Raw genomic sequence first — 45,722 nt, 5'->3', positions numbered from 1 at the left:
TCCCCCCCCCCCCCCCCCCCCGTCGACCCGAAAGGAGCTGCGGCCGAATTCGCATCCGTGCTGGAGGATCTCTGGCGCGCGATGGACGAAGGCAGGCGATTCGGCCTCCGCCGGCTGCTCCGCTTCAACGGCCATTTCTTCCGTGACGCAAAGGCACTTCCGCTAACCGCGGATGACATTGCCGTATTGGCCGAAGCGGCCGCGGCGGACTGGCGCTATGTCGAACCCACCATTTTCGGCACGCTGCTCACGCGTGCGCTGGACGCGAAGGAGCGCCACCGGCTGGGCGCGGAGTACACGCCGCGCGAGTACGTGGAGCGAGTGGTGCGCCAGACCGTGGACGTGCCCCTGCGCGAGCGCTGGGCGCCCGTGCAGGCGCACGCGGCCGAGCTCGCCGCCTCGCGCAGGAAGAAGGACCGCGACGCCGCCCTGGGCGAGCTGCGCGGCTTTCACGCGTGGCTGCGCGGCCTGCGCTTCTTGGATCCCGCGTGCGGAAGCGGGAATTTCCTGTATGTATGCTTACATCTCGTCAAACGCCTCGAACTCGAGGTTCTCCGTGCGATCGAGGAGATCACTCGGCATCCGGAACTTGGGATCGAGGAAGTTGGCCCATGGCAGTTCCACGGCATCGAGGTCAAGCCGTGGGCGCGCGAGATCGCAGAACTTACACTATGGATAGGCTATCATCAGTTCTGGATGGAGCACCACAAGGGCGTCAACCCGCCCGAGCCGGTGCTCAAGGACACCGGCACGCTGGAGCTGCGCGATGCCGTGCTCGCCTGGGACGAGATCGTGGAGATCCCGGAGAGATCTCGGCTTGACCCAACCCCGCGCATCGTGCACCCCGTCACCGGCAAGCTGGTGCCAGATCCCGACGCGCGGTTGCCGTATTACGAGTATCGCGGCGCGCGACAGGCCCCATGGCCTCAAGGCGATTTTACTGTTGGCAATCCGCCCTATCTCGGCAACAAGCGCATGAGGGAGGCATTTGGAGACGGTTACGTTGATGCACTTCGTAGCGCGTACCCAGAGATTCCCGAAAGCGCCGACCTCGTGATGTACTGGTGGTACCGAGCTGCCGAAGATGTAGCCAATCGGCGTACGATCAGGGCCGGCCTGATTACGACCAACTCCATCACCCAGCCATTCAACCGCACGCTGATCAACATTGCAGCCACTCGCGGGGCCTCGGTCATCTGGACGGTAGCCGATCACCCGTGGGTGGATGAGGTGGGGAGCGCTGCGATACGGGTGGCAATGACGGTTCTGGGTCAACCTGGTCCGGCGACTCTGGTCCAAGTCAACGAAAGAGGTCAGGTGATCTCGGAGGTGCACGCAGAGAGGCTAAACGCGGATCTGACCGTGCATGCGGACATCGCGGCGGCCAGCCGTATTTCACTCGTCGGGAATGCTGGCATGTCGGCACGCGGCTTTACGCTTGTCGGATCAGGATTCTTGATTTCCGCTGAGAAAGCACAAGCCCTTGTCAAGATCGACGCGCGTAATGCTGAAGTCCTGAGGCCATACCGCAATGGAAAGGACTTGGCTGCGCGTCCGCGCAACGTCTGGGTGATCGACTTCGGGTTGCGAACGGAGGATGAAGCGCGTCGATATCCCGTTCTCTACGAAATCGTCCGTGATCGAGTCAAGCCGGAGCGGGAGGCGAACAAGCGTGAGAGCCGCCGTATGCAATGGTGGCGATTTGGAGAGCCAAACCCAAAGGTCCGGCAGTTGGTAGCGGATCTTGAAAGGTTCATCGTCACGCCGTATGTAGCCCGTCACCGATATTTTACGTTCGTCGATCCGGAGATTGCCCCTGACGAAAAGATCGTAGTGGTGGGAAGCAGTGACGCATATTTGCTGGGCGTCCTATCGTCTGCAATTCACGCGGGTTGGGCGCTCGCTTCGGGTACACGGCTTGGCATTGGAAACGACCCAACGTACAACAACCCGCGCTGCTTCGACCCATTCCCCTTTCCCGATCCGCCGCAGGAGCTGCGGGAGGAGATCGGGCGGGTGGCGGAGGCGCTGGACCGGCACCGCAAGGACGCCATCGCGCGGGACGAGCGGGTTACGATGACGGGGATGTACAACGTCGTCGAGAAGCTGCGCAGCGGCGAGAAGCTCACCGACAAGGAGCGCGCCGTCCACGAGATCGCCGCGTGCGGCGTGCTGCGCGACTATCACGACGAGCTGGACCGGCTGGTGGCGCGGGCGTACGGCTGGCCGTGGCCCATGGAGCGCGAAGAGGTGCTGGAGCGGCTGGTGGCGCTCCACGACGAGCGGGTGGAAGAGGAGAAGCGCGGCATCGTCCGCTGGCTGCGGCCGGAGTACCAGATCCCGCGCTTCGGCGGCGCCGCGCCCGCCGCGGAGCCCGCGCTGGAGCTGCCCGAGCCACCCGCCGCGGAGGCCACCCCGGCGGACGAGACGCGGCCCTGGCCGGCGGGCGCGGTCGAGCAGATCGGCGCGGTGAAGGCGCGGCTCACCGGCGCCGCGGCCACACCCGGGGAAGTGGCGGCCGCATTCACCGGCGCGCCCGTGGCGCTGGTGGCGCGCCACCTGGAAACGCTGTCGATGGTCGGCGAGGTGCGCCTGCTGGACGGCCATCGCTACGAAGCCGTCGCCGAGCCGCTGTGACGCGGGTGCGCGCGAACGCGGCGAGGCATCCGCCCGCACCGCCGCGTTCGTGACGCCGGATGGGACCGCATCCGATGGCGGGCTTGCGCGCACGACATCTCCGCCTCACCCTTGCAGTCGTTTCATCATCCCCCCGTTCTTCCGCCCATCTCCGGGCACCCGCGTCCATCCACTCGCGACGGCCGACCATGACCGAGACCATCCCCGCCCCCCACCCGGGGTCCCACGCACGCGCCGACGACCGGGTCCTGACGGGCACCGTGCAGTCCGGCGCCGGGGCCGGAGCGCGGGCGCTGGACGGCGCGCGGGTGACGCTGTACGAGGCGACGGCGCACGCACCGCGCGTGCTCGGGACCGCCACGACCGACGCGGCGGGCAGGTTCTCGCTCCAGCACACGCATTCCGAGGCCGGCAGCATCTTCTACGTCACCGCGAGCGCGGGCGATCGGGTGACGCTGGCGGCGATCATCGGGCCGGAGATGCGCTCCTTCGTCACCCTGAACGAGCTGACCACGGTGGCGGCCGCGTTCTCGACGGCGCAGTTCATCGAACTGAGCGAGATCGCGGGGAATGCGTTCGGGCTGCGCATCGCGGCGGGGATGAACGACAACCTGGTGTCCCCGCTCACCGGCGAGCCGTCGGAGGTGATGCTCGCGTCGCCCAACGCCGACGAGACGAACTCGCTGCGGTCCACGCGCGGGCTGGCCAACCTGCTCGCGGGGTGCGTGCGCGGCGAGCCCGGCGCGCTGGACCGCGTGCTCGCGCTCACCACGCCGCCGCACGGGCCCGCGCCGGACGACACCTTCCAGGCCATCGTGAACATCGCCCGGCACCCTGCGAACAACGTGGCCGGCATCTACACGCAGGCGCAGGCGGTGGAGATCTACACGCCGGCGCTCGAGAACCTGCCCGACGCCTGGACGCTGGTGGTGAAGGTGAACGACTCGGGCGACGTGAACCGCATGTTCGGCGGCCCCGCGAACATCGCCTTCGACCGGAACGGCTACGCGTGGGTGGCCAACAACGTGGTGCAGGGCACGCCCAACTCGGCGCAGTGGATCATGGTGCTGAAGCCCGACGGGAAGGCGGCCGACGGGCGGAACGGGACGCCCATGTCACCGGTGAGCGGGGGCGGCACCTTCGGCGTGGGCTTCGGCATCACCGTGGCGCCGGACGGGCACGTGTGGGCGGGCAACTTCGGCTGGGGCGATCCCGATACGTACTATCCGGTCGACGGCACCGTGTCGAAGTTCGACGCGCTGGGCCGGCCGGTCTCGCCGCCGCAGGGGTACGGCGGCGGCACCGACCGCGTGCAGGCGACGGTGGCGGACCGGGACGGCAACATCTGGCTGGCCAGCTTCGGCAACAACGCGCTGGTGGTGTTCCCCGGCGGCGATCCCACGGCCGCCGTCATCTACCCGGACGCCGGTGGCACGGCGGGGCCCATCGGCACCTTCGGCATCGCCATCGCGGACGACGGGAGCGCGTGGGTGGCGTACTCCGGCGGCCTGGGGTGGCCCCGGGAGAAGCAGAGCCCCAGCCACGTGTGCAGGTTCCGCCTGGTGGACGGCAAGCTGGAGCGCACGCTGGACCTGGAGCTGGGCGACGTGACGAAGGGCGTCGCGCTCGACTCGGCGCACAACGCCTGGGTGGCGTCGGGCGGCGACGACACGGTGTACATGATCTCCCCCGACGGCAGGACGGTCACCGGCTTCCAGGGCGGCGGCATCACGGGCCCGTGGAGCGTGGCGGTGGACGGCGACGACAACGTGTGGGTGGCCAACTTCGGCACCATGGGCCCCGCCCACGACTACACCGACGCCGCGCTCTCGAAGATCGCGGGGATCCACCCGCCGGCCGGCTACCGCACCGGCGACCCCATCTCCCCCGAACGCGGCTACACCCTGCCGTCCGCCGGAAGCCCGGTGCGGCTCCCGGACGGCGAGCTGCTGTACGGCCCCGGCAGCGAGCCGTGCTACAGCCCGCTGATGCGCCAGACCAGCTGCACCATCGACCAGGCCGGCAACGTGTGGGCGGTGAACAACTGGAAGCCCAACTTCGCCACCGACTTCCTGCCGGACACCGGCAACCCCGGCGGCGACGGGATCTGCATCTTCGTCGGCGTGGCCGGGCCGCCGAAGCCGAAGCACTGATCGCAGCTCGAGAAATCGATCGTGCATGCGGAACGTTCGCAGGGTCTCACGCGGAGGGAACGGAGAACTGCCGTCGCCCTCCGTTTCCTCCGTTGAGACCGAGTTCGGGATCGATTGTGCAATCCGGCAGCGCACGTGCGACCGTGCCTATAGATCCTTCGGCCTGCAACCGTTCGTGCGATGGCAACGACGGTGTGGCCGGCCTCAGGATGACGTCTATCTGTCCGTTTGTAACGCACAGGTGATTGCCAGATCCGCTATGATGCCCTGCAGTTCGCCGTTTTGGGAATGCGCCCGAATGAACCTCACGCGCCGTGGTGCAATTGATGATGAAGCTCGCAGCAGCAGTTCTCGCCGCCGCGGTGGTCGGCGGGCTCTCCGCCGCATCCGCGGCCGCACAGGAGGCGGTGTTGCCGCACGAGACGTTCACGATGCAGTCGGCGGCGCTGGGGGAAGTGCGCCGCATCAACGTCTGGACGCCGCCCGGGTACGGCACGGCGGGGGAGATGCGCCTCCCGGTGCTGTACATGCCGGACGGCGGCGTGGACGAGGATTTCCCGCACGTCGTCGCCACCGTCGACTCCGCCGTCCGCGCGGGAGAGATGCGGCCGGTGATCGTGGTGGGGATCGAGAACACCGAGCGGCGGCGCGACATGACCGGGCCGACGGAGGTCGCGCAGGATCGCACCATCGCGCCGCGCGTGGGCGGATCGGCCGCGTTCCGCCGCTTCATCGCCGACGAGCTGATGCCGGAGGTGCGCCGCCGCTACCCGGTAACGGACGAAACGGCGGTCATCGGCGAGTCGCTGGCCGGGCTCTTCATCGTCGAGACCTTCCTGGTGCAGCCGGAGCTGTTCGACACCTACATCGCCCTGAGCCCCAGCCTGTGGTGGAACGCCGAGGCGCTGGTGCGCACATCGCCCGAACGGCTGCGGTCGCACCGGAGGATGCACGCGGCGCTGTACTTCTCGTCCGCCGGCGACGACATCATCGCCCCCATCGCGGGGCTGGCGGCGGTGCTCCGCGCGAACGCGCCGGCCGGGCTGCGCTGGGAGTACCGCGCGCGCCCCGACCTCCACCACGCCACCATCTACCGCGGCGAGGCCCCGCGCGTGCTGCGCGAATGGCTCCCGCCGCGCGCAACGGCGGACGATCGCGGCCACACTCATCCATAGCAGTCCCACCCGGCGGACACGCTTGCGCAGCGAGCCGACCGACCTTCCCTTCAAGGTCGAAACGCAGCCGTGCAGTCATCTTCTTGACCCGTGCCCCGCATCGTCGCTCGCCTGCTGATCGCCATGCAAACGAACCGATTTCCGCCCGCGAGGTTCGCCGTTCTGCTGTGAGCGGCGGCTGGACGCGTATCGCGCCGGGACCGAGCATGCGATCTCATCGGAAGAGGTGTTCGCGAAGGCTCGCCTGCGCATCGAATGAGCGAGCTCCCCATCCGCCGGGCGGCTCGTACGGAATCCGCTAAAGACTTGATCCCATCTTTTCCTGATTGGATCGCGGGCACATCCGTTTGTCTGGCGCGCGGCGGGCGGGCGCGGCAACTTGCGTCGTGGACGCACGCCGTCCGCCCTTCATGCGCGCGGTTCATCAGGAGCTCGTCCCCAATCTCGCGGCATTCGCATCTTCTCCCCCTGATGGCCGCTGCGTACAGCCGGATTTCATCCTCCCCACCGGAAGAATCCCATGTACACATCCCGATCCATCCCGTGGCGCGCCGGCTTCGCGCTTTCCGGCCTGCTCATCCTGGCCGGCGGGCCGCGCCATCCGGGCGGCACCATGGCGCAGATGCTCGCCAGCCCCGAGTGGGTTCCCTCCCACTCCCTCCTGCTCGCCGCGTTCGCCGTTCTCCTGGGCGGGCTCCTGCTGTTCCGCCGGGAGCACGCCGCGCTTCCCGTCCGCACGCGGCGCTGGCTGCGGCTGGCCATCGTGGGCACGGCGCTGCAGACGGTGGAGATGGCGTTCCACCTGGCGTCGGTCACCGACCTCGCGAACCTGACGGCGGGGCGCGCCGCGCCGGTGCTGACGACGCACCTGGTGCTCGCGGTCCTGGTCTCGCCGATCTTCGCGGCGACGATCATCGGGCTCGTGGTGGCCGGCGCGCTGGACCGTGTGCTGGCCTCGCGGTGGATCGCGCCGATCGCCGTCGCCGGGGCGCTGGCGCACGGGCTGGCCGCGCCGCTCGTGGTGCTGGGCGCGCCGGGGAACTGGCGCTTCCTCTTCCCCGGAGTCGCGCTGTTCGCCGTGTGGCTGGTCCTCTGCGCGCTGTGGCCGATCCGCGCGCCCGTGGCAGCGGCGCCCGACGCGGCGCCGTCCCCGGTCCGCGAGCCAGCCGGGAGCGCCGCGGGCTGATCCCAGACGGGGACGAGCTCGTGCTTCCGCACCGCACCCGCCCGACGTCATCCTGAGTCGTCCCGTGATGCGCGCGTCCGTGGAGGATGAAAGGAAACCGGTCCTGAGCGCTGATGCCGCGGAGCGAGTGGATCAGCCTCGTGCGGTTTGCGAGGCTTCCCGTAGTTGTTGCTGCGACTTCAGTCGCCGGTGAGGGGGGCACGGAAGGGCGATTGAAATCGCGGCAACAACGGCCCGAAGTCCGCCTTCGCGGACTCCCTACCTTGCCATCTCCGCGCGTATCAAGCGGTCTACGACTTCGAACTCGCCTCCCCGCCTGAACCGGCGGATCAGCCTCGCGCGGTTTGCGAGGCTTCCCGTGGTTGTTGCTGCGGCTTCAGTCGCCGGTGACCGGGATGCACGGCACGAGAAGAGCCCCGGTCCGCAGGGCAGCGGACCGGGGCTCCTTCACATCGCCCTCGTCTTTGCGGCGAAGATGGAGCGGCGCGGCTCAGTTCCCCGAGACGGCGCGGTAGGCGTTGATCACCCCGTAGCCCTCTTCGGAGCTGCGCGACGGGTAGTACTGCGCCGTCTGCCACAGCCGCTGGCGCACCTGGTCGCGGGTCATGGCCGGGTTGCGGCTCCACACCAGCGCGGCGACGGAGGAAACCACCGCGGTGGCGTTGGAGCTGCCGCCCATGCTCACCACGTCGCCCGTGTACTGGCCGGTGCTGGGCACGTCGAGGTAAGCCGTGAGCTCCACATCGCTGCCGTGGTGGATGCCGCAGGGCACGCCGCCGCCGGGGTAGTTCACGCCGGTGACCGCCACCACCTCGGGCATGTCGGCGGGGAACACCACGTTGCTGTCCAGGATGCCGTCGTTGCACCCCGAGGTGCCGGCCGCGCCGAAGAAGAGCACCGGGTAGTTGTAGTGCCAGTACTCGATCTCGTCGGACACCTGCCACCACCAGTTCAGGCTCTCCCACGCCATGGCGATGACCTTCGAGCCGTTCTGCAGCGCGCCGCGCACACCGTACTTGGCGTCGCTGCTGGAGACGGCGGCCACCCCGTCGGCGTGGCGCACGGCCACCAGGCTGGAGCGGTAGGCGATGCCGCCCACGCTGGCCCCGTCGCGCGGCGCGGCGATGATGCCGGCCATGCGCGTGCCGTGTCCGCACGCGTCGTACGCCGAGGTGAAGGTGGGCGACACGTACATCAGGCGCAGGGTGCGCCCGCCGCTCTCGCCGGCGGTGAAGGTGCTCAGGAACTGCCCCTGCCCCGACGAGATGCCGGTGTCGATCAGCCCGATGGTGACCCCGGCGCCGCTGGACAGCGTCCAGGCCGAGGGGATGCCCATGGCGGTGAACTTCTGCGAGTAGATGTCGCCCGAGGCGGTGTACTGGCGGTCGCCCGTCCAGGCGTCGCCCCAGCTGCACCCGCCCACGCCCGCGTGGGTGTTCAGGTCGCCCGCGGCCACCACCGGCTCCACGTAGTCCACGAAGCCCAGCTTCCGCACGGCGCTGAGCGCCTCCAGGCTCTCCAGCCGCACCTTCAGCGTGGGAAGCAGGTCGTCGCGCTGCAGCAGCGTCACGCCCTTCTGCGCCAGCACGGCGTGGTCGGCCTGGCTCCAGGTCGGCCGGTCGACCAGCACCTTGCCGTGGTAGAAGCCGCGCGGCGCGCCCGGCGCCTTGAGCCCCACGGTGGCCACGCCGCCGCCCGCGGCCACGTCCTGCCAGAGCGCGCGGTCGGAGCGCTCCACGAAGGTGCCCGGGCGCTCCTGCGCGCGGGTGGGGATCTGGCCCGCGGCGCGCGCCGCGGCGGGTGCGGCGGCCGGCGCGAGCGGCGTGCGGGCGTCGTCGGAGCACGCCGCGAGCACGACGAGCGCGGCGGCGGCAAGCGAGGCGGTGAGACGGGCGTGGGCCATCGGGTTCCTCGGCTGGAACGTGGGGACAACAGAATCGCGGGCAGCGACGGTGCGCCCGCGACGGGTGGAGATCGGATGTGGCGTGTGCCTAAATATAAACTCGCGGGAAAGATCTGCGCAACTCGGGGCTAGACGAGGGAAGGCCGGAGGGAAAGTCAGGGTAAGACCAGGAAAGGCGAATGAATTCGCGGCAACAACGGCCCAAAGTCCGCCTTCGCGGACTCCTACCCCGCATCCCGGTGTGGCCCGAAAGATCGCGGCGCATCGCGCCCGGTGGCTGCCCGGCGGATCGTCCTGCCCGGATCAGGGGATGAAGAGCAGGGATGCGCAGGCGAGGATGAGCGACACCACCAGCAGCACCAAGTCGAGCTCGCTCTTCCGCGAGGGGACGGCGAACGAGGCCGCGTCGGGGCGGAAGGCATGGTTGGCCGCGGCGCCCCGCGGGTCGCCCATCGCGCGCAGGAACCCGTCGCAGAAGGCGCGGAACTCCTGCCGATGCTCCGGACTCCGCGCCTCCATGATGCGGATAGGCGCGCCATTCGCGCGGGTAATGGACAGCACGCGGAACAGGAGCGTCTTGTAGGACTCGACGCCGATCGTGTACGCGCGGACGTCGCTCCATCTCACGCGCTCGCGAAGCTCGCCGCCCGGCCCGAACACGCTCAGGCCTCCCTCGTCCAGCTCGTACCGGAGCCGCCGCGCGGCCCATTTCACCGTGCCCTGATGGATGAGCACCAGGGCCGCCACGAACCCCGCCGCCATTCCGCCGATGTTCACCGCGGCCGGAAGGCTCCTGAAGTGGAGCGCGGCGAATGCCGTGAGCACCAGCCCCGCGAGGCCACCGAAGAACACGAGGGCCGCGCGCAACGGGTCGGTGGAATAGTCCTGCAACGACGTGGTCGGCATGAACGAACCGCGGAAAAGATCGAACTCCGGTCCGCGCGGGGCGCGATCCACGCATGATAAGCCAGGCTCCTTTCAAGTCAATGCAGACGCTTCCCATCCACATGGACTTGATTCTTCATCTCCCGTCCGGCGCCGTCACGTTCAGCGGCGGGAGCGCCGTCGGCTCGTTCTCCAGGCTCCAGCCGCCGTCCGGCGCGCGGCGGAGGGTGCCGGTGAACTCGCCGATCTGGCGGCGGCGCCACCACATCCCCGTCTTCCGCTTCGTCTCCAGGTCCGTGAACCAGTAGCGGTACAGGACGGTGCGGACCATCGCGGGCGGGCGGCCGCCGAACGGGTCGCGGCGGAAGAGGCGGAGCACGCCCGGGCTTCCCTCGATCAATCGCTGCTGCGCGGCCACGACCCACGACGACTGCTGCCACGGGCCCAGCGACGCGAACCACAGGTTCCACTCGAACCGCGGTTGGTACGGCGCGTAGATCCCCGGCGCGGCGCGCGGGTCCTGCGGCTTGTAGCGGAACGGGTACGCCACCCACGTCCGGCCGTCGCGGCTCCCCTGGAACTCGATCTCGTACCGCGCCTCCGTCATCACCGCGAACAGGCCGTAGGAGTTGGCGATGCGGAACGGCGCCAGCAGCCGCACCGGCGCGCCCGGCATCCCCCATCCCCCGAAGAACGGCAGCAGGAAGCCGGCGACGGTGACGTACACCGCGACGCCCAGCGCCACCGCCTCCGCGCGCCGCCAGACGGGGCGCGGGCGCGGCGGACCGGACGCCGACACGGGGACCGAGAGGCGCGCCCGCGCGAGCACCGCATCGTCCAGCAGGAGAATTCCGAGGAGAAGGACGAGATAGTTGAGGAACGCGTAGTTCGCGGTCGCGATGATGCCGATCTGCAGCGCGGTGACCACGGCGAAGCAGGCGATGCGGAAGCGGCGCGGCGCGAACACGGCCCAGACCAGCACGAGCTCGACGACCAGCGTGAGGATGACCGTCCCCGCGTGATACCAGTGCGGGAAGTGCTGCACGTACCAGCCGGGCCACGTCGGCAGCGGACCGTTCTGGTAGTACTCGTCCATCGCGGTAAGGTCGCGCCAGTGCGGGTCGCCGCTGGCCAGCTTCACGATCCCCGACTCGAAGTAGATGCGGAACCACTCCCACCGCAGCATGAACAGGCTGAGCCGCGACGGCGGATCGGCTGCGCCCAGCCCCGGCCGCACGCCGCGCGGGGCGAAGAAGAAGGAGATGAACCCCGCCTCCAGCAGCATCCCGTCCGACTGGTACGACGAGAAGTCCTGCAGCGCCGCCACGCACGACAGGAACAGCACCGTGCAGACGGCCACCATCCCCCGCGGGCACACGTTGGCGGCGAGCAGGAGCGAGGCGACGATGCCACCCGCGACGAGCACGGTCAGCGCCGCGCTCCCCGAGCCCAGCCAGAGCAGCGTGGGCGCGTACCAGAAGCGCTCGGCGGGACCGAGCACCTGGGCGACCTGGTGGAGATAGTCGCCCGCCGGGAGGATGCCGCGCGGGCCGATCAGCCCGTGAATCTGGAAGGCGAGGGAGAAGAACGCGGAGAAGAAGATCGCCCCCAGCCCGCGGAGGAAGATCCACCGCGGCCAGAGGTATCCGGGCACGGGGCCGGCCGGGTCGGGAACGAGGGCGCCGAATCGCATCGCGCCGCCCGACGCGCAAGCGCCGTGCACGCCACGGGGCATGCACGGCGCGGGTGCCGCGTCGGTCGCGTCCGCTGTGGGGCTACTCGCCGCCGCCCGGGGACGCGGTGTGGTCGTCGGGGAGGCCGATGTGCTGCTCGGCCTCGAAGTTGGCGTCGTCGCCGGCGCGCTCGGAGTCGGAGCTGCCGCCCATCGCGCTCTCCATCTCGATGGGGTGCTCGCGGTTCTCGGCGCGGCGCAGCTCGTCGGCGTGCCGGGCTTCCGCGCTCTCGGGCGCGGGCGCGATCCCCTGCCGCATCGAGTCGAGTCGTTCGTCCGGCATGGCGTGCTCCTGGGTTCGCGGGAGAGGGTGCATCGTCCGTCGGTGAGGGGGGTGCACGGGACATGCCGGGTCGAGATGATTGATCTGAATCCACCTGACGCCCGGACGCTGAAGACGTCATCCTGAGTCGGACACCGCGCTGCGCGCGACCACAGGGGATGAAAGTCGGACGCCTAGAATAACACAATCTGGACTGACTTTCTATTCAGGCCGACCACGATGCACCTGCGTCCACGCCGATGGTTGCAGGCCGAAGGATCTATCGCCAGTTGAGCACGTGACTTCCGGAGGTGCGCCGAGCATTCGTCCGCGCCGTCCACCGAAGTCTCGGCGCGCTGATTCGAGTGACGTGCTGGACAGGCTATGGATCCTTCGGCCTGCATGTGATCGTGCGGCCGCGGGGGCAGCGTGGCCGGCCTCAGGATGACGTCTCCTGGGGGGCGGGGGGAATCGGTGGAGACACATCACCATCGACGAAAAGAATCGCCCGGACGGAGGGAGGTTAGCTTCCTGCGGTTGAGTTCACCGCGCCTCCGCCCGCCCGGGCGATCGATCTATCCATCTCGGCGCTCCCCAACCGCGGGGAGCGCCGTTCATGCGGAGGTCAGCCGCCGACGCGGTTCAGGCGCACGTCGTTGGCGAGGATCTGGTAGGCCCAGTCGAAAATCATCAGGTCGTGCCCGGAGCCGTCGTTCCCCAGGATCGAGGCGCGGACCACTCCGTAGTGCGGCTGCCCGTCGCTCCCCGTCACCCGCAGGATGTAGCTGAACTCCGGGTTCACGGTGATCGGCGTGGCCTGGTACCCCGCCGCCGGGGCGCGCGTGGCCGCGCGGCACCCCGCGTCGGCGCCGGGGCCGCAGGCCAGCGCGGTGGTGCGGCCGCTGTACTCCACCACCGACGAGCCGTTCAGCGGCACGATCCGCCACCCCGCGGCGGTGTGCTCCAGCCGCCACTGCGCCGTGGCCGAGCTGCCGTCCACGATGGGGTTGGCCGTCTCGGTGGTCTGGAAGCGGAAGCCGCTCTGCGTGGGCTGCGTCTGGAAGGAGTAGACCAGCTCGCCCGACACGTCCGGCCGCGGCACCACCGTGATCTCGGCCGAGAGCGCGCTCACGTGCTCGGCCGTGTCCACCGCGGCGATGCGGTAGCCGTAGACGTGCCCGTTCACCGCCCGCGTGTCCACCAGCCCGGTGCCGTCCGTTTCGCCCAGCCCGTACAGCGAGCTGACGCCGTCGACGTGGGTGAGGTAGACCACGTACTTCCACAGGTTCTGCCCGTTGGCGGTGTCGTGCCAGCGGATGAACGCGGCGTTGTCGAGCGCCACCGCGCTGTCCACCACCGGCGCCGCGGGCGTGCTGGCGGCGGGAACGCGCGCCGTCTCGCGCGTGTCGGTGGTCGTCTCCTCGTCGGTGCTTTCGTTGGCCGTGGCCACGTAGTACTCGTAGGTCACGCCCGCGGTCACGTTGCGGTCGCGGTACACGCACCCGGAGCTGGTGCACGAGGTCACGGTGGCGATCAGGAAGAAGCTGGAGCCGCTCGAGCGCCGCGCGTAGACGCGGAACGGCTCGTCGTTCCAGCTGGCCGGCGGGTTCCAGGTCACGTCGACCACGGGGTAGCCCACCGATTGGCCGGCGTTGGTGAAGCCCTCCAGCACCCAGTGGGGCTGCACGGCCAGGTCGGTGGGCGCGCCGGGGCGGGCTCCTCCGCCGATGATGATGTGGTTGTCGTCGCACGCGGCCAGGAGCGCCACCGCGGCCAGGGCGGGGATGATACGGTTGCGAAGCATGGGGTCCGTCAGCGGTGTGGGGTGCGGAAGTCCGCGGTCTGCCGCCGTATGCATCAGGCAACGCCCGTTCCCGCCCTTCCGCGCCGCCGCGCCCCATCCCAAGCTATTTTACCGCAATGAGTTGTAGATGGAGATGGGAGATGATGAAAACCGGCGCTCGTCCCCGCCGTGGGAGGAACGGTGTCCTTCGCGAATGACACCGCGGAAAAAGATGGCATCCCGCGAAGAAGCAGAGCCGCGGAGGAGCTCTCTCTCCGCTGCCCTGCTTCTCCGCGTGCAACCCTTCCGTCCGGATCAGCCGAAGCCGGGCGGGCGGCGGCGATGGAAGTCGGTGTGCTGCTGCACCTGGTGCGCGAGGGCGACCAGCACCTGCTCGTCCCACGCGCGGCCGGTGAGGGAGAGCGACGTGGGCAGGTTGTCGCGCCCGAAGCCGTTGGGAAGCGCGATCCCCGGCAGCCCCAGCAGGTTGGCGGCGCCGCTGACCGGCTCGCCGCCGCCGGGCGCGTCGTGGTACGCCTCGCCGAACTTGGGGCCGACGGGATAGGCCACGGTGGGCCGCGTGGGGTGCGCCAGCGCGTCGAATCCCCCGTCCGCGAAGAAGCGGTCCATCGCCACCGCGGCGGGGGTGCGGATGCGCAGCGCGCGCAGGTAGTCCTTCGCCAGCACCACCTGGCCGGGGTAGCCGCCGATGCGGTCCTCGGGCGCGGTGAGCTGGTGCACGCGCCCGCTCTCCACCAGCTCCTCGAAGATGCTGGCCGCCTCGGCGTCGATGATCACCCCCGCCGCCGCGCCGTACGGGAACTTCGGCAGGGTGACGTCGCGCACGATCTCCGCGAAGCCCTGCATCACCTCCACCGACTGCTCGAAGCTGCGCCGCACCTCGGGCTGCGAGCCCTCCGCCAGCCCCTTCAGCACGCCGATCCGCGGCTTGCGCCCGCGCGGCAGCGCGAGCGACGCGCGGTACGGCCGGTCCACCGAGTTGGCGTCCGCGGGATCGTGCCCGGCGATGGCCTGCAGGATGAGGCCGGCGTCCTCGGCGGTGCGGCAGAGCGGGCCGATCTTGTCCATCGTCCAGCTGAGCGCCATCGCCCCCGCGCGGCTCACGCGGCCGTAGGTCGGCCGCAGCCCGGTTACGCCGGAGAAGGCGGCGGGGGTGATGATCGACCCCCACGTCTCCGAGCCGATGGCGAACGGCACCAGCCCCGCCGCCACCGCCGCGCCGGGGCCGCTGGACGAGCCGCCGCTCCAGAACTCGGGGTTCCACGGCGTCCGCCCGGGCCCGGTGAAGCTGGCGTTCGCCTGCTCGTACCCCATCCCCCCCGCCAGCTCGACCGACGCCAGCTTGGCGACCAGCACCGCGCCCGCCGCCTTCAGCCGGGCGACGACGGCTGCGTCCGGGAAGCGCTGCTCGCGGTACGGCTGCGCGCCCCAGGTGGTCGGGTAGCCCTCCGCCGCGATCAGGTCCTTGGCGCCCCAGGGAACGCCGTGCAGCGGCCCGCGGTACCGCCCCGCCGCGATCTCGCGCCGGGCCGCGCGCGCCTCGTCCAGCGCGCGCTCGCGGGTGACGGTGACCACGGCGTTCAGCCGCGGCCCGAGCGTCTCCAGCCGCTGGAGATAGGCCTCCGCCAGCTCCACCGGGTCCAGCCGCCGCGTCCGGATCCCCTCCGCCAGCTGCGAGACGGGGAGAAACAGCGTGTCGGCGGGGATCATCGCTCACCCCCGCGGTAGGCGCGGAAGACGAACGCCGGCTCCGTCTGGATGGGGAGGGCGAAGTCGTGCAGCGCCTTCGCCGCGCGCAGGTTCCCCTCGATCCCCTTCCGCACCTCCTCCCACTCCGCCTCGGACAGCCGCGTCCCGTACTTCGCCTTCAGCGCCTCGGCCAGGTGGATGGAGACCGGGTCCGGCGGCCGCCCCCCACCCGGCTGCGGCACGGCCGAAGGCGCCACCGGCTGCGCGGGCGCAGCGACCGGGCTCGCGGACGAGGGCGATGGAGATGGCTGCGGCGCCGACGCGCACGCGGCCAGCGGCGCCAGCACCGGCGCCGCCGCGGCGGCGAGCGCCGTCTTCGCGAAGTCGCGGCGGCTGGTGGAGGCGTTCAGGGGATTGGGCTTCTCGGGCATGCGGGCAGGCTCCTCCCAGCGCGATCGGCGGATTGTATTCGGGATGGGGATGAAGCTGCGGAGCGGCGGAAGGCGCCGCAAGCGCGTCCCGAAACCCTTCCCCCGCGGCTGGGGCCGCGTACCCCCTTCCGATAACGGGAGGGGGTAACTTCGATCGTGGCGCGCAAATGGTGGCGCACGCGTCGGACTTCTGCGTGACGCGGGGCCAAACCAAGCATCGGAGCGGCTCTGGAAACTTGGTAGCGATGAGTTCTCCCCTCCCCCGCGGAGCGGGCGGAGGGGCCGGGGGAGGGGGCCAGCTTGGCGGGCAGGATGCTTCCTCCCAGCGCACAAAGCCTCTCCTCAGCAGTCTCCGAATCGAACTTCTCCACCCGTCTCGATAGATGAAAAAGCGGCGCGACCGAACCCCGGCCGCGCCGCTTCGTCGCTCGTGCGGATGAATCCGTCTACAACCCGTACTCCTTCAGCTTCTGCCAGAGGGTGGTGCGGCCCATGCCGAGCTTGGCGGCGGCGCGGGTGCGGTTGCCGTTGGCCTCCTCCAGCGCCGACTTGATGGCCTCGCGCTCGGCGTTCGCGTCGGGGGCCTGGTAGCGCTTCGTCTCCGCGGCGCGCGTATCGCCCTTCTTCGCCTCGGCGTGGCCGTTGGCGGCGACGGAGGGCTGCGGGCCCTCCAGCACCTCCTCCGGCAGGTGGCAGGGGAGGATGCGCTTGCCGTCGCAGACGATGCAGGCGTACTCCACCGCCGCCATCAATTCGCGCACGTTGCCGGGCCAGTCGTACGCGCTCAGCACCTCGATCGCCTCGTCGCTGATCCCGCCGACGCGGCGCGTGGCCTCGACCCGCTCGTTCCACCGCGCCACCGAGGCGGCGGCCAGCTGCGGGATGTCCTCGGGGCGCTCCTTCAGCTCGGGAACGCGGATCTGGAACACCTTCAGGCGGAAGTACAGGTCCTTGCGGAAGCGCCCGTCCTCGACCATCGCCTCCAGGTCGCGGTGGGTGGCGGCCACCACGCGCACGTCCACCTGCACGGGGCGCGAGGTGCCCACGCGCACGACCTCGCGCTCCTGCAGCACGCGCAGCAGCCGCGCCTGCATGGCCGGCGACACGTCGCCGATCTCGTCCAGGAACAGGGTGCCGCCGTTGGCCTCCTCGAACATCCCCTTGCGGTCGCCCACCGCGCCGGTGAAGGAGCCGCGCGCGTGGCCGAACAGCTCGCTCTCCAGCAGCCCCTCGGCCAGCGCCGAGCAGTTCACCGCCACGAACGGCCGCGAGCGCCGCGGGCTCTCCTCGTGGATGGCGTGCGCGATCAGCTCCTTCCCCGTCCCCGTCGCGCCGCGCAGCAGCACGGTGGACTCGGTCGGCGCCACGCGGGCGATGGCGCGCAGCACGTCGCGCATCTTCGTCGTGTTCCCCACCAGCCGCGACGCGCCGGCACCGAGGACCGGCTCGCGGCGCGCCAGCACCGACTTGATCTTGCTGCGCAGCACCGCGTTGTCGCACGGCTTGGTGATGTAGTCGTCGGCGCCCAGCTTCAGCGCCTGCACCGCGCTGTCGACGGTGGCGTAGCCGGTGAGCATCAGCACGGGCACGTCGTTGCCACCGCCGCGCAGCTCCTCGAGCACCGACAGGCCGGTGCGCCCCTGCATCTTCAGGTCGAGCAGCACCATGTCGTAGCGCTCGCGGCGCAGGCGCTCCAGCCCGGGATCGCCGCCGGGCTCGGCGTCCACCTCGTACCCCTCGTCGCTCAGCAGGGCGCCGGTTCCCACGCGAAACGCGCGGTCGTCGTCGATGATCAGGATGCGCGGCTTTTCGGCTACGGCCATTCGAAAAATCCAGTCTTCGGTTGATTCGGATCCCGGTGCTTCACGGGCTCGGGCGCGGAGCCCTACCCCCCACGGGCCCTCCCCCCCGCGGCTCAGGCCGCGTACCCCTCCCGATAAAGGGAGGGGGTAACTTCGATCGCGGCGCTCGGAGAATAGCGCACTCGTCAATTTCGGTGTGATGCGGGGCCCCACCCCAACATCCTCGCGGCTACGGAGGCTCCGCCCATGCTGAGTTCTCCCCTCCCCCGCGGAGCGGGCGGAGGGGCCGGGGGAGGGGGCCAGCCTGGCGGGCAGGATGCCTCCCGTCCATCACCACAGCCGCCTCTCCTCTCGGTTGGATCCCCCCGATTCCCCTAATCCCCCGCACCCACCGCCATCACCTCGCCCGCGCCCGCCGGCTCGCCCGCCTGCGGCTCCTGGCGCATGGCCTCGTCCAGCGTCTCGCGCGGGAGGCGCACGATGAAGCGGCTCCCCACGCCCACCGTGCTCTCCACCGACAGCCGCCCGCGGTGCCCGCGGATGATCCCCTCGCTCACGAACAGCCCCAGCCCGATCCCCGCCACCCCCGGCTTGGTGGTGTAGAACGCCTCGAAGATGTGCGGCAGGTCGCGCTCGTCGATCCCCGTTCCCGTGTCCTCGACCACCACCTCCACCGCCTCGCCGTCCACGCGCGTGATGACGGAAAGGGTGCCGCCGCCCGGCATGGCGTCGCAGGCGTTGTTCACCAGGTTGGCCAGCACCTGCTGGATCCCCTCGGGGTGCACCACCACCTGCGGCAGCGCGGGCGCCAGCCGCGTGGCGATGCGGATCCCGCGCGAGCCCAGCTCCGGCCCGGCCAGCGTGAGCACCCGCTGCACCACCGAGTTCAGCCCCACCGGCTGCGCCGCGTCGGAAAGCGGCCGGCTCTGGTCCAGCAGCTGGCGGGTGAGCGTGGCCATCCGCGCCAGCTCCTCCTGCGCCAGCGTAAGGAACTCGCGGTTGGGGTCGCTGGGGTCGCCGCGCCGCTCCAGCGCCTCCAGGCAGTTCTGGATGTTGTAGATGGGGTTGTTGATCTCGTGCGAGAGCTGCGCCACCAGCCGCCCCATGGCCGCCAGCTTCTCGCGGTGGATCATCTCCGCCTGCGCGCTGCGCAGGCGCTGCTCGCGCTCGGCGATGGCCGCGCGCATCTCGCCGAAGGCGCGCGCCAGCTGCCCGATCTCGTCGCCCGAGTCGCGCGGCAGGGGCGCCGCGTAGTCGCCCCGCGCCAGCCGCGCGCTGGCCTCGGCCAGCGCCTGCGCGGGCCGCGCCACGATGCGGGCGACCAGGGCCGCCAGCACCAGCGCGATCACCAGCGCGGTGACGCCGATGCCGATGATGGCGCTCTGGATCCCCTGCACGATGCGCAGCTCCACCGTCACGCGGCGGAAGAGCACCACCGTCACCGGCGCGCCGCCCACCCGCAGCGGATACGGCCGCGCGCGGTAGTCCTCGCCGCCGAAGCGGTACACCCGCTGCGCGGCGCGGCGGCCGCCCAGCAGCTCGCGCGTTTCCCCCGCCACCGTGCGGGGAAGGGTGGTGCCCACCAGCGAGTCGCCCACCAGCAGCGCCACCTCGGTGCCCGAGGTGCCGAAGTCCTTCTTGATGGCCGCCGCGGTCAGCGGCGTGCCGATCCCCAGGAACCCCAGCGCCACCGTGTCGCGCCCCACCTCGGTGCGCGCCGAGTCCGGCGACGGCTGCTCGAAGCGCGCGGTGTCGCGCTTCACCCGCACCACCGCCAGCCGCAGCGGCACCCCGGTGTCGGGCAGCACCACCACGGTCTTCGCGTCTACCGAGGCCGCCAGCACCGGACCGGACACCCCCGGCCCCGCCAGGAGCGGGCGGTACGCCGAGTCGACCGCCACCACCGTCTCCTTGTCCAGCCCCTGGTGCACCGCGCGCGAGAGGGCGCGCGCCCGCCCGTGCGACCAGGCGCCGATCACCTCGGGCTGGGTGGCGCGGATCTGCGCGGCCAGCGCCAGGTTCTCGCCGCGGCTGATCCAGTTCGTCTGCAGCGACAGCGCGGCGTCGTCCAGGTCCTCGGTGGCGCGGGCGTACGCCCGGTCCTCGACCGCGTTGGCGATCAGCACCATGGCCGGCACCACGATCAGCAGCGCGGCCCCGGCGAACAGGAAGAAGACCTTGGCGCGGAGCGAAAGCCCCCGCATGGGCCCGGCAAGGTGCGGCATCCGGCGCAGCACGGGTGGACGATGGGTGTTCACTGAACACTTCCGCCGCGTTCACTGAACGGCGCCGCGGTGTCCGGCGGCCTCCGAACGTTTCTCACGGGAACGGCCTCGAATGCGTGGAAGTTAAGGCGTGGCGCGGAGTTTCGCCACCTGCGGGGCCCCGGGCGGCATGCGGCACACCCGTTGCCTTTTCAGGGGCCCTGACCGCGGACCGATGCGAAAGCAGAGCCGCGGGATGAGGAGACACCCGGACACTTCCGAAAAGGAACCGACGATGAAGATCCGCACGCTCAGCATCCTGGCGCTGGCCTCGCTGGCCGCGACCGCCGCCTGCAAGAAGGGCGACGCCGACAGCGAGAAGACCACGACCGACACCACCGTGGTGAACAACCCCGACACGATCGCGACGACGACCACCACCACGACGTCGACCGACACCACCACCGTGCACCCGGACAGCGCCGTCACCGACACGACCAAGCACGACAGCACCATGACGGACACCACCAAGAAGATGTAAGCCTTCACCGGCTGATTTTCGGCCCCGCGCACTGGGCGCGGGGCCGCGTTTTACACCCCCTGTAGACAAGGGAACAGAACCATGAAGAAGCTCTCGATCTTCGCGCTGGCCGCCGTGGCCGCGCTCTCGGCGTGCAAGAAGGGTGGCAGCGAGGGCGGCGACACCACCGCCGTCGGCGGCACCGACACCGCCGCCACCGTGGCCCCGGCCCCGGTGACCCCGGCCCCGGTGACCACCGACAGCATGGGCGCGACGACCACCACCACGACGACGACCACGACCGACAGCATGGCCGGCGGGATGACGGACACGACCAAGACCGACACCACCAAGAAGATGTAATCCGGACCGGGGGCCGCGCCGAAAGACGCGGCCCCCGATTCGTTCCACCCCTGCAGCCGGGCGGGACCGATGAAGCTCCGTACCCCCACGATCGCCGCCGCGTGCCTGCTGGCGCTGGGCGCCTGCGGCAGCAGCGGCCAGAACGACACCGGCGCCGACACCACCGCGGTGGGCCAGACGCCCCCCGCACCCGCACCGCCCCCGGCCCCCGTGACCGCCCCCGCCACCCCGCCGTACGCGCCCACCGGCGCCGACTCGGCCATGGCCGGGCACAACATGGGCTCCGACACCATGAAGCACGACACGATGAAGAAGGACAGCACCGGGATGTGAGGTGCGTCTTCGTTTCGCGTCGGTGCAGCGGCGGGTCCGGATTGGGTTCCGGGCTCGCTTTTTCGTTGGTGAGTGCGGAAGTGCGGAAGTGCGGAAGTGCGGAAGTGCGGAAGTGCGTGAGTGCGCCGATGGATGCCACCGCGCGTCCCCGATGACTTGAGCCTGTCCTCCGGATCCCGGAACCGGCTGCCGAGCCGAACAGCCTCGCGCGGTTTGCGAGGCTTCCCGTGGTTGTTGCTGCGACTTCAGTCGCCGGTGAGAGGTCCGGCCCGCGACCGATCTCCATCCCCGCACACCTGGCCGGGGATGCGGCGCGCGGCGGGGCGGCGTATCGTTCCCGATCTTCCCATCCCCACAACCCGGCCGGAGCTCATGTTCGGAATCGGCGGAACCGCGCGCCTGGCGGGCGCGCTCGTGCTCGCGGCCGTGGCGGCGGCGTGCGGCGCCTCGGACGGGCAGCCGGCGCGCGGCGACAAGGCGTCCGCCGTACGCGCGGGCGGCGACTCCGCGACGGAATCCGCGGCGCGGCGGGACAGCGCGGCGGCTCCGCGCGCGGGCGGCCTCCGCATGACGCGGCCGGACTCGCTGCGCGCGCTGTACGTGAACGGCTGGGCCGCGGGCTCGCGCTCGCGCATGCGCGGCCTCATCGCCATCGCCGACACCACCGAGATCAACGCCTTCGTGGTCGACGTGAAGGAGAGCGACACCTATCTGACGTACGACTCCACCGACATCGCCCTGGCAAAGGAGATCGGTGCCGACACGCGGCCGGCGTCGAAGTGGATGCCCGCGCTGCTGGACACGCTGCGCGCGCACGGCATCTACCCCATCGCCCGCATCGTCGTCTTCAAGGACCGCATGCTGGCCGAGAAGAAGCCGGAGCTGGCGATCCGCACGACCGGCGGCGCGGTGTGGATGGACGAGAAGGGGAAGCCCTGGGTGAACCCGTACGACCGCCGCGTGTGGGACTACAACGTGGCCATCGCCCGCGAGGCGCTGGAGATGGGGTTCCAGGAGGTGCAGTGGGACTACGTGCGCTTTCCCGACGTGACCGACGCCGTGCGCGCGCGGATGGCTTTCCCCGGTAGCGGCGGAAAGTCGCGGCAGGACAACATCCGCGACTTCATCGTCTACTCCAGGCAGCAGCTGGCCGCGTACCACGCCCCCGTCAGCGCCGACATCTTCGGGGTGATGACGAACGTGGAGGACGACATGGGGATCGGGCAGCTGTGGGAGAACGTGGTGCAGGCCGCCGACAACGTGCACCCGATGGTGTACCCGTCGCACTACTACGCGGGATACTACGGCTTCTCGCTCCCCGACGCGCACCCGTACGAGGTGGTGCGCATCGCGCTGGAGGACGGGGTGCAGCGCGAGCGCCAGGTGTCGCGCCAGGGCCGGCGCACCGCCCAGATCACGCCGTGGCTGCAGGCCTTCACCGCCGACTACCTGCACGACGGCGTGACCTACACGGCCGGCAGCCTGCGCAACGAGATCCAGGCGACGTACGACGCCGGGCTGAAGGGGTGGATCCTCTGGAACCCCGGCTCCAACTTCCAGCCCTACGTGGCCGCGCTGCGCCCGCAGCGCGGCGGCCCGTCCGCCATCGAGCGCGGCGGCTGGCGCGCGACGCGCTGGCAGGTCCCCCACGACCGCCTCAGCCGCGCCATCCTCCGCCGCGAGGCCCCCGCGCGTGCCCCGCGGCCGGCGCCCGCGGCGCCTGCGTCCGCGACCAGCGCGAAGCCATGATCTTTGGGACCACAAACACAGATGCGAATGGAACCTCTCCAATCATCAGGCTCTGTCGAAGGCGACGACGAAACCCTCGGCGCCTTCCTCGCTTTTCTCGACCGCCAGATCACCGCCTGCCCCGACTTGCTTCGCCCGATGACGACAGCGGATCTGGAAGGCGTCGACGAACTGCTGGTCGAGGTGGACCTCGACGAGCATATCGACCCCGAGTTCGTTCTCCCCTGAAACCCGGTTGCATGCGGCTACGTTCGCCCCGCGGCATCCCGCGTGCGGAGGCGATCCCGCTCCTTCACGTGAGCGCGACTGGCTGACGGACCCGGCGGCGGGATGGAGATGCGACGGCTCGGAGCGGTTCTGCTGATGGCGATGGGCGCGGCGGTGGCGGCATGCCAGGACCCGCCGCCCGCGCACAGGAAGCCGGAGAAGGCCGAGAAGGCGGCCGAGAAGCTGGCCGCGCAGCCCGTCGCCGCGCCCGTGACGCCGACGGCGGGGCTCCTCTTCTCGCCGGAGCCGGAGCGGCCGGAGGCGATGGAGCCCGCGGCGTACATGCTGGACTACTGCCAGAGCCCGGCCGGCGGCCGCAATCGCGCGCCGGTGCCGCTGGCGGGCGCGTTCCCGCGGCCGATCCGCACCACGCTCTTCTACCGCGACACCGCGACGCTCCTGCAGCCCGCCTTCCGCTGCGTCATCCGCGACGAGGACGACTGGACGGAGATTTCCGTGCTCGGCCGGCTCGTCGTCGACAAGACGGTGCTGCTGAACTTCCGCCGGGAAATGATCCTCCTCGCCGGGACGGGCGCGAAGACGAGCGGCGGGTTCGACGTGCGCTTCGACAGCATCACCATCCGCCGCGACACGATGTGGGTGTTCGTGGGGAACTCGGCTCCGCCGCCTGGCGCGGTGCTCGCCGCGGAAGCCTTCTCCGCCGCCGAGGTGCGGCGCGTCCCCCGCTTCGAGGGCACCGTCGTCTTCGTCGAGGAAACGATCCCGCCCCCGCCGCCGCTCCAGCCGCTGAAGCGCGCGCCCAAGGACACGCTGAACCTGCGGCACATCTCCAAAGACAGCCTGAAGAAGCTTTGATGCGCCGCTGGATAGATAGAAGGTGCTCGGGCTGGCCTCCTCACCGGCGACTGAAGTCGCAGCAACAACGACGGGAAGCCTCGCAAACTGCGCGAGGCTGATCCGCTCACTCCGAAGCCTCGGCGCTCGCGACCGATCTCCATTCATCCGCCCTACGCGCGCCGCGCGGGGATGACTCAGGATGACGTCGGGGGGAGGATGACGAAGGCGGGAGTGAAAACGGGCGCCCCAGCGGGCGCCCGTCCGCGTTTTATCGGGAGATGGTCAGGCGGCGAAGAACTGGGCGACGCGCTCGATGCCGGCGGCGAGCGCGTCCGGCGCGGCGACCCCGGAGAGGCGCAGCCAACCCTCGCCCGCGGCGCCGAACGCGATGCCGGGGACGGTGACCACGCGGTGCTCGTCCAGCAGCCGCTCGGCCGCGCCGAGCGAGTCGCTCGCCCAGCGCCCGGGGAGGCGCACGAAGCAGTAGAACGCGCCCTCCACCGGCGCGTGGGCCACGCCGTGGCGGGTGAGCGACTGCATCAGCAGCTCGCGCTGCTGCGCGTACAGCGGGCGGTGCGCGCTCAGCGTCTCCGGGCGGCGGAAGATCTCCAGCGCGACGTGGCTGGAGAAGGTGCTGGCGGCCGTGTTCACCAGCTGGTGCACCTTCGTCGCCGCGCCGATCACCTCCGCGGAGCCCATCAACCACCCCAGCCGCAACCCCGTGAGCGCGTTGCTCTTGGAGAGCGACCCCGCCACCAGCGCGTGCGGATACACGTCCGCCACCGACGCCGGCCGCTCGGGCGTGTAGTACAGCTCGCGATAGACCTCGTCCGACAGCACGTACACCGGCGCGCCGGGCCGCGCGGACAGCCCGTCCGCCAGCGCGCGCAGCTCGGCGGCGGGCCAGACGCGGCCGGTGGGGTTGCACGGGGTGTTGAGGATGATCATCCGCGTGTCGGGCCCCAGCGCGCCCAGCACGGCGTCCGCGCGCGGGCAGAAGCCGTCGGCCGCGTCGAGGGCGACGGTGCGGTGGCGGACGCCTTCCAGCGCGCAGAGCTTGGGATACGCGAGGTAGCACGGCTCCACGATCAGCACCTCGTCGCGCGCCGGGTCGAGCACGCTCTTGATCGCCAGGTACAGCGCCTCCTCGGAGCCGACGGTCACGCACACGTTCGCGGCGGCGTCCATCGCCGGGAAGGCGAAGCAGCGGGCGATGGCCTCGCGGAGCGCGGAGTCGCCGGCGTTGGGCGTGTACGGCAGCCCCTCGTCGCGCACGCGCGCGAGCGCGGCCTCGAACGGCGCCGGATCGGGGCGCAGCGTCGGCTCGCCCAGCCCCAGGTCGATGTCGCCCGGACGCTTGCGGGCGTTGATCGCGCGGATCAGCGACGGGGCGATGCCGGCGAGGAGTGGGTTCATCTAACCGAAGTGCGAAAGTGCGAAAGTGCGTGAGTGCGCTTGGGATTGAGGTGGTGAACTGGCATCAGCTCGCCGCTCCGGCACCGCGCCCTCTCCGGCTCGCCCAGGCTCGCCACCTCCCGTACCGGGAGAGGTAGCTGTCCAGCATCACCGGCACTCCGAAGCCTCGGCGCTACCAGATTTTGCAGGGTGCGCCAGAGCTGGACAGCCCCCCTCGCCCGGAACGGGAGAGGGCGAGCGCTCCAAGGCGCGGGGAGAGGGCGGCGCGGATGCATCCGAAGCGCACCGCCACCTCCCCCGCCGCCGATCTTTCAATCCTCCTGCCCCTCGAAGAACCGCCGCAGCGCCGCGTAGCAGAACTCCAGCGACTCCACCGAGCACCACTCGTTGGCCTGGTGCGCCTGCGAGGTCTCGCCGGGGCCGAAGTTCACCGCGGGGATGCCATTGGAGGTGAAGCGCGCCACGTCGGTCCACGCCTGCTTGGGGCGCACGGGCAGGTTCTCGCGCGCCAGCCACCCGCGGATCAGCGGGTGGTCCAGGTGCACGTCGCCCGAGGGCGCGCAGTCGGTGATCTCCACCACGCCGTCGCCGCCCACCAGCGCGCGCAGCTCGGCCTCCGCGTTCTCAGCGGTGTTGCCGGGGGCGAAGCGGACATTCACGTTCAGCATCAGCGCGTCGGGAACCACGTTCTTGGAGTTCTCCGTCAGCGTCTGCGTGACCACCATCACCTCGTAGAAGGTCAGCTCGCCGAAGCTCACCGCGCGCCGCTCCAGCGCGGCGAAGCGCCCCAGCAGCGGCAGCGCGCGGTAGACGGCGTTCTGGCCCTGCCACGGCCGCGCGCTGTGCGCCCGCACGCCGGGCACGGTGACGGTGGCGTGCATCGTTCCCATGCACCCCGGCTGCAGCCCCATGTCGGTGGGCTCCAGGATGAACGCGAAGTCCAGCGCCGGCAGCACCCCGCTGTCCAGCACCGGCTGCAGCCCGTTCTCCTCGCTGGGCCCCTCCTCGGCGTCGTAGAAGATCCACACCGGCCGCACGCCCTTCAGCTCGCGCCAGCGCTCCAGCAGCGCCAGCATCACCGCGCAGCCGGCCTTCATGTCGCTGGCGCCGCAGCCGTACACCCGCCCGTCGCGCACCGCGTAGTCCTGGTTCTCGGCGCACTTCACCGTGTCCAGGTGGCCCACCAGCGCCACGGCCGGCAGCGCCGCCCGCTCCTCCGACGAGATGCAGGGATCGCAGACGACGGAGTTGCCGATGCGCTTCACCGCCTCCGCCCCGGCGGCGGCCACGCAGCGATGCTGCACCCAGGTGGCGATCTCCGCCTCGTGCTTCGTCTCGCTGGGGATGCGGCAGAGCTCCAGCGTCAGCCCCGCGAGCTCGTCCGCAATCGGGATCCCGATCATCACACCTGCACGTTGAAGGTGCGCAGCACGTCGTTCAGCGACGTCTTGCGGTCGGTGGACTCCTTGCGCTTGCCGATCAGGAGCGCGCAGGGGACGTGGAAGGTCCCCGCGGGGAACTCCTTCGGCAGCGACCCCGGGATCACCACGGAGCGCGCGGGGATGCGGCCCTTCGTGATCACCGGCTCACTCCCCGTCACGTCGACGATGGGGGTGGACGCGGTGAGGACGACGTTCGCGCCGAGCACCGCCTCTTCCTCCACCACCACGCCCTCGACCACGATGGAGCGCGAGCCGATGAAGCAGCCGTCCTCGATGATGACGGGAGTCGCGCCGGGCGGCTCCAGCACCCCGCCGATCCCCACGCCGCCGGAGAGGTGCACGTTCCGGCCGATCTGCGCGCACGAGCCGACCGTGGCCCAGGTGTCCACCATCGTCCCGCTCCCCACGTACGCGCCGATGTTCACGTAGCCGGGCATCAGCACGCACCCGGGCTCCAGGAACGAGCCGTAGCGCGCCACGCCGGGGGGAACGACGCGGATTCCCTGCTCTTCCAGGTTGCGCTTGGTGGGCACCTTGTCGAAGAAGCGCAGGTCCCCGGCCTCCACGCGCTCCAGCGGCCGCATGGCGAAGTAGAGGAGGATGGCCTCCTTGGCCCACGCGTTCACGCGCCACTCGCCATCGGCCTTCTCGGCCACGCGCAGCTCGCCGCGGTCGAGGAGGTCGATGGCCATGTCGACGGCGTTGTGCACCTCGTGCCGGTCCAGCCGCGACCGGTCGCGGTATGCCTCGCTTATGGTGCGCTCCAGCTCCGCGCGCTCCTTCATCCTGCGTCTCCACATCTCGCTCGGGTTCCGCCTGTGCGTCCGGGGGCGCGGAACGTACGCCGCGCGCGGGAGCGAGACAAGCGGGAGGCGTGATCGAGAGGAGAGGCTTCCGGTGCGGGGCGGAGACATCCCGCCCGCCTGGCCGGCCCCCTCCCCCCGGCCCTCCGCCCGCGGGAGAGGGGAGAGCTCATCGCGAGGGAGCTTGCGGAGTGCGCCGCGGAAGCTGGATTGGGCCACGCATCACACCGAAACCGACGAGTACGCCACCGTCCGAGCGCCGCCATCGAAGTTACCCCCTCCCGTTATCCGGAGGGGGTACGCGGCCCCAGCCGCGGGGGGAGGGCCCGCGGGCTCCACGGGGACGCGCCGACGCTCGATCGCCGAGAACCATCGCAGTCGAAAGAAGCGGGGCCGCTCCCGACGCATCGGAAGCGGCCCCCTGAACATCTGTCCCGCCTGTCTCCTGATCCCCCAGGCTCACTCCCCGCCCGGGCCCGGAACGCCGGTCGGGTCCTGCTGCGGCTGGTCCGGCTGCGGCGGCGGGGTGCGCAGCCGCGGCGGGTGGCCGAAGTTGTAGCTGAACGACAGGTACACCGCGCGCGCGTTGAACTGCCGGCGCTGGACCTGCGAGAACGAGTCCGAGTTGGCGGTGAACGAGAACCGCATCGAGTCGAACGGGTCGGCCACGCGCAGGCTCAGCGACGCCTTGTCGGAAAGCTTCTGGCGCACCGCCACGTTGGCCATCGACATCGCCCCCATCCGCCCCTGCTCGGTGACCATTGCGGGCCGGTAGAACTGGAACCACTGCACGTCGGTGCTGGGGCTCAGCTTGAAGTTCAGGCTGCCGCGCGCGCTCCAGGTGAAGGTGTTGGCGCCCAGGCTGCTCTGCACGTTGCTCCCGTCCGTCACGATCTTGTAGGCGCTGGCGCCCACGAACCCGCTCACCTTCCCCAGCCGCAGCTGCGCGTTGGCGTCGGTGCCGTAGCTGTTGGCCGTGGCCAGGTTGGCGAAGGTGGTCGTATCCACCCCGTCGGTCCCGAAGGCCTGGTAGCGGCGCACCGCGTTCACCGTGTGGCGGTAGAACGGCGTCACGGTGAGCGAGCCGAAGCGCGTGGCGTGCGTGAACGAGGCCTCGTACGCGTGCGTGTACTCGGGCTTCAGGTTGGGGTTGCCCACGAACACGTTGTTGCGGTCCTGCACCATCGGGAACGGGTTCAGCTGGAACGTGTTGGGGCGGTTGATGCGCTTGGAGTAGCTGAACCGCATCTGGTCCTTCTGCCCCACCTGCAGCGTGGCCGCCGCGCTGGGGAAGAAGCTGGTGTAGTCGTTCGGATACTCGGTCGGGTCGTTTGCCAGCTGGAAGGTGGTGCTCGCCCGCTCGGCGCGCAGCCCGCCCTGCAGCGAGAACCTGGGCGTGATGGTCTGCGTGAGCAGCGCGTACCCCGCCTGCACGCTCTCGTCGTAGGTGAAGTCGTTCACCAGCCGCAGCGACGGGTCCGGCACGCCGCCGAAGATGGAATCCGACGTGTACTCGTTGGTCAGCCGCCGCAGGATCCCCTTGTACCCGGCCTCGAGGCGGGTGTTGGCCAGGATCTGCCGCGTGAAGTCGGCCTGCCAGTCCAGCTGGCGGGTGACGTTCGACAGGTCGTTGCGGCTGTCGCCCGCCAGGTCCGGCGAGAACACGTCGCCCGGCACGGCGGTGAAGTTCGAGAGGAAGTGGTCGCGCGAGCGGTTGAAGTGCACCTGCCCGGACATCTCGTTGCGCTGGGGCTGCAGCGTGCGCTTGAAGCCCAGCACGTAGTCGGTCGACAGCCCGCGCGCGCGGCCGGTGGTCAGCAGGTCGTACTCGCCGGTCACCCCGTGCGAGCCGTTCATCAGCGTGACGCCGTTGCCCGAGTCCTGGTTGCCGGCGCGGGCGTTCAGCATGAACGACGAGTTCAGCACGTTCAGGCGGCCCAGCTTCAGCTCGCCGTTGGCGTTCACCGTGTGTGAGGTGTTGGCGAAGTCGCCGCTGCTGAACTGCTCGATGAAGCTCAGCGGCACGCCGCCCTCGTGCTGCTCGCGCAGGCTGTACCCGTCGGACACGCGCGAGTCGCGGTTGAAGCCGTAGCTGCCGAACAGCGTCAGCGGCCCGTGCTGGCTCCCCAGGTTCCCGCTGGCGTTGTACTTGTCGCCCGTCCCCGCGCCCAGCGTGAGCCCGCCGCTGGTGCCCAGGTCGGTGTTCTGCTTCAGGACGATGTTCAGGATGCCGCCCATCCCGTCGGGGTCGTACTTGGCCGACGGGTTGGGCACCACCTCCACGCGCTCCACCAGGTTCGCCGGGAGCTGCTTGATGAAGTTGGTCAGCGCGTCGCCGGTGAGCGGCGCGGGGCGGCCGTTGATCTGGATGGCCACGTTCTGGTTGCCGCGGAGCGAAACCTTGCCGTCGCCGTCCACGTCCACGCCGGGAACGTTGCGCAGCACGTCGGTGGCGTTGCCGCCGGTGACCGCCGGCATGTCCTTGGTGGACACGATGGTGCGGTCGGGCGAGGAGATGACGGTGGAGCGCTCGGCGGTGGCGGTCACGCCCTGCAGGCCCACGGCGCCGGCGGCCAGGCGCACCGTGCCCGCGTCGGCCACGGCGGCCGGGCCGGTGACCACCACGCGGCTCACCGTGCCGGTCGTATAGCCAAGGCGGCTGACGCGCAGGTAGTACGTGCCCGGGCGCAGCCCCTCGATGCGGAAGGTGCCGTCGGCGCGGGCGACCGCGCCGGTGACCAGCACCGAGTCGGCGCTGCGGCGCACGGCAATGCTGGCGCCCGCCAGCGCGGCGCCCGACTGCGCGTCGCGCACCGAGCCGCGGATCTCGCCGCCGGCCTGGGCCTGCGCGGCGGCGGCCATCCCAGCCGCGCCGGGGGGGCCTCCAGGGCGCGCGCCGGACGGAGGAGCGCTGCCCGGGGCGCCGGTCTGCGCGCTGGCGGCCGTGGAAGCGGCGGCCAGCGCAAGGGCGATGAGGGTACCACCGAAGCGGTTCATCGTCACGATCTGTTTCAGAAGGTTGAGGTCCGCCGGGGCGTGCCGCGGTGCCCGGATCGGTCGCCCGGGGCGGGTGCGCCGGCGGGGTGCTCCGACATGCCCATGGGATGCCCAGGCACTGCCGAAGGTTGCACCGGTGTACGCCCGGCGCCGCCGCGAAGTTTCCTCGCGACGCATTGAATTTTGTCGCAATTCCGCGAAGAATCCACCCGCGTGGGCATGAACGGCGGCCCGCGCGGGACGAACGGCTCCCTGCGTGGTACGAGCGTCGCCGCCCGCCCTCGCCCCGGTGGAAGCACGCGGCTCCGGCCGTCGCCGCTCGCGCGGATCGACGGCCGGAGCCATTTCGTGGAGGGAAGATAACAGCTTCGTCCCATCTTTCCAACCCGCTGGGCGACATCGGGATATCCGCATCCCCAACGGAGAGGGTGGTTTGCGCGGAGAAGCGGAGCGTTTACATCCATGGATCGTCAACGTTCGTTTGCATTCCGCTGGATGGAAACGTTCGATGACATCATGGACCGGGTGGGGACATCATGGACCGGGTGGGCGAGACACAACGAATTGCGGCCGCCACGGAAGTTCTCCGCGGCGGCCGCCGTGATCACCCTCATCTGTCATCCTCCCGCCGCCGATTCACTGTGACGTGACGCGATCCCGCGGCGTTCGCCTCAGTCGGCCACGGTGCTCCACTCGATGCGGTAGCGGCAGACGCCGCCGCCGCGGGCGCGGCACTCTTCCTCGACGATCGAGACGCCGCCGGCGCCGCACATCTCCAGCGCGCGGCGGTACCAGCCCATCACCGTCAGGCAGTCGGGCACGCTGAAAGTCTCGGCCTCGTACGTCGTCATCACCCCCGAGCTTTCGCCGGTCTGCTCGTAGGTGCGGCGCCCCGTCTCGTAGTAGAAGCCGTAGATCTGCGGCGCCTTGCCCAGGAACACGTGCGGCCGGCCAGGGCTGAGGAACTGCTTGTGCAGCGTGGTCAGGTTCGCGTCGGCCGAGGCGGCGCCGAGCCGCTCGAACACCTCGCTCTTCCCGTCGCCCAGCACCTGCACGATGGCCGCGTCCAGCCGCTCGCCGATCTCGAACGGGTACCACTTCACCGACAGCACCGTGCGCAGCGCCTTCTGGTCGTCGTCCTGGAGCGAGCCCACCACGCGCTCCACACCCTCGCGCCCCCAGTGCTGCTCCACGAACGCGAGCCGCGACTTCAGGATGGTGCCCTTGATCTGCTGCATGGCGGTAGCGGGGGAGCGGGGATGGGACGGCGGGATCCTGCGGAGAGGCTGGACGCAGTGTGCATCCGGGCGGGCGCCCGGTCAAGGAACACGTGGAGCGGGGGATTCGATGCGGGAGCCCGGACGTCTTCTCCCGCGTCCCGGGGCGATAGGGATGACGAGCCCGGCCGATGCCTCAGGGATGCCGCGGATCGCCGCCGATGGCGATGGCGGAGCCGACGAACGGGATGGCCGGGGAGCTTCCCGTGGCGGTGGTGGCGGCGGTCCCCCACTGCGTGACGCCGTTCGGCATCAGCCGGCGCAGGTCGTAGCGGCGCCCGCCCAGCTCGAACTCGCGGCTCCGCACCAGCCGCGCGGAGAAGACGTTCGACGAGAAGAGCGGCCGGTTCGCCTCACCTGCGCCGACGGTGGCGCCCACGACCATGCTCACGCGCCGGAACCGCGCGATCTCCTCGCCCGCGCCGAACGTGGCGGGGTCGTCGAAGGTGGCGCGCGGATCCCGGTTCAGGTACACGCCGAACTCGCCGACGGCGTCCAGCCCCAGCGAGATGTCGCCGTTGGCCACCTTGGTCGCGGTGAACGGATCGGCCAGGAAGGTGAGGTACGCCGTCCCCTCGCCCGGCGCGCCGCTGAACAGTGCCCCCTCGATCCCCTGCAGGTGCAGGAAATACCCGGCATCGAACGCGGATCCGCCCTCCCCCGCGTAGAACCGCCCCGTCACGTACCAGGCGACTTCGCCTGGAAAGATCCTCATTTCCACCCCCCCCCGTTCCGCTGAACGGCGCGTCAGTCGCGAACTCCGGATCAAGTCTGGCGATCGTCGTTCATCCCCAACCGCATTGCTGCGGCGCGAAGATCGGCTTCGAGGCGGTCTAGATGGGCAAGCGTGTACAGGCCATCGATCGAGCGCCGTTCCCACAACTCGTAAATCCGGCGGAGATCGGCCTGACGGCTTTTCCAGCCGATTCCGTCCACGACCGCGAACACGAACTGCTGCGGCAGGCGCGCTTCCGCCATCGCGACGATCTCGCGCACCGCATCGCTGAGCTTGCTGCCCGTCGAGTTGAACCCCTTCATCGCGATCACGATCTGCGCATGCTCGCCGCCCGCGGGGATGGCGAGGTCACACGGTGCGGACGTCCCGCCACGCCCCTTGAACTGCGTCCGCAACGCGATCGGCAACCCCAGCTTGCGCACGACGGCCTCGACCTGGTCTTCGACGCTCCTCCCTCTGCCGATCGCGCCGGAAGCGCCCCGCTGCGACCAGAGATACCGCTCTAGCAGCACGTCCGCGAACGTCCACTTACGTCGCATCTGCTCCGACAGCCGCTGCACAAGGTCAAACTCGTCGAGCATCTCGACGAGACGATCCGCATCCGTTCGTGCAAGCTTCGTCCAGCTGCTCGACCCTAAACGGTGCCGCAGCTGGTTCTTGAGCATCTCGCGCGTCAGCCCCGCGGCTGTCGCAAGCACGGGGACGGAGTCGGGGTGCTTCGACACGAACGCCGCGAGCGACGCACGCGTCGGCTCGCCAATGGAACGTAGTTCCTCCACGAGCGACTGGATGCGCGCCTGGAGTTCGGGATTTTCCCGAACGACGCGTCCAAGATCGGCGAGTGACGTGAGCAGGTCGGGAAAGCTGATTGCGGCACGCACCAGAAGTCACCTTCCCACGAAAATGTACTCGTCAACGACCCTGCGCTGCGCCGCCGCGTGCGTGCCGAACGAGTAACGGTGGGGGATCGTGTGGACGTCGACGTGCTCCTTCTCCGCCGCGAGCGCCTCGTAGACCTCCTGCTGGCCGGGAACGGAGTTCGAGCTGTAGGAGAGCACGATGGTGCTGTTCCGGAAGCGGTGGAACAGCTCGGCGAGCGCGTGGCGGATGGTGCGCTTGTATGCGAACGGCGTGAAGCGCTTCTCGATCTTCTTCGTCGCCGTCTCCTCCATGATCTTCAGCCCGCGCCAGTACACTGAGAGGCCTTCGAGGAAATGGTACCGCTTGATGTAGTCGCTGTCGTCGCGCGGCGGAGCGTACGGGGGATCGAAATAGACGAGGTCGAAGCCGTCCGGGTCCAGCGACAGTGCGTCCCCGCATGAGACCCGATTGTCCCGCCCATTGTCGAACACCGCGCGGTTCAGGTCGCGAACAGCTTCCACGAAGAGCTCGCGCAGCGGTGTCCGCAGGTTCCTCCGCCCGTCGTCATAGCGGAAGTCGGTGATGGTGAAGACACCGCGCGGCTGCTTGCGCGCGGCGGCAAGGCACATCGCCGCGATCGCGAGATCGCGCTGGTAGGCGGGGAGACGATCCACGTGCGACCACGCGGCGTCGAGGAACGCGTGATCCTCCGACGGAAAGTAGAGCCCGGCGAAGGTGCGAGCGATGAAGTCCCGGCCATCTTCGTTCGGGGAGAGCAGGTACTCGACGTCGTGCCGGTCCAGGAGCGTGCTCCCGTTCTCCACCACTGCCCGCGCGACCGTGGAGGGAAACGTCAGGAAGTCGTTCGCGACCACTTCCTTGCCCATCTCCTTCAGCGCGTAGGCAACCACGCCGCTGCCGCTGAACGCATCGAGCGCGCGGTCAAACCTCAGATCGGAGAAAATCCCCGCAAGATGGGGAACGACACGATACTTGGAGCCCATGTACCGGAGCCGCGGATAACGTTGCGTCCGCGGCGGAGCTTCCAGCGGAACGATGGCGGAATCGGCCCCAAGGTCCAGCGACAGGTCCATACGATCCTCCTCCCTCCTTAACGAACGCGGGGCCCCCGGCAGTCGCCGGAAGCCCGCCTGTCCGTACCTCGTCATCAGCAGGTACAAGCTAATGCCTCACCCGCACTCGCTGAAGCCGCAGACGTGGCACTTCATGCAGCCCTCGGCGAACTCGAGCTGGCTCTTGCACTCGGGGCAGGTGCCCATGAAGGTCTCGCCGCCGTGGTAGTCCAGCGTGAGCTGCGGCGGTCCGCTGCTCTCCGTGGCCGGCGTGAAGCCCATCGCCAGGTCGGCCGCGTTCTCGGTCTGCAGCACCGCCTCGGGGATCAGCTCCTGCTGCACCCCCGCCTTCTCCTGCTCGCGCAGTCCGATCGCCTGCGCGATCGCGTCGGGCACCGAGTGCACCTTGTTGGCGCCGAAGCCGATCGCCTTGTCGGAGCTGATGCCGCGCAGCTGCGTGTAGACCTCGTTCACCGGGATCCCGAAGCGCAGCGCCAGCGAGATCAGCCGCCCGATCGCCTCCACGTCGGCCATGGCGACGGAGCCCGCCTTCCCCAGCGTGGCGAACACCTCGAACGGGTGGTTCTGGTCGTCCTCGTTGATGGTCACGAACACGTCGCCCAGCGGCGAGCCCATCTTGCGCGTGGTGCCGCGCAGCACGCTGGGGCGCTTGCGCTTGTGCCGGCGGATCTGCGTTTCGCGGAACTCGGCCTGCTTCAGCTCCTCGCGCAGCCGCGCCACCTCGCGCTCCAGCTTCGCGCCGCGCTCGAACACCTCCGCCGCCTTCGCGCGCACCTCCACCAGCTCCGCCACCTCGGCCTGCTGCTGCGCCGGCGTCTTCGTCGCCCCCGTCGACAGCACCTGCCCGTCGCGGCTGCCGTCGCGGTACACGGTCACGCCCTTGGTCCCCAGCCGGAAGGCGAGCTCGTAGATCTCGCGCACGTCCTCGACCGTGGCCTCGTGCGGGAAGTTCGTGGTCTTGCTGATGGCGCTGTCGCAGTGCTCCTGGAAGCCCGCCTGCATCCGCACGTGCCACTCGGGGGTGATGTCGTGCGCGGTCACGAACGCCTTCTGCACCGCCGCCGGCACCTCGGGGAAGTGGATGTGCCCCTCGCGGGCGATCCGCTCCACCAGCCCCTCGCTGTACCACCCGCCCGCCTTCGCCACGGCCACGAAGTCCTCGTTCACGTCGGGCATCATCGCCCCCGCCTGGTTGCGCATGAACGCGACGGCGAAGAGCGGCTCGATCCCGCTGGAGCAGCCGGCGAAGATGGAGATGGTGCCCGTGGGCGCCACCGTGGTCACGTTGCAGTTGCGCAGCCGGCGCATGGGGCGGATGCGGTCGCCGTTGGGCGCGCGGGCGCAGGTGTCGTCGGGCCCCCAGATCGACTTCTCCCACTCGGGGAAGGCGCCGCGCGACTCGGCCAGCTGCTCGCTCGCCTTCTTCCCCTCCTCGTCCAGGAACTCCATCACCCGCCGCCCGATCTCGACCCCCTCCTCGCTGTTGTAGGGCACGCCCAGGCGGACGAGGAGATCGGCGAAGCCCATCACCCCCAGCCCGATGCGGCGGATGCGGTTGGCCAGGTCGGTGATCTCGGGGAGCGGGTACTGGTTGGCGTCGATCACGTTGTCCAGGAAGTGCGTGGACAGCCGCGTCACCCGCCGGTACTCCTTCCAGTCCACCCGCTCGTACCAGGGGCTGTCCGCCGGCACGTCGCTGCGCACGAAGGCGCCCACGTTCACCGAGCCCAGGTTGCACACGTCGTACGGCAGCAGCGGCTGCTCGCCGCAGTTGGCGCTGACCACGCCGGTGAACGCCGCACCGGCCTCCACCGCGTGCGGGTCGGCGACGACGTAGGTGTGCACGTCGTCGACGGTGCCGTTGTACACGTCGGCGCGCCCCGCCAGGCGGACGGCCACGACTTTGTGGTTCCCCGCCGTGGCCGCCGGGCGCTCCTGCAGCTGCGCCACCGCGTACGCGCGCACGCTCACCCCGCCGCGCAGCTCGCCCGCGGGGATCTTCTCGCCGTTCAGGCCGATCCAGTTGTGGTCCGGGGTGCAGCGCACCGTCAGCCCGCTGTCGAACTCGATCTCGATCACCTCCACGTCGCGCCGCGTGAGCCGCGGGCGGCGCATCCAGCGCACCACCGGCGCCTGCGCCAGCCGGTCGAAGGCGTAGACCAGCACGTCGTCGCCGCTGGCGGCCAGCTCGTCGAAGCGGCGCGGGCCCTCCACCGTCAGCACCTGCGTGTCGCCGGTGAGGCAGGGGTTGGTGGCCTCGTACGCGCCCAGGTGCGGCACCGGGTTGTAGAAGTTCGCGCGGTCGATGAAGAACACCCCCGGCTCGCCGGTGCGCCACGCGTTCTCCACGATCTTGTCGAAGATGCGGCGCGCGTCCTTGCGCCCCGCCACCTGGCCGTTGCGCGGGTTGATCAGGTCGTACTCGGCGCCCCGCTCCACCGCGTTCATGAACGCGTCGGTGATGGCGACGGAGATGTTGAAGTTGGTGATCTTGGTGATGTCCTGCTTGCAGTCGATGAACTCCTCGACGTTCGGGTGATCCACCCGCAGGATCCCCATGTTGGCGCCGCGGCGCGTGCCACCCTGCTTCACCACCTCGGTCGACGCGTCGTACAGCGACATGAACGAGATGGGGCCGCTGGCCACGCCGGTGGTGCTGCGCACGTGGTCGCCCGCCGGGCGGATGCGGCTGAACGAGAAGCCGGTGCCGCCGCCCGACTGGTGCACCAGCGCCATCGACTTCAGCGTGTCGTAGATGCCGCTGCCGCCGTTCGACAGCTCGTCGTCCACCGGCAGCACGAAGCAGGCGGAGAGCTGGCCCAGCGGCCGCCCGGCGTTCATCAGCGTGGGCGAGTTGGGCTCGAACAGCCGCTTCGTCATCAGCGCGTAGAACTCGCGCGCGAGGGCCACCACGCCGTCCTCCGACGCGCCGTAGCGGCGGTCGGCGCTGGCGATGGTGTAGGCCACGCGCCAGAACATCTCCTCCGGGCCTTCCGTCGGCTTCCCCGACTCGTCCTTCTTCAGGTACCGCTTGGCGAGCACGATCCGCGCGTTATCGCTCAGCTCGGCGCGCGGAAGGTCGGCGGGGATTGCGGCCACGGGGGCGTCGGCCACGGACGGAAGGGCGGTGGGAGGGTTCATCGACCAGGTCCTCTCTGCGCGTTGTGGAAAACCCGCGAAACGGCTTGCGGTAAAGGCGGTTGCGCCTGTGGAAAACAATCTGGTGTGTACCACGTGTTGGGGAGCAACAATGTAGGACCCCAATATCTAGTGGTCAACCCTTCCGTTACCGCCGCAAAGGTTGTACATGCGGCCGCCCCGCGCCGCCCATCTGATACACCACATCGGACACTTCGGGCGGCGGAACCGGCCTCCGGCGGGAGCGATCGGCTGACCCGCGCGGGTGCGGAAGTGAACGGACCGAAGCAGCCGCGGCCCCGGGAGATCCCGGGGCCGCGTGAAAGAGGTCACGAAGCTGCAATCAGCGGGTCACGCGCCGGCAACGCGGTTGTCCTTGTCCTCTTCCGGCCGCCGGTCGTACATGCTCCCCTCGTCGATCGTGTGCGGCTGCTCGCCGCCGGGCGCGTGGTCGCTCCCGTGCGCGTTGGCGGGCATCGTGGGCACGTCGGCGGGGTTCCCCGACGATTCCTGAAGGGGGCTTCCCTTCGCGTTCACGTCCACGTGCGGGGGGTGCTTGCCGGAGCTCTCCGCGTTTCCGATCTCCTGGCGCGGGCCGGGGCCGCCGGGGCTCACGCGCCCACCCCGCGGTCGCGCGGGTCCTCGGTCCCCTCCGCCTCGCGCTCGCGCGGCGACTCGCCGGCCGACATCGCGCCCTCCTCGCCGCCGTGGCCGTGCCCCTCGCGGGCGTGCACGTTGGCGTCGTGCGAGGGCTGCGGATGCTTGGGGTCGAAGAAGTGCTGCCCGGGGCCGCCGCCGTGGCCCACGTGCTGCCGCCCCACCTTCTCGGTGTCGCCCGTGACGGTGTCGTCCAGGCTGGAGTGCCCCTGCCCCGATTCGGGAAGGTTCTTGTAGTCGGACGCCCCCGCCTCGCTGGGGTCGATGTTGTACTGGTCCCGTCGCTTGCCGCCCATCGTTCCTCCTCTGGATGTGCTTGTCCGCGCTGCGGTTGCAGGACACGCGGCTTCACGATCCGTGCCGGGCGGGCGACGGCGGGGTCAGGGAAGGATTCCGATGTGAGGCGCTGGGGAGACGGATTAGGGAAGGACCTGACGGATCAGAAGGACTACACCTCTGATGAACCAGCTTCAAACTCCCAAAACGAGGCCGGGCGAATCATACGGATGCCCTGGTAGGTCTCGAGCGTGAGGAGATCGCCGTCACCGCTTACGATGCACCGGCACTCGCCCGCTATCGCTGTGGCGATCACCCAATCGTCGTCAGGATCGCGTGAAACTGGAGATTGCAGCGGCCGCGGCATAACGATCTCGCAGTGTTCGCGATAGAACCCGAGGAGATCGTCAACGTCCGGAGAGGCGATCTTGAGCTTTCGAAGGAGCTTCTCCCGCAACTCCTCGATGAGGATCTCGGAGGTAACGAGGACGTGGCGCCGCATGCAGTATCTGTACAGCCGCATGCAGGCGCCCTCGGTGGCATAAGCCGCGATGAGGACGTTCGTATCGAGAACGAGCCTCACGAGATCTCGCGGAACACGTCCTCGTCCGTGAAGAACCCGGCCCTCTGTGCCTGCGGGATGACGCGGGCGCGCAATTCGTCGAACCTCCGCTCCGCGACATACGCTTCCACGGCATTGCGGACGAGCTCGTCGCGCGGGATGCCGTCGGCTTCGGACAGCGCGTCGACTTCGGCAGCGAGTTCGTTGGAGAGGGTAATGGGAATCGTCTCGCTCATCTCGACACTCCAGCGCGGGTTCTCCAAAACATAACAAACAGGATCGCGGCGGAGAACCCGCGTGACAGGCGAGCGCGCAAGATGATCCCGGCTCGCGGCGCGGTCGTCGACAAGCCCGAGAGCCTCCTGCCGGACCGCAACCGATACCCACCCGGCGGAACGACGAAGCTCCCGGAGCGGGGGCTCTGGGAGCGCGTGGCGACGCTCGGCGTGCATCCTTCCGTCCTACTGAATCGCGCGGCAGGTGGGGTCGATGCAGCCATTCGCGTCGACGCACGCCGTGGCGAGGCAGCTGGTGCCGCGGCATGAGCAGGGGGTCGTCACGGCGTTCCCGTACACGGTGCCGCTCTCGTCGAGCCCGGTGCCGCGTGTGTCGAACGACTCAACGGCCAGATCTTCCGGCTCCAGGCGAAGCTTGCGCATCCGTGCCTCCGTGAACGGGATGGATTGCCGAACGGGCGATCTCCCCCGAGTCGCCGCAGTTCCAGTGCCACGCCCATTGAGACGGAACGTTCGATTCCCCGGCTGAAAAGCAGCGCGTCCGTATCCATCGAGCAGAACGAGCGACGGCCCCGCGGCGATGCATCCGCCGCGGGGCCGTTGCGTACTTTCGTACTTCCGTACTTCTCGTACTCCGCCGAAGGCGGCCCGCGATCAGCCGCTCGCGCCGATGCGCGTGGCCGGGCGCTCGCCCGACACCTTGCGCTCGATGGGCGGCTGCGCGCTGGGCGCCAGGGTGTGCTCGGGGATGGTGGTGACGGCGCCCTCCTCGATGAAGGCGTAACGGCCCTTCATCACGTCCTGGGCAACCTTGTAGGTCGGGTCGTCGGCGTTCTCCCACAGCTGGTCGAAGAGCGCCTTCACCCGCAGCCGCGAGCGGCGGCAGAACACGTCGGCCAGGATCGCCGCCTCCTTGCCGTTGGGCCCGTCGCGCATGTCCTGCGCGCGCACCACCGCGCAGCTCATGGCGTACAGCTCGGCGCCGATGTCCACGAAGCGGCCCAGCAGGTGGCCCTTGCGCTCCAGCTTCGCCTGGTACTTGCCCATGGCGTAGAACATGTTGCGCGCCAGCTTGCGCGAGGTGCGCTCGATGAAGCGCACGTGCTTGGCGTTGCGCCCGAACTCGCCGTAGTGGCCGGGAAGCTGCCCGCCGCCCACGAAGCGCTTCGGCAGCCAGGCCGCGTACCAGGCGCCCGCCTTGGCCATGGCGCCCAGCTTCTGCCCGGTGCTGATGCCGGGCTTGATCAGGTCGCCCGCCACGGCCAGGTGCGTGTCCACCGCCTCGCGGGCGATGAACAGGCGCATGATCTCCGACGAGCCCTCGAAGATTCGGTTGATGCGGAAGTCGCGCATCATCCGCTCCACCGCGATGGGCACCTCGCCGCGCGCGGCCAGCGAGTCGGCCGTCTCGTAGCCGCGCCCGCCGCGGATCTGCAGCAGGTCGTCCACGATCCGCCAGCCGATCTCCGTGGTCCACAGCTTGGCGATCGCGGCCTCCAGGCGGATGTCGTTCTTCGCCTGGTCGGCCAGCGCGCTGGAAAGCTCGGCCATGCTCTCGATGGCGAAGGCATCGGCCGCCATGGCGCCCAGCATCTGCGCCACCGCGTCGTGCTTGCCGATGGGGGCGCCCCACTGCACGCGCTCGGCGGCCCACTTCCGCGCCACCTCGACCGCCACCTTGGCCCCGTACGCCGCGCTCATGGGCAGCGTCAGGCGGCCGGTGTTCAGCGTCATCAGCGCCAGCTTGAGACCCTTCCCCTCGCCCCAGATGATGTCCTCGCGAGGGACGCGCACGTTCTTGAAGGTGATGACGGCGTTCTGCAGCGCCTTCAGGCCCATGAAGCGGCAGCGGTTGGTGATCTCCACCCCCGGCGCGCTGGTCTCGACGATGAAGGCGGTGATCTGGGGGATCTCCTTGCCGTTCTTCATCTTCGACGGGGTCTTCGCCATCACCACCAGCAGCTCGGCGATGGTGCCGTTGGTGCACCACAGCTTCTCGCCGTTCAGGATGAAGGCCTCGCCGTCCTCGGTCGGCTCGGCGGTCGTCGCCAGCGCGGCGGGGTCCGAGCCCACGCCGGGCTCGGTGAGCGCGAAGGCGCTGATGGCGCCCGCGGCCAGGCGCGGCAGGTACTTCTTCTTCTGCTCGGGGGTGCCGAACATCTTCAGCGGCTGCGGCACGCCGATGGACTGGTGCGCCGAGAGAAGGGCGGTGAGGTTGCCGTCCTTGCTGGTGACCATGCCGATGGTGCGCCCGTACCCCAGCTGGCTGAGCCCGATGCCGCCGTACTCCTCGGGGATCTTGAGACCGAAGGCGCCGAGATCCCGGAGACCCTGCACCACCTCGGGCGGCAGCTCGCCGGTGCGGTCGATCTCGTCGGAGTCTACGTTCTCGTCCAGGAACTTGCGCAGCTTGGCGATGTAGGCGTCGGTCTTGGCCTTGTCCTCGGGCGACTGCCGGGGATAGGGATGGATCAGGTCCAGGCGGAAGTTGCCGAGGAACAGCTCGCGGACGAAGCTCGGCGCGGTCCACTCGGTTTCGCGCGCGGCCTCCGCGACTTCGCGCGACTCCTGTTCGCTCGGAGCGTTCCGGGCGTTCTGGTCACTCATCGAAAACCGTTCCTGGCCAATGGGTTGAGGGCGCTCGCCACGGGCGCGTCCGGCGTGCTGCCGGTGGCCCCACGATGAAACGTAGAAGTGAGCCCCACTCACGCAATAGCGCGAGTCGTGCCAAGGGGTTTGCAGCGATTCGAGTGCGGGAGTGCGGAAGTGCGGAAGTGCTGAGTGCCAGGCTTCGGAGTGCGCCCTCTGCCCCGCGCCCTCTCCGGCCGGCCGAGGCCGTCCACCTCTCCCGTACCGGGAGAGGTAGCTCGATGAGATCGGTGCTGGAGGCTGCCTTGTGCCCGCCCGGCTTGATGAGCCACTGCGATGCGGGGTTGGGCCTCGCGGCACACGGTCACCCGACGAGTGCTCGACCGGCTGAGCGGAGCTATCGAAGTTACCCCCTCCCGTTATCGGGAGGGGGTACGCGGCCCCAGTTGCGGGCGGAGGGCTCCACCGGCGCAGGACTGGCGCTCGGAGGCATCAAACACGCCCCGATCCCGCAGTCCCAGAATGCGAAACCGCCGCCCCGGTGACGTCTCCGGAGCGGCGGCTCGTCTTCAGAACTCCCTCGCCCCTACCGTCGCGCGGCGAGGCTGAGGGTGCGGAGGAGCTCGGCGGCCAGGCCTTCGGTGTCGGCCTCCTCCTGCTCGCCGCCCGCGGGCTCGGTGGCCGCCTCGATGCCGCGCTTGCGGGTCACTTGGTCCAGCACCGTCTCGGCCTCGAGCGCCACGCGGCTCTCCTCGCGGCGCGTGGCCACGTCGCGCGCCGTGCTGGCGGCGCGCTCGGCGCGGCTCCAGTCCTTCAGGCTGGCCGCGCCACGCGCCAGGTCCAGCAGCGCCTGCGCCGCGTTCGGGCGCGTGTGCCACTCGCCCGCGAAGCTCCACACCTCGTCCCACGCGCGGTCGAACTCGCCGCGGTTGGCCGCGCCGCCCGCCGCGCGCCCGATGTCGGCGGTGTTCAGCATCCGCTCGCCCGGCGTGGACAGGTGCGGCGCCAGCGCCTGGAACACGGCCAGCGCCTGCGCGAAGCGGCCGCGCGTCATCCAGAAGTACGCCAGGTCGCGCGCCAGCATGGGCAGGCGCAGGTGCGTGCTGCCGTACGCGCGGAACGACTGCCGCGCGAATTCCAGCGCCTCGGCCGGGTTGGTGTCGCTGGCGATGACGAACAGCGCGTGCAGCGACCGCCCCTGGATGTCGCGCAGGCCGTGGCGCTTGGCGGCGCGCAGCGCCCGCACGTGGAAGCGGCGCGCCGCCGGGTAGTTGCCGCGCTGGGTGTACAGCTCGCCCAGCCCCAGGAAGGCCTCGGAGTAGCTGGCCCAGTCCTTGGCCTGCCGCCCCAGCCCGATCACCCGCCGGAACCAGCTCTCGGCGCGCGCGTACTCGGCCTTGCGCCGCGCCAGCTGCCCCACGCGGAACCCCGCCGCCGCGTTGGTGGGCGCCGCCAGCGCGCCCGCCTGCGAGAAGGAAATGGCGGTGGAGAGCTTCTCCTGCGCGTCGGCCCAGCTGGCCACGTCGCGGCAGGCGCCCAGGATCTCGTCCTCGGTGATCGCCGCCGGCTCGCCGGAGATGCGGGCCAGCATGCGCATCGGCGCGTCGATGGCCGCGTCGATCCCCGCCTGCTCCAGCTGCCGCAGGCGCTGCTCGTGCGCGATGCCCTGGAACAGGTCCGCGCGCTCGGCCGGCTCGCGCCCGCCCGCCCACAGCGTGACGTCGCGCATGGACTGCCACAGGACCAGCCCCACAGCCCCGGAGAACTCTTCCAGCATCTCCGTGCCTTCCAGCGTCTCGTTCCCGTGCACCAGCGCCGGCGGCACGTGCCACCGCCAGCGGCGGCGCGGCTTGCGCGCGGGCGAACCCGGTTGTGGTCCGGCCATTCGAGGGGCTCCGACAAGGGGTGTGGATTCAGCGCGGCGCGCCGGCCCGGGCGCGCCCGTCCCGCGTAAACGGGTGCAGCTCCACGTCAGGTGCAAATGATGTGCACTCTGCTCCGCGCCCGGCGCGAAGGGAGCGCCCGCGGAGTCGTGGCTATTTACGCGTGTGTGTGAATAATGGGCCTATCCCCGCGACAATGCCAGAGGTTCGTTTGAAGACGCGCTCCGAAGCGGGCGCACGAAGCTGGTGCAGCGGATGCGGAACGCAGCGGATTCCGTGCACCACGGTGGTTTGGAGGGATCGGCGGGGCGCGCGTACCTCCGGCCGTTTCCCCGCCCGGCGAGCCGCCGGATCACGGCCCTCGCGGACGGATCGCGGCGATGAACAGGTGGCGTTCCGCGCGTCTCCCGGCGTGCTCACGGAAACAGAAAAGGGGCGGATTCGGGTATCCGCCCCCCCTGATCGGGATCTCGTCCCCGATCTCAGCCGAGCAGCAGCATCGCCAGGTACGCGACCCCGCCGCCACCCAGGGTCACGCGCACGTTGTCGTCGATGGGGAGATCCAGGAACTCCAGCGTGGCCGCCGCCACCGCGCCCGCCGCCGCCGCGGTGAGGGGGACGCCGGGCGCCAGGCTGCTGACGGCGATCGCGACGGCGAGGTCCACCGCCAAGCCCGCGCCGAAGCCCTCCCAGCTCTTCCCCCAGCTCGTCCGCCGCCGCCCCCAGCGCTTGCCGACCAGCGCCGCGGCCGCATCCCCGAAGCCGTTGAACAGCATGGCCATCGCCGCGATGGGGCGGGGGAAGAAGACGACCGCCGCCGCGTACGCCACCGCCATATACGTGGCCCCGGCGAAGCGGCGGCGCTCGTGGTGGCGCAGCATGCGGCGGGTGTAGCGCAGGAACCAGTAGCGCGGCGCCCGGTAGCGCAGCCGCGTCCAGTCCACCCCCACCGCCACCGACGCGGCGGGGAGGAGCACGGCGAGAGACACCCAGCGCGGCGCCACCCACACCAGCAGCGGAAGCGCGGCGGAGGAGACGTGGAACGCCTTCCGCGCCAGCTCGCGCCGGATGCCGCGCGGCCGCGCGGACGCGGGGGACGCGGGGGACGCGGGGAGGGTCAGGGCATCCACGGGGATCGCATCTCCTTCGTCGTCGGTGGTCCGCATCGGAAATCTGCGCGCGGTGAATGCAAGAGCGGTGCGCGGGGAAACATCAGGCGCGGCCGGCCCTTCCGTCGTCCCCCAGGAACTCCGCCAGCAGATCGTTCACCCGCGCCGGCGCGTCGGCCATCACCCAGTGCGTGGCCTCGGGAAGCCGCTCGACGCGGAGATCGGGGACGTAGCGCTCCAGCCCGTCCAGGTTGTGGAGGTTCAGCGCCTGGTCCCGCTCGCCCCAGATGACCAGCGTGGGCCGGCCGATCACCCGCCGCGGCTCCTTCTTCGTCTCCCTGCGCTGGAAGAGGTGGCTGCGGTACGCGCGGTAGTAGTTCAGCGCGGCGGTGAGCGCGCCGGGGCGCCCCAGCGCCTCCTTGTAGCGCGCGATGTCCGCGTCGGTGAACGAGCCGCGGCGCGCGGTGCCGCGGAAGAGGCGCTCCAGCAGCGCGAAGTCGCGCGCGCGGATCCCCGCCTCGGGGATCAGGGGGAGCTGGACGAAGAAGGCGTACCACGAGCGCAGGAACTGCCGCGGGCGCCGCATCTCGCGCGCGAAGATGGAGGGATGCGGGGCGTTGATGATGGCGAGGCGGTCGACCAGCTCCGGGCGGCGCATCCCCAGATGCCAGGCGATGACGCCGCCCCAGTCGTGCCCGACCACGTGCGCGCGCTCCGCCCCCAGCTGGCGGATGAGCCCGGCGACGTCCTCCA

The 45,722-nt window shown here is 70.3% G+C and carries 37 protein-coding genes (1 of these 37 cut by a window edge); 10 read left to right on the top strand and 27 right to left on the bottom strand.

Annotated elements, in window-relative coordinates; translation table 11 throughout:
• Window positions 1–57: 57 nt before the first annotated feature.
• From VLK66_RS22855 to VLK66_RS22840, 4 genes are all read left to right on the top strand, one after another.
• Window positions 58–2,637, top strand: coding sequence for a class I SAM-dependent DNA methyltransferase (locus VLK66_RS22855; protein ID WP_325311805.1), 2,580 nt, complete (start codon window positions 58–60; stop codon window positions 2,635–2,637).
• A 188-nt stretch (window positions 2,638–2,825) separates the two neighbouring features.
• Window positions 2,826–4,790, top strand: a complete 1,965-nt coding sequence (locus VLK66_RS22850; protein ID WP_325311804.1) for a hypothetical protein — start codon at window positions 2,826–2,828, stop codon at window positions 4,788–4,790.
• Between the two features lie 326 nt (window positions 4,791–5,116).
• Window positions 5,117–5,965 carry an alpha/beta hydrolase gene (locus VLK66_RS22845; protein ID WP_325311803.1) on the top strand — a complete coding sequence of 283 codons (849 nt, stop codon included), beginning with the start codon at window positions 5,117–5,119 and terminating at the stop codon, window positions 5,963–5,965.
• Between the two features lie 520 nt (window positions 5,966–6,485).
• Complete coding sequence (locus VLK66_RS22840) at window positions 6,486–7,151, top strand: hypothetical protein (RefSeq protein ID WP_325311802.1); 666 nt, start codon at window positions 6,486–6,488, stop codon at window positions 7,149–7,151.
• Window positions 7,152–7,641: 490 nt separating this feature from the next.
• On the opposite strand, the gene VLK66_RS22835 is transcribed toward VLK66_RS22840, so the two are convergent.
• From VLK66_RS22835 to VLK66_RS22795, 9 genes are all read right to left on the bottom strand, one after another.
• Window positions 7,642–9,054, bottom strand: coding sequence for a S8/S53 family peptidase (locus tag VLK66_RS22835; protein ID WP_325311801.1), 1,413 nt, complete (start codon window positions 9,052–9,054; stop codon window positions 7,642–7,644).
• 303 nt (window positions 9,055–9,357) lie between these two features.
• Window positions 9,358–9,960 carry a hypothetical protein gene (locus VLK66_RS22830; protein WP_325311800.1) on the bottom strand — a complete coding sequence of 201 codons (603 nt, stop codon included), beginning with the start codon at window positions 9,958–9,960 and terminating at the stop codon, window positions 9,358–9,360.
• 115 nt (window positions 9,961–10,075) lie between these two features.
• On the bottom strand, window positions 10,076–11,632 hold the full coding sequence (locus VLK66_RS22825; protein WP_325311799.1) for a lipase maturation factor family protein: 1,557 nt from the start codon (window positions 11,630–11,632) through the stop codon (window positions 10,076–10,078).
• Window positions 11,633–11,714: 82 nt separating this feature from the next.
• Window positions 11,715–11,954, bottom strand: a complete 240-nt coding sequence (locus VLK66_RS22820; RefSeq protein WP_325311798.1) for a hypothetical protein — start codon at window positions 11,952–11,954, stop codon at window positions 11,715–11,717.
• A 604-nt stretch (window positions 11,955–12,558) separates the two neighbouring features.
• The gene (locus VLK66_RS22815) at window positions 12,559–13,737 is read right to left on the bottom strand and encodes a hypothetical protein (RefSeq protein WP_325311797.1); all 1,179 of its coding nucleotides are present in this window, start codon (window positions 13,735–13,737) and stop codon (window positions 12,559–12,561) included.
• Window positions 13,738–14,031: 294 nt separating this feature from the next.
• Window positions 14,032–15,447, bottom strand: coding sequence for an amidase (locus VLK66_RS22810; RefSeq protein ID WP_325311796.1), 1,416 nt, complete (start codon window positions 15,445–15,447; stop codon window positions 14,032–14,034).
• On the bottom strand, window positions 15,444–15,857 hold the full coding sequence (locus tag VLK66_RS22805; RefSeq protein ID WP_325311795.1) for a hypothetical protein: 414 nt from the start codon (window positions 15,855–15,857) through the stop codon (window positions 15,444–15,446). The genes VLK66_RS22810 and VLK66_RS22805 overlap by 4 nt, the downstream gene beginning before the upstream one ends.
• A 446-nt stretch (window positions 15,858–16,303) precedes the next feature.
• Window positions 16,304–17,680, bottom strand: coding sequence for a sigma-54 dependent transcriptional regulator (locus tag VLK66_RS22800; RefSeq protein WP_325311794.1), 1,377 nt, complete (start codon window positions 17,678–17,680; stop codon window positions 16,304–16,306).
• Between the two features lie 353 nt (window positions 17,681–18,033).
• Window positions 18,034–19,917 carry a HAMP domain-containing sensor histidine kinase gene (locus VLK66_RS22795; RefSeq protein WP_325311793.1) on the bottom strand — a complete coding sequence of 628 codons (1,884 nt, stop codon included), beginning with the start codon at window positions 19,915–19,917 and terminating at the stop codon, window positions 18,034–18,036.
• A gap of 241 nt (window positions 19,918–20,158) precedes the next feature.
• On the opposite strand from VLK66_RS22795, the gene VLK66_RS22790 reads away from it, so the two are divergent.
• The 6 genes from VLK66_RS22790 (at window position 20,159) to VLK66_RS22765 (ending at window position 23,911) form a co-directional block, all read left to right on the top strand.
• Window positions 20,159–20,404: a hypothetical protein gene (locus VLK66_RS22790; RefSeq protein WP_325311792.1), complete on the top strand. Its 246-nt coding sequence runs from the start codon at window positions 20,159–20,161 to the stop codon at window positions 20,402–20,404.
• A gap of 81 nt (window positions 20,405–20,485) precedes the next feature.
• The gene (locus VLK66_RS22785) at window positions 20,486–20,746 is read left to right on the top strand and encodes a hypothetical protein (RefSeq protein ID WP_325311791.1); all 261 of its coding nucleotides are present in this window, start codon (window positions 20,486–20,488) and stop codon (window positions 20,744–20,746) included.
• A 69-nt stretch (window positions 20,747–20,815) separates the two neighbouring features.
• Window positions 20,816–21,079 carry a hypothetical protein gene (locus tag VLK66_RS22780; protein ID WP_325311790.1) on the top strand — a complete coding sequence of 88 codons (264 nt, stop codon included), beginning with the start codon at window positions 20,816–20,818 and terminating at the stop codon, window positions 21,077–21,079.
• 372 nt (window positions 21,080–21,451) lie between these two features.
• Window positions 21,452–22,828, top strand: coding sequence for a putative glycoside hydrolase (locus VLK66_RS22775; RefSeq protein WP_325311789.1), 1,377 nt, complete (start codon window positions 21,452–21,454; stop codon window positions 22,826–22,828).
• Window positions 22,829–22,855: 27 nt separating this feature from the next.
• Window positions 22,856–23,056 carry a hypothetical protein gene (locus VLK66_RS22770; RefSeq protein ID WP_325311788.1) on the top strand — a complete coding sequence of 67 codons (201 nt, stop codon included), beginning with the start codon at window positions 22,856–22,858 and terminating at the stop codon, window positions 23,054–23,056.
• Between the two features lie 108 nt (window positions 23,057–23,164).
• The gene (locus VLK66_RS22765) at window positions 23,165–23,911 is read left to right on the top strand and encodes a hypothetical protein (RefSeq protein WP_325311787.1); all 747 of its coding nucleotides are present in this window, start codon (window positions 23,165–23,167) and stop codon (window positions 23,909–23,911) included.
• A gap of 264 nt (window positions 23,912–24,175) precedes the next feature.
• Here VLK66_RS22765 and VLK66_RS22760 read toward each other — a convergent pair whose 3' ends face one another.
• The 18 genes from VLK66_RS22760 to VLK66_RS22675 all read right to left on the bottom strand — a co-directional run.
• Window positions 24,176–25,309 (bottom strand): pyridoxal phosphate-dependent aminotransferase, encoded by a 1,134-nt coding sequence (locus VLK66_RS22760; protein WP_325311786.1) that lies wholly within the window; start codon window positions 25,307–25,309, stop codon window positions 24,176–24,178.
• A gap of 311 nt (window positions 25,310–25,620) precedes the next feature.
• Entirely contained in the window at window positions 25,621–26,712 is a 1,092-nt protein-coding gene (gene dapE, locus VLK66_RS22755) for a succinyl-diaminopimelate desuccinylase (RefSeq protein WP_325311785.1), read from the bottom strand.
• Window positions 26,712–27,536 (bottom strand): 2,3,4,5-tetrahydropyridine-2,6-dicarboxylate N-succinyltransferase, encoded by an 825-nt coding sequence (locus VLK66_RS22750; protein ID WP_325311784.1) that lies wholly within the window; start codon window positions 27,534–27,536, stop codon window positions 26,712–26,714. Before VLK66_RS22750 ends, dapE begins: the two co-directional genes overlap by 1 nt.
• 477 nt (window positions 27,537–28,013) lie before the next feature.
• Window positions 28,014–30,551, bottom strand: a complete 2,538-nt coding sequence (locus VLK66_RS22745) for a TonB-dependent receptor domain-containing protein (protein ID WP_325311806.1) — start codon at window positions 30,549–30,551, stop codon at window positions 28,014–28,016.
• A 671-nt stretch (window positions 30,552–31,222) separates the two neighbouring features.
• Entirely contained in the window at window positions 31,223–31,789 is a 567-nt protein-coding gene (locus VLK66_RS22740; RefSeq protein ID WP_325311783.1) for a hypothetical protein, read from the bottom strand.
• A 175-nt stretch (window positions 31,790–31,964) separates the two neighbouring features.
• Window positions 31,965–32,543, bottom strand: coding sequence for a hypothetical protein (locus VLK66_RS22735; RefSeq protein WP_325311782.1), 579 nt, complete (start codon window positions 32,541–32,543; stop codon window positions 31,965–31,967).
• 50 nt (window positions 32,544–32,593) lie between these two features.
• A complete protein-coding gene (locus VLK66_RS22730) occupies window positions 32,594–33,445 on the bottom strand; it encodes a hypothetical protein (protein WP_325311781.1) in 852 nt (283 codons plus the stop codon).
• Window positions 33,446–33,451: 6 nt separating this feature from the next.
• Window positions 33,452–34,519, bottom strand: coding sequence for a DNA adenine methylase (locus VLK66_RS22725; protein ID WP_325311780.1), 1,068 nt, complete (start codon window positions 34,517–34,519; stop codon window positions 33,452–33,454).
• A 96-nt stretch (window positions 34,520–34,615) separates the two neighbouring features.
• On the bottom strand, window positions 34,616–37,660 hold the full coding sequence (locus VLK66_RS22720; RefSeq protein WP_325311779.1) for a ribonucleotide reductase N-terminal alpha domain-containing protein: 3,045 nt from the start codon (window positions 37,658–37,660) through the stop codon (window positions 34,616–34,618).
• A 348-nt stretch (window positions 37,661–38,008) separates the two neighbouring features.
• Entirely contained in the window at window positions 38,009–38,272 is a 264-nt protein-coding gene (locus tag VLK66_RS22715; protein WP_325311778.1) for a hypothetical protein, read from the bottom strand.
• Complete coding sequence (locus VLK66_RS22710) at window positions 38,269–38,610, bottom strand: hypothetical protein (RefSeq protein WP_325311777.1); 342 nt, start codon at window positions 38,608–38,610, stop codon at window positions 38,269–38,271. Before VLK66_RS22710 ends, VLK66_RS22715 begins: the two co-directional genes overlap by 4 nt.
• A gap of 152 nt (window positions 38,611–38,762) precedes the next feature.
• Window positions 38,763–39,173, bottom strand: coding sequence for a putative toxin-antitoxin system toxin component, PIN family (locus VLK66_RS22705; protein ID WP_325311776.1), 411 nt, complete (start codon window positions 39,171–39,173; stop codon window positions 38,763–38,765).
• On the bottom strand, window positions 39,170–39,388 hold the full coding sequence (locus tag VLK66_RS22700) for a CopG family ribbon-helix-helix protein (protein WP_325311775.1): 219 nt from the start codon (window positions 39,386–39,388) through the stop codon (window positions 39,170–39,172). The genes VLK66_RS22705 and VLK66_RS22700 overlap by 4 nt, the downstream gene beginning before the upstream one ends.
• 225 nt (window positions 39,389–39,613) lie before the next feature.
• Window positions 39,614–39,811: a hypothetical protein gene (locus VLK66_RS22695; protein WP_325311774.1), complete on the bottom strand. Its 198-nt coding sequence runs from the start codon at window positions 39,809–39,811 to the stop codon at window positions 39,614–39,616.
• 231 nt (window positions 39,812–40,042) lie between these two features.
• Window positions 40,043–41,995 carry an acyl-CoA dehydrogenase family protein gene (locus VLK66_RS22690; RefSeq protein ID WP_325311773.1) on the bottom strand — a complete coding sequence of 651 codons (1,953 nt, stop codon included), beginning with the start codon at window positions 41,993–41,995 and terminating at the stop codon, window positions 40,043–40,045.
• A 568-nt stretch (window positions 41,996–42,563) separates the two neighbouring features.
• Window positions 42,564–43,862, bottom strand: coding sequence for a tetratricopeptide repeat protein (locus tag VLK66_RS22685; protein ID WP_325311772.1), 1,299 nt, complete (start codon window positions 43,860–43,862; stop codon window positions 42,564–42,566).
• 480 nt (window positions 43,863–44,342) lie between these two features.
• Window positions 44,343–45,026 (bottom strand): diacylglycerol/polyprenol kinase family protein, encoded by a 684-nt coding sequence (locus VLK66_RS22680; RefSeq protein WP_325311771.1) that lies wholly within the window; start codon window positions 45,024–45,026, stop codon window positions 44,343–44,345.
• A gap of 46 nt (window positions 45,027–45,072) precedes the next feature.
• Window positions 45,073–45,722: the 3' portion of an alpha/beta hydrolase gene (locus VLK66_RS22675; RefSeq protein ID WP_325311770.1), read on the bottom strand. Its footprint extends 241 nt past the window's final position; the window shows 650 of its 891 coding nt (coding positions 242–891); its start codon lies off the right edge, out of view; its stop codon occupies window positions 45,073–45,075.

It is taken from the genome of Longimicrobium sp. (assembly GCF_035474595.1).
Lineage (GTDB): Bacteria > Gemmatimonadota > Gemmatimonadetes > Longimicrobiales > Longimicrobiaceae > Longimicrobium.
The sequence above is the reverse complement of the archived record's forward strand: the minus strand, read 5'-3'. Positions and strand labels throughout refer to the sequence as shown.

Excerpts from the sequence above, each read along its gene's own strand:
- VLK66_RS22830 (WP_325311800.1), bottom strand. The coding sequence starts at position 9,960 with ATGCCGACCACGTCGTTGCAGGACTATTCCACCGACCCGTTGCGCGCG.
- VLK66_RS22850 (WP_325311804.1), top strand. The coding sequence starts at position 2,826 with ATGACCGAGACCATCCCCGCCCCCCACCCGGGGTCCCACGCACGCGCC.
- VLK66_RS22695 (WP_325311774.1), bottom strand. The coding sequence starts at position 39,811 with ATGCGCAAGCTTCGCCTGGAGCCGGAAGATCTGGCCGTTGAGTCGTTC.
- VLK66_RS22680 (WP_325311771.1), bottom strand. The coding sequence starts at position 45,026 with ATGCGGACCACCGACGACGAAGGAGATGCGATCCCCGTGGATGCCCTG.
- VLK66_RS22760 (WP_325311786.1), bottom strand. The coding sequence starts at position 25,309 with ATGAACCCACTCCTCGCCGGCATCGCCCCGTCGCTGATCCGCGCGATC.
- VLK66_RS22685 (WP_325311772.1), bottom strand. The coding sequence starts at position 43,862 with ATGGCCGGACCACAACCGGGTTCGCCCGCGCGCAAGCCGCGCCGCCGC.
- VLK66_RS22810 (WP_325311796.1), bottom strand. The coding sequence starts at position 15,447 with ATGATCCCCGCCGACACGCTGTTTCTCCCCGTCTCGCAGCTGGCGGAG.
- VLK66_RS22725 (WP_325311780.1), bottom strand. The coding sequence starts at position 34,519 with ATGGACCTGTCGCTGGACCTTGGGGCCGATTCCGCCATCGTTCCGCTG.
- VLK66_RS22800 (WP_325311794.1), bottom strand. The coding sequence starts at position 17,680 with ATGGCCGTAGCCGAAAAGCCGCGCATCCTGATCATCGACGACGACCGC.
- VLK66_RS22735 (WP_325311782.1), bottom strand. The coding sequence starts at position 32,543 with ATGAGGATCTTTCCAGGCGAAGTCGCCTGGTACGTGACGGGGCGGTTC.
- VLK66_RS22770 (WP_325311788.1), top strand. The coding sequence starts at position 22,856 with ATGGAACCTCTCCAATCATCAGGCTCTGTCGAAGGCGACGACGAAACC.
- VLK66_RS22750 (WP_325311784.1), bottom strand. The coding sequence starts at position 27,536 with ATGAAGGAGCGCGCGGAGCTGGAGCGCACCATAAGCGAGGCATACCGC.
- VLK66_RS22775 (WP_325311789.1), top strand. The coding sequence starts at position 21,452 with ATGTTCGGAATCGGCGGAACCGCGCGCCTGGCGGGCGCGCTCGTGCTC.
- VLK66_RS22825 (WP_325311799.1), bottom strand. The coding sequence starts at position 11,632 with ATGCGATTCGGCGCCCTCGTTCCCGACCCGGCCGGCCCCGTGCCCGGA.
- VLK66_RS22805 (WP_325311795.1), bottom strand. The coding sequence starts at position 15,857 with ATGCCCGAGAAGCCCAATCCCCTGAACGCCTCCACCAGCCGCCGCGAC.
- VLK66_RS22790 (WP_325311792.1), top strand. The coding sequence starts at position 20,159 with ATGAAGATCCGCACGCTCAGCATCCTGGCGCTGGCCTCGCTGGCCGCG.
- VLK66_RS22690 (WP_325311773.1), bottom strand. The coding sequence starts at position 41,995 with ATGAGTGACCAGAACGCCCGGAACGCTCCGAGCGAACAGGAGTCGCGC.
- VLK66_RS22700 (WP_325311775.1), bottom strand. The coding sequence starts at position 39,388 with ATGAGCGAGACGATTCCCATTACCCTCTCCAACGAACTCGCTGCCGAA.
- VLK66_RS22845 (WP_325311803.1), top strand. The coding sequence starts at position 5,117 with ATGATGAAGCTCGCAGCAGCAGTTCTCGCCGCCGCGGTGGTCGGCGGG.
- VLK66_RS22840 (WP_325311802.1), top strand. The coding sequence starts at position 6,486 with ATGTACACATCCCGATCCATCCCGTGGCGCGCCGGCTTCGCGCTTTCC.
- VLK66_RS22835 (WP_325311801.1), bottom strand. The coding sequence starts at position 9,054 with ATGGCCCACGCCCGTCTCACCGCCTCGCTTGCCGCCGCCGCGCTCGTC.
- dapE (WP_325311785.1), bottom strand. The coding sequence starts at position 26,712 with ATGATCGGGATCCCGATTGCGGACGAGCTCGCGGGGCTGACGCTGGAG.
- VLK66_RS22710 (WP_325311777.1), bottom strand. The coding sequence starts at position 38,610 with ATGGGCGGCAAGCGACGGGACCAGTACAACATCGACCCCAGCGAGGCG.
- VLK66_RS22765 (WP_325311787.1), top strand. The coding sequence starts at position 23,165 with ATGCGACGGCTCGGAGCGGTTCTGCTGATGGCGATGGGCGCGGCGGTG.
- VLK66_RS22720 (WP_325311779.1), bottom strand. The coding sequence starts at position 37,660 with ATGAACCCTCCCACCGCCCTTCCGTCCGTGGCCGACGCCCCCGTGGCC.
- VLK66_RS22815 (WP_325311797.1), bottom strand. The coding sequence starts at position 13,737 with ATGCTTCGCAACCGTATCATCCCCGCCCTGGCCGCGGTGGCGCTCCTG.
- VLK66_RS22780 (WP_325311790.1), top strand. The coding sequence starts at position 20,816 with ATGAAGCTCCGTACCCCCACGATCGCCGCCGCGTGCCTGCTGGCGCTG.
- VLK66_RS22785 (WP_325311791.1), top strand. The coding sequence starts at position 20,486 with ATGAAGAAGCTCTCGATCTTCGCGCTGGCCGCCGTGGCCGCGCTCTCG.
- VLK66_RS22740 (WP_325311783.1), bottom strand. The coding sequence starts at position 31,789 with ATGCAGCAGATCAAGGGCACCATCCTGAAGTCGCGGCTCGCGTTCGTG.
- VLK66_RS22820 (WP_325311798.1), bottom strand. The coding sequence starts at position 11,954 with ATGCCGGACGAACGACTCGACTCGATGCGGCAGGGGATCGCGCCCGCG.
- VLK66_RS22745 (WP_325311806.1), bottom strand. The coding sequence starts at position 30,551 with ATGAACCGCTTCGGTGGTACCCTCATCGCCCTTGCGCTGGCCGCCGCT.